A 57,671-nucleotide genomic window follows, 5' to 3' on the forward strand; every position below is an offset into this window, starting at 1 on the left:
GTTCGATGTGCTCGACGGTCGTCGCGTAGTCGACGCCACGTTCGAAACGATGCGCGGCATCGGTCGAGAAGTTGTACTTGCGCGCGCGGCCGCGAATGCTATCGGGCCACCAGAACGCCGCTTCGAGGTAGATGTTGGTCGTGTCGAGCGTCACAGCCGTGCTGTCACCACCCATGATGCCGGCCAGGCTCTCGACCTGGTGATCGTCGACGATCACGCCGACCGTTTCGTCGAGCTCGACCGTATTGCCGTTCAGCAGCTTGAGCGATTCGCCGCGACGCCCCCAGCGCACCTCGAGGCCACCGTGGATCTTGTCGAGATCGAACACGTGCGAAGGACGCCCGAGTTCGAGCATCACATAGTTCGAGATGTCGACGAGCGCCGAGATGCTGCGCTGGCCGGCGCGTTCGAGCCGTTCGACCATCCAGTGCGGCGTCTGCGCGCGCGCGTTCACGCCGCGAATCACACGGCCCGAGAAGCGGCCGCACAGCTCAGGCGCGGCAACCTTGACGGGCAGCGTCTCGTTCAGCGTGACGGCGACGGGCTCGATCGCGAGCGGCTTGAGCGGCGCGCCCGTAATGGCGGCCGTCTCGCGCGCGACACCGAACACCGACAGGCAGTCGGCCTTGTTCGGCGTGAGCTTGATTTCGAAAATCGTGTCGTCGAGATTGAGCGTCTCGCGAATGTCCTGGCCGATCGGCGTGTCGTCGGCGAGGATCAAGAGACCGCTGTGCTCTTCCGAGAGCTTGAGCTCGCGCGCCGAGCACAGCATGCCCTGGCTTTCGACGCCGCGCAGCTTCGACAGCTTGATCGCGAACGGCGTACCACCTTCCTCGACGGGCGGCAGCTGCGCGCCCACGAGCGCGACGGGCACCTTGATGCCAGCCGCGACGTTCGGCGCACCGCAGACGATCTGGAGCACGCTGCCCGTGCCGGCGTCGACCTGACACACGTTGAGCTTGTCCGCATCCGGGTGCTTGACCACCTCGAGTACGCGGCCGACCACGATCTTCGACGTCGGCGGCGCGGCCCGGCGCAACGATTCGACCTCGAGGCCCGCCATCGTCAACGCATGCGAGAGTTGCTCCGTCGTCAGTTGCGGATCGACAAACGTTCGGAGCCAGGATTCAGGGAATTGCATGAGTGTCTACGTTCGAATGGGTTGGTCCACGTCCGGCCCGCCGCTGTTTCGCGCGGCGCTAGACCGGATCACCGCTCGCGGTGCCATCGCACCGCGCGAGCGTCGTCAGGCGAATTGCCGCAGAAAGCGCAGGTCGTTCTCGAAGAAGAGCCGCAGATCCTGCACGCCGTAGCGCAGCATCGTCAGGCGCTCGAGGCCGCTGCCGAAGGCGAAGCCGATGTAGCGCTCGGGATCGAGTCCCATGTTGCGGATTACGTTCGGATGCACCTGGCCCGAGCCCGAAATCTCGAGCCACTTGCCGGCATTCTTGCCCTCTTCGAACATCATGTCGATTTCGGCCGACGGTTCGGTGAACGGGAAGTACGACGGGCGGAAACGCACGAGGATGTCGTCGCGCTCGAAGAACTTCTTGAGGAAATCGGTGTAGACGCCTTTCAGGTCCGCGAAGCTGATGTTCTCGTCGATCCACAAGCCTTCGACCTGATTGAACATCGGCGAATGGGTCGCATCGCTGTCGACGCGATAGGTGCGTCCCGGCACGATCACCTTGATGGGCGGCGGGTTGCTGCGCGCATAGCGCACCTGCATCGGGCTCGTGTGCGTCCGCAGCAGCAGCTGACGGCCACTCGCGTCGTTGCCGTCGACATAGAACGTGTCCTGCATCGAACGCGCCGGATGGTTCTCGGGGCTGTTCAGCGCAGTGAAGTTGTACCAGTCGGTTTCGATCTCGGGACCGTCGGCCACGTCGAAGCCGATCGAGCCGAAGATCTGCTCGACGCGCTCCCACGTGCGCATCACGGGGTGCAGGCTGCCCGCGCCCTGACCGCGGCCCGGCAGCGTGACGTCGATGGCCTCGGCGGCCAGGCGCTGGTTCAGCAGCGCCTCGGCCAGCGCGTCGCGGCGCGCCGTCAGCGCCGCCTCGACCTGCTGCTTGACGACGTTGATCCGCGCCCCCTCGGTCTTGCGCGTGTCGGGATCGAGCTTGCCGAGCCCTTTCAACATTTCGGTCAGCACGCCAGCCTTGCCGAGGAAGCGCGCCTTCTCGTTTTCGAGCGTGACGCCGTCGGCGGCTTGTTCGAAGGCTGCGCGCGCGTCAGCGACAATCTGATCCAGATCCATTGATCCCTTCATTTCAACGTCGATGAATAGTTACGAAGCGAAGAAACGCTTCACCAACAAAAACGGGGCTCGGTGAGGAGCCCCGTTTCTGTCGCGGCGATATCGGCGCGGAGCCGACATCGCCACCACGAACCACGCAGTGACTAATTTCTCAATTAGGCTGCAACGGCGGCTTTCACCTGCTTGACGATCGCAGCAAAAGCAGCCTTGTCGAACACGGCCATATCGGCCAGGACCTTACGGTCGAGTTCGATCGACGCCTTCTTCAGGCCGTTGATGAACACGCTGTAGGTCATGTCGTGCTGACGCACCGCCGCGTTGATACGCGTGATCCACAGTGCGCGGAACACACGCTTCTTGTTGCGACGGTCACGATACGCGTACTGACCAGCGCGCATGACCGCCTGCTTGGCGATGCGATAGACGTTATTGCGGCGGCCGCGGTAGCCCTTCGCAAGATTAATGACCTTCTTGTGGCGGGCACGTGCTGTAACCCCACGTTTGACTCGAGGCATGTTTCGCTCCTATGAGTGTCGGTTAAGGGTTAAGCGAACGGCAGCATTGCGCGCACGGAGTTCAGATCGGAATCATGAACTGCCGTCGAACCGCGCAAGTGACGCTTGTTCTTCGTGGTTTTCTTCGTGAGGATGTGGCGCTTGAAGGCTTGACCGCGCTTGACGGTACCGCCCGGACGCACCACGAAGCGCTTTGCAGCGCTCTTCTTGGTCTTCATCTTAGGCATGACAACTCCAGTTTATTAGATGGCGATGGGTGTGCGGTTGGCTCGATGACCCTTGACCCGCCCTTTGGAACCCAGTCCACTTGTGTGCAGCGCGCCGTGGCCGGCCGCCGCTTTTTCATGAATCGCGCCCGGAGCCCGGGCGTGATTCCGAAACCTGCTCGATACCACTTCGCGAACCGCGCGCCGAACCTGCCTCTCAGAGCCGGCCTGCGCGCGACGCGTCACTTCTTCTTTTTCGGCGAGAGCACCATGATCATCTGGCGCCCTTCCATCTTCGGCATCTGCTCGACCTGCCCGACCTCTTCGAGATCGGTGCGCAGGCGCTCGAGCATACGCATGCCGATTTCCTGGTGCGCCATTTCACGGCCCCGGAAACGCAACGTGATTTTCGTCTTGTCGCCCTCTTCCAGGAAGCGGACGAGGTTGCGCAGCTTGACGTTGTAATCACCGTCGTCGGTACCCGGGCGGAACTTGACTTCCTTGACCTGGATGACCTTCTGCTTGAGCTTGGCCTCGTGCTGTTTCTTCGCTTCCTGGTACTTGAACTTGCCGTAATCCATCAAACGGCAAACGGGCGGGACCGCCTGGGGGGCGATTTCCACCAGATCCACGTCCTGCTGTTCCGACATGCGGAAAGCATCTGCCAGTTTCACGATGCCGAGGGGTTCGTTGTCGATTCCGACCAGACGCACCTCGGGTGCCGTGATTTCACCGTTGATGCGATGCGACTTATCCGTAGCGATGTTACGTTTCCTCTAAAAATTAAAAAAACGAGCCGCGCTGCCTCAGTGGCTTCACTGGAACGCCTGGACTTCCTGACGCAGGCGTTCAACGAAGGTGTCGATCGGCATCGAGCCCAGATCCACACCGCCACGAGCACGCACGGCTACCGTTTGTGCATCACGCTCTTTGTCGCCGACCACCAGCAGATACGGCACTTTTTCGAGCGTGTGCTCGCGTATTTTATAGCTAATTTTCTCGTTGCGCAAATCGACCTCAACCCTAAGCCCTTGTTTTTGCAACGATTGAGCTAGCGATTGCGCATATTCCGATTGACTTTCGGCAATATTCATTACCACGGCCTGCGTCGGCGCCAGCCAAGAGGGCATTGCGCCCGCATGGTGCTCGATCAAAATGCCGAGGAAACGCTCCATCGAGCCGACGATCGCCCGGTGCAGCATCACAGGGCGGCGACGGCCGTTGTCCTCGGCCACGTACTCGGCGCCCAGACGCTCGGGCAGGACCATGTCGAGCTGCAGCGTCCCGCATTGCCAGGAACGGCCGAGCGCGTCCTTGATGTGATACTCGATCTTCGGACCGTAGAACGCACCCTCGCCTTCGAGCTCTTCCCACTGCAGACCGCAAGCCGTCAGCGCTTCGCGCAACCCTGCTTCTGCGCGATCCCAGATCTCGTCGGTACCGGCACGTTGCTCAGGACGCAGCGACAGCTTGATGTCGATTTTCTCGAAGCCGAAGTCGCGGTACACGCTCATCGCGAGCGTATTGAACTTGATCGACTCGGCGATGAACTGCTCTTCCGTACAGAAGATGTGCGCATCGTCTTGCACGAAACCGCGCACGCGCATGAGGCCGTGCAACGCACCCGAGGCCTCGTTGCGATGGCACGAGCCGAATTCGGCGTAGCGCAGCGGCAGGTCGCGATACGAACGCAGGCCATGCTTGAACACCTGCACGTGGCCCGGGCAGTTCATCGGCTTGATCGCGTAGTCGCGCTTCTCCGACTCCGTCGTGAACATGTTCTCGCGATAGTTCTGCCAGTGGCCCGACGCTTCCCACAGCGAGCGGTCCATGACCATCGGCGTCTTGATCTCGAGGTAGCCATCGGCATTCACGCGGCGACGCATGTATTGCTCGACCTGCTGCCACAGCGACCAACCCTTCGGATGCCAGAACACCATGCCCGGCGATTCGTCCTGCAGGTGAAAGAGGTCGAGCTGCTTGCCGAGCTTGCGGTGATCGCGCTTCTCCGCTTCCTCGAGCATGTGCAGGTAGGCGTCCTGCTCTTCCTTCTTGGCCCAGGCCGTGCCGTAGATGCGCTGCAGCTGCTCGTTCTTCGAGTCGCCGCGCCAGTACGCGCCCGCGACCTTCATCAACTTGAAGACCTTGAGCTTGCCCGTCGACGGCACGTGCGGGCCGCGGCACAGGTCGGTGAAGCCGCCGTGCGAATAGAGCTTGATGTCGTCGCTGGCCGGGATCGACTCGATGATCTCGGCCTTGTACTTCTCACCGATGCTCTTGAAGTACTCGACCGCCTCGTCACGCGACACGACGCGGCGCGACACGAGCTCGTCCTTCTTCGCGAGCTCCAGCATGCGCTTTTCGATCTTCTCGAGATCGTCAGGCGTGAAGGGACGCTGATAGGCGAAGTCGTAGTAGAAGCCGTTGTCGATGACCGGCCCGATCGTCACCTGCGCTTCGGGATACAGGTCTTTCACCGCGTACGCGAGCAAGTGCGCCGCCGAGTGACGAATGATGTCGAGGCCGTCCGCGTCCTTCTCGGTCACGATCGCCAGCGATGCGTCGCGCTCGATCAGCGTCGACGTATCGACGAGCTCGCCGTCGAGCTTGCCGCCGAGCGCGGCCTTGGCCAGGCCTGGGCCGATCGATGCCGCCACTTCGGCAACCGTCACCGGATGATCGTACTGTCGAACCGAACCGTCGGGCAGGCGTATCGAAACCATTGCGTTCTCTCCCGATGCCTGTTTGAGGCGGCATCAAAAACTTCGGTTGGCGGTAAAAGCAACAGAAACCAGCGGGTAAAAAAAATGCGGCCCCGCTTTCGAGGGGCCGCATTCACTTTCCACAAACTGCAAACAAAACAGGGCGAAAGAGGTCCTCGACTAGCGTCGCTCCGAAAATGTTTCGGTAAACGTTCGCGATGTCATAACCATTGCGCCTTTTGCGCTCTCGCGCGTCCTGCTTTGTGTGAGAGCCCGGCGAACCGGGCTCTCGATTTTCGTTGGTAGGCTCGATTGGACTCGAACCAACGACCCCCACCATGTCAAGGTGGTGCTCTAACCAGCTGAGCTACGAGCCTGCGAAGAAATGAGATTATATGGACCCTATTCCGCCTTTGCAAGCACTTTCTTCACCTCACCTAAAAAAAGTGCTTCAAGCCTTGCGTGACGCACGCACGACGCCGCTCACCTCGCCCAGCAACGAGCACGCGCGCTGGACTTGCGACGAGCTCGATACCTCCACCGTGAATTGCATGAAGGCCGCATTGCGTCGTGTCATCGACTTCACGCCGACCACGTTCATCTTCTCGCGCGCGAACACTTCGGAGATGTCGCGCAAGAGGCCTTGGCGGTCATTGGCCTCGATCGCGATGTCGATCGGATACACCGATGAGCCGCGCCCGCCGAGCACATCGGCCGACCACGCCGTCTGCAGGACACGCTCGGGCGCGCGCGTGGCCATGCGCTGGAACGTCACGCAGTCACTGCGGTGAACCGACATGCCCTTGCCGCGCGTCACGAAACCGCTGATCTCATCGGGCGGCGCGGGCCGGCAGCAACGCGCGAGCTGCGTGAGCAGCGCATCGACGCCGACGACGAGCACGCCCGTCGATGCGCCGCGCGCGACGCTCGCCCCGCTGCCGCGCTTTTCGAACTGCGCGGGCACGTCGATCTGCGGCTCCGGCGCGACCGCTTCCGAGAGCGCCTGCTCGATGTTGCGCAGACTGTACTCGTCCTTGCCGACGACGTTGAACAGATCCTCCGGCGCCTTGAAGCCGAGTTTCGCCGCGAGCTGATCGAGGTTGACGGACGTCTTGCCCTCGCGTTGCAGCGTCTTTTCGACCATCGCGCGGCCGTTCGCGATGTTCTCCTGCAGCTCGATCGCATTGAACCACGCACGCACCTTCTGACGAGCGCGTGCGCTGTGCAGATAGCCGAGCTGCGGGTTCAGCCAGTCGCGGGACGGCCCTCCTTCTTTCACGGCCACGATCTCGACCGTCTGCCCGTTCTGCAGCGGCGTGTTCAGCGGCACCATCGCGCCGTCCACACGCGCGCCGCGGCACCGGTGGCCCAGGTCGCTGTGCAGGTGATAGGCGAAATCGACGGGCGTCGCGCCTTGCGGCAGCGCGATCACGCGCGCCTGCGGCGTCAGCACATAGAGGTGATCGTCGTCGAGCGTGGCCTGTCGCAACTGCTCCCACGGCTTGCTGGCATCCGGCCCGCCTTCGGCCACGTCGTCCTTCCAGGCCAGCAGCTGGCGCAGCCACGCGATCTTCTCGTCGTATTTGTCGCTCGCGGTGACCTGGCCGCCGTAGCCGCGCGTGCCCGCTTCCTTGTAGCGCCAGTGCGCGGCGACGCCGTATTCGGCGAAGCGATGCATCTCGTGCGTGCGGATCTGCACTTCGAATGCGCGCCCGTCGTCGCCGATCACGACCGTGTGCAGCGACTTGTAGCCGTTCGGCTTGGGCCGCGAAATGTAGTCGTCGAACTCCTTCGGCACGGGCTGCCAAAGGTTGTGCACGATGCCGAGCACCGTGTAGCAGTCCTTGATGTCGGGCACGATCACGCGGAACGCGCGCACGTCGTACAGCTCAGCGAAATCGAGCGCCTTGCCGCGCATCTTGCGCCAGATGCTGTAGATATGCTTCGGGCGTCCGCTGACATCCGCCTGAATCTGCGCCGCCGCCAGCTCCTCTTTGAGCCGCTCGATTGCACCCGCGACATAGGTTTCGCGCTCCGCTCGCTTTTCGTCGAGCAGCTTCGCGATGCGCTTATAGGTATCGGGATCCTCGAAGCGAAACGCGAGGTCTTCGAGTTCCCACTTCAACTGCCAGATACCCAGGCGGTTCGCGAGCGGCGCGTAGATGTCGAGCGTTTCGCGTGCCGCGTCGGGCGGCGGTGCCGTCTTCGTGGCCGCGTAGTAGCGCAACGTCTGCAAGCGCGACGCGAGACGGATCAGCACCACGCGGATGTCCTGCGCGAACGCGAGCAACATCTTGCGCAGCGCTTCGATCTGCGCGCGGCGGGCCGCCTGTGCATCGCGCCCGGCATCGAGCATCGGAGTCTGCGCCGCACGCAGACTCACCGTGCCGAGACGCAGCAGCTTGCGCACGTCGCCGACGAGCTGCGCGACTTCCTCGCCGAAACGCTCGGCGAGGAGCGTTTCGGGGTCCCTCAGATGCGGCGTCAACGCGAACAGCGCCGCGGCTTGCACCGCCGGCGGGTCGACGTTGAGCTTGCTGACGATCGCCGCCGTGCCGGCCGCATGATCGGCAAGCAGCTCGCCCGAGGGCAGCCGCGCATCGTGGGCGTGCTCGCGCACGAACGCGAGCGCGTCTTCGTACGGCGGCGCGCTAGTACTGGTTTCGACCATCATGGTGCAGCGCTCATCGAGCCAAACAAACCCAACGCGAACTTCAACTGCGGCTCAGCTCCGTTGTGCGGCCACGACGACGATTTCGACGAGGCATTCGGGGTTCGCCAACTTCGCTTCGACGGTCGCGCGCGGCGGCGTCGCGCCTGCCACCACCCAGCTGTCCCACACTTCGTTCATGCCCGCGAAGTGCACCATGTCCGACAGATAGATCTGCACCGACAGCAAATGCGACTTGTCGCTGTTCACTTCGGCGAGCAGGCGGTCGATGTGGCCGAGCACTTCGCGCGTCTGCCCCGTGATGTCCTGCGCCGTGTCTTCTGCAATTTGCCCAGCGAGGTAGACCGTGCCGTTGTGGATTGCGATTTCCGACAGGCGCGGGCCAACGTGATGACGAATGACTGCCATGTAGAGATGTCCTTTCTTGATTGATTCGATGAAGGGTTGATCGACCGTTGCCGCGCACGGACTCACGCGTTCGCGCCCGCACGGCAGACTCGTATTATGACGCTATGACGCCGGCGCAGCATCGCCCGTGAAGAACCGGCGCGCGATGCCGATCTGCGCGGCATCGAGGAAGGCCGGCGCGTGCCCGGAGCCCGCGATCTCGACGCTCGAGACAGCCCGGCCGCGCTCGACCATCCGCTCCATCGTCTCGCGCGAGAGCAGATCCGACTGGGCGCCGCGCACGACCAGCATAGGCGCAGCGACCGCCTCGAACAGCTGCCACAGCATACGCTCGGCGCCGAGCCCGGCATCCGGACTCGGCGCGGCCAAAGGCAACGCGATGGCCGGATCATAGCGAAACGCCCATGCGCCATCGTCACGCTGCCTCAATAACGGCGTATTGATCTCGCGCCACTCGTCGGCCGTCAGCGGACCGAACGACACCGCGAGGTCGGCCGCGCGGTCGATGCCTTCCTGGAGCGTCGCGAACCGCTCCGGCAGGCCGACGTACGCACGGATACGATCGAGCGCGGCCGGCTCGATGTGCGGACCGATGTCGTTCACGAGCAGCTTCGCGATCGGGGTGCCCGGCAGCGCAGCCAGTGTGAGACCGATGAGGCCGCCCATCGAGGTGCCGAACCAATCGACCGTCTCGACGTCGAGCCGCGCGATCAGCGCGACCATGTCGGCCACGTATTGCGGCACGATGTAGCGATTCGGGTCGGACAGCCAATCCGACAAGCCGCGCCCGGCCACGTCGGGGCACACGACGCGATAGACGTCGCTGAGCGCGGCCGCCACGCGATCGAAGTCGCGCCCCGAACGCGTGAGCCCATGCACGCAGATGAGCACACGCGGATTGTCCGGATCACCCCACTCCGTGTACGCCATCCGATGCAGGCCCGTCGGGTTCGCGCATTGGACGAAGCGCTGACGCGGCGCAGGGCTGCTGGCACGAGAGCCTGAAGCTGCGGTGGCGGACGACGTACTCATCGAACTGTCCTCATGACTGAACTAAAGATTGGCGATCGCAACCGATTGTAGTCGCTCGGCGCAAGCCCGCTCCGCGTGCGAGCGTGCGGCCGCTGCAACCAATCAAAGAAAAACGGGCGAGGCACACGCCTCACCCGTCATGGCATCGCACTGGCGAGCTCACGCTCGCATGAGACTCACTGCACGGCGCTCACATCGAGCGGCGCACCGGTCTTGGCCTGGATCTCGTCGATCGTCACATCCTTGGCGAGCTCCACGAGCTTCAAGCCTTGAGGGGTTACGTCGATGACGCCCAGATCGGTGATGATGCGATCGACGACGCCCACGCCCGTCAGCGGCAGCGTGCACGACTCGAGGATCTTGTGCTGGTCGCCCTTGGCCACGTGCTCCATCAGCACGACCACGCGCTTGACGCCCGCGACCAGATCCATCGCGCCGCCCATGCCCTTGATCATCTTGCCCGGAATCATCCAGTTGGCCAGATCGCCGGTCTTGCTGATCTGCATGGCCCCCAGAATCGCCAGGTTGATGTGCCCGCCGCGGATCATCGCGAACGAATCGGCCGACGAAAAAATCGACGAACCGGGGAGCGTCGTGATCGTCTGCTTGCCCGCGTTGATGAGGTCCGCATCCACTTCGTCTTCGGTCGGCGACGGCCCGATGCCGAGCAACCCATTCTCCGACTGCAGCCACACCTCGATGCCCGGCGGCACGTAGTTGGCGACGAGCGTCGGCAGGCCGATGCCGAGGTTCACGTAGAAGCCGTCTTGCAGCTCGCTGGCCGCGCGCGCGGCCATCTCTTCACGAGTCCATGCCATCTCAGTCTCCCTTTGCGCGCACGACGCGTTGTTCGATGCGTTTTTCCGGATGCGCATTGAGCACGATGCGCTGCACGAAGATGCCCGGCGTATGGATGGCATCAGGATCGAGCTCGCCGACCTCCACGATCTCTTCGACTTCCACCACCGTGATGCGCCCCGCCGTCGCGCACATCGGGTTGAAGTTGCGCGCCGTGCGGCGATAGATCAGGTTGCCGGACTTGTCGGCCTTCCACGCCTTCACGAGCGCGACGTCGGCCGTCAGCGAATGCTCGAGCACATACTGGTTCTCGCCGAACTGACGCGTCTCCTTGCCCTCGGCGATGATCGTGCCGTAGCCCGTTTGCGTGAAGAAGGCGGGAATGCCCGCGCCGCCCGCACGCAGCTTCTCGGCCAGCGTGCCCTGCGGCGTGAATTCGAGCTCGAGCTCGCCCGCCAGGTACTGGCGCTCGAACTCCTTGTTCTCGCCCACGTACGACGAAATCATTTTCTTGATCTGGCGCGTCTCGAGCAGCAGGCCCAGGCCGAAGCCGTCCACGCCCGCGTTGTTGCTGATACACGTGAGGCCCTTGACGCCCGTATCGCGCAGCGCCGCGATCAGCGCCTCGGGGATGCCGCACAGCCCGAAACCGCCGACGGCCAACGTCTGCCCGTCCTTGACGATGCCTTCGAGCGCAGCGGATGCGCTTGGATAGACTTTGTTCATCTGAGTGTCCCTTCCACGATTGGAAATCCGAAAACCGCATCGGCGCGGCATGCATCGAGCGGTTTTCGACGCTTCATCATTCTAGGGCTTGCCGACGCTAATGCCAGGCCCTGGTCAGCGGCGGCGGCCGGCCCGCGTCGAGCCGTCTCGCCGAGCCCCGCGTTACCTGCCGGAGCGCTCGCCAGGAATGCGCAAAAGGGTACGATGCGCCGCGCTTGCGGCACAATACGCAAAAATACATAAGCAAAAGCCCGCCGGCTCCGTGCTCGGACGCGCCGCGAATCATGTCCCAAATCGATTACCAGACCGCCTTTCATCTTGCGCCGATCGGGCTCGTGCTCTCGCGCGACCGCATCATCGAAGACTGTAACGACGCCCTTGCCGGCATCTTCCGCTGCTCGCGCGAGACGCTGATCGGCAAATCGTTCAAGGTGCTGTATCCGTCGCCCGACGAATTCGAACGGATCGGCGAGCGCATCGGGCCCATCATGACGGCGCAGGGCAGCTATGCCGACGACCGCATCATGAAGCGCGCCGACGGCGAGCTGTTCTGGTGCCACGTCACGGGCCGCGCGCTCGAGCGGCATGCGCCGCTGGCCGCCGGCATCTGGACCTTCGAGGACTTGAGTGCGACGCGCCGCGTGGCCGTCGAGCTGACGCCACGCGAACGCGAGGTCGCCGCACAGCTCGCCACGGGCAAGACGAGCAAGCAGATCGGCCGCGCGCTGGACATCAGCTCGCGCACCGTCGACATCTACCGCGCGCGACTCATGCGCAAATACGGCACCGGCAATGCGACCGAGCTGCTGCAGCGACTGCTGGGTCAGTGACGCGCGTTACAGCGCCCTTTCAAGGACGGGATGCTCGAGCAACTGGCGTAGCGGGTCCGGCAGCGACACCGACTTGCCGGCGGCATAGTCGATCCACACGCAGCGCGCTGCGCCGCGTGCATAGACCGTGCCCGGATCGTCGGCGCGCACGAGTTCGAAACCCGTGTCGAAACTGCTGCGCCCCGGCGTGCCGACCGACATGCGGCCGATCACGTTGCCGGGGTAGTGCAACTGCTTGAGAAATTCCATCGACGCATTGACGATCACCGGGCCCTGCCCCACCTCCTTGCCGCCGACGAGCCCCAGGTGCTCGAACCAGCTGATCCGCACCTGCTCCATATAGCGGAAATAAACGGTGTTGTTGACGTGGCCGAAAGCATCCATGTCGCCCCAGCGGATCGGCATCGACATTTCGAACACGGGTTGGTAATCGTTCATCGTCACTTCTGTCACTTCTCTTCAGCAAAAGGAAAAATCTGCTCGGCCTGGCCGAGGTTCATGCAAGGCTGAAACCGTCGTCGACCGAGATCACCGCGCCGTTGATGAATTGCGATTCGTCGGCCGCGAGCAGCAGCACCAAGCCGTCGAGATCCTCGGGCTGCCCGACGCGTCGGCGCGGCAGCATCGACAGCAATTTCTGGCCCTGCTCCGTCGACCAATGTTGATGATTGATCTCCGTATCGATGTAGCCGGGGCAAATCGCGTTGACATTGATGCCATGGCGCCCCCATTCGAGCGCCATCGCCTTGGTCATCTGCACGACGGCCGCCTTGCTCATCGAGTACAGACCGATCTGCGGCAGCACGCGCAAGCCCGCCACCGACGCGATGTTGATGATGCGGTACGCCGGCTTCTGCGCCGCGCCGCCCGAGCGCATGATCATGCGCTTGGCCACTTCCTGCGCGACGAAAAATGCGCCGCGCGTATTCGTGTCGAACACATATTCGAAGTCGGCCGGCGTGACGTCGGTCAGCTTCTGCGTGGTCGACACGCCCGAATTGTTGACGAGGATGTCGATCGTGCCCGCCTCGGTTTCCGCATGGGCGACGGCCGACTTGATGCTCTGGTAATCCGTCACGTCGAGCGACACCACGTGCGCCGCGCCGCCCGCCGCCTCGATTTCGGCGCGCAGCTCCTTCAAGCGCTCGACACGCCGGCTGGCCAGCACCACCTTCGCGCCCGCCTGCGACATCACATGCGCAAAGCGCTTGCCGAGCCCGCTCGAGGCACCGGTGATCAGCGCGACCTTGCCTTCCAGATTGATCGAACGGCCCATAGTCGTTCCTCTTGGTCGTTAAGGAATCCGCGGTGTCCAACGACCCCGCGGACAAATGCAGTTGCCATGCTCGAGCGGCGCGCAAGAGGCCCCACTCTACCATGTAAATAGAACGATCGTGCTAATCTGAAGCGATTCGGTTGCAGCGCCACATTCGTTCGCTGACAATACCATCCCGAAAAAGCATTCTAACGGCAGAGGAGCCTCCATGACCCCCGAAAGTCTCATCGAGCAATACGGTCCACGCGAGTCGATGGAGTACGACGTCGTGATCGTAGGCGGCGGCCCCGCGGGCCTTTCCGCCGCCATCCGCCTGAAGCAGCTCGCCCAGGAAAAGGGCGTCGAGCTCGGCGTGTGCGTGCTCGAGAAGGGCTCCGAGATCGGTGCTCACATCCTATCGGGCGCCGTCATGGACCCGCGCGCCATTAGCGAGCTGATTCCCGACTGGAAGGAAAAAGGCGCGCCGCTGAACGTCGAAGTGACCGAAGACCGTTTCCTGTTCCTCTCGGAAAAAGGCGCGGTCAAGACGCCGAACTGGGCCCTGCCCGGCATCTTCAAGAACCACGGCAACTACGTCATCAGCCTCGCGAACGTCACGCGCTGGCTCGGCCAGCAGGCCGAAGCGCTCGGCGTCGAGATCTTCCCGGGCTTTCCGGCCGCCGAAGTGCTGTACCACGAGGACGGCTCCGTCAAGGGCGTCGCCACCGGCAACATGGGCATCGGCAAGGACGGCGAGCCCACCGAGAACTTCCAGCTCGGCATGGAGCTGCATGCCAAGTACACGCTGTTTTGCGAAGGTGCGCGCGGGCATCTGGGCCGCCAACTCTCCGACAAATTCCAGCTCGCGAAGGACGCCGATCCGCAGGTCTACGGCATCGGCATCAAGGAGCTGTGGGAGATCGATCCGGCCAAGCATCAGCCCGGGCTCGTGATCCATACGGCCGGCTGGCCGCTCGACACGCAAACCTACGGCGGCTCGTTCCTCTATCACATCGACAACAACCAGGTGATGATCGGCTTCGTGGTCGGCCTCGGCTATACGAATCCGTATCTGTCGCCGTTCGAGGAATTCCAGCGCTACAAGACGCACCCCGAGATCCGCAAGTTCCTCGAAGGCGGCAAGCGCATCTCGTACGGCGCGCGCGCGATCACGGCAGGCGGTCTCATGTCGCTGCCCAAGCTCGTGTTCCCGGGCGGCGCGCTCGTCGGCGACGATGCAGGCTTCCTCAACGCCTCGCGCATCAAGGGCAGCCATGCCGCCATCAAGAGCGGCATGATGGCCGCTCAAGCGGCGTTCGATGCCGTGCAGGCCGGCCGTCAAGCCGATGAACTGCTCGCCTACCCCGAGGCCTTCAAGACCTCGTGGCTGCACGAAGAGCTCCACCGCGCGCGCAACTTCAAGCAGTGGATGAGCAAGGGCCTGTACCTCGGCACGCTGATGGTCGGCCTCGAACAGAAGGTGCTGGGCGGCAACGTGCCTTGGACGCTGCATCACAAGCACCGCGATCACGAGATGCTCAAGCCGGCCGCGCAGTGCCAGCCGATCGTCTATCCGAAGCCGGACGGCAAGCTCACGTTCGACCGTCTCTCCTCGGTGTTCCTCTCGAACACGAACCACGAGGAAAACCAGCCCGCGCACTTGACGCTGAAAGATGCATCGGTGCCCGTCAACGTGAACCTGCAGACCTACGCGGGCCCCGAAGGCCGCTATTGCCCGGCCGCCGTGTACGAGTTCACGAAGAACGACGACGGCAGCGACAAGCTCGTCATCAATGCGCAGAACTGCGTGCATTGCAAGACGTGCGACATCAAGGATCCGACGCAGAACATCGTGTGGGTTACGCCTGAAGGTGGCGGCGGGCCGAACTACGCGAACATGTGATGGCGATAAGGATTGCCTAGGGCTCGCGCGTCGGCTCGACGACGCGCAAGCCCGAATGCATCAATGCGAAGGGCGCTGATGACGAATCAGCGCCCTTCTCTTTTAGAACGACCGGAAGCGTCGAGCGGGCGCCTGCCCCGCCCGCCTCTTACGGTGCGCTCGCCGCGATCTTCGGCGTCGTCACTTGCACGTCGCCGCACTGCGCGCGATGGCGCAACGCATGGTCGATCAGCACGAGCGCCAGCATCGCCTCGGCGATCGGCGTCGCCCGAATGCCCACACACGGATCGTGACGGCCGAACGTTTCGACGACGGCCGGCTCGCCCGCCTTGTCGATCGAGCGACGCGGCGTACGGATGCTCGAGGTCGGCTTGATCGCGATCGACACCGTGATGTCCTGGCCCGTCGAGATGCCGCCGAGGATGCCGCCCGCGCGATTGCCGACGAAGCCTTGCGGCGTCAACTCGTCGCCATGCTCGGAGCCGCGCTGCGCCACACTCGCGAAGCCCGCGCCGATCTCGACGCCCTTCACGGCGTTGATGCCCATCATGGCGTGCGCGATGTCGGCATCCAACCGGTCGAACAACGGCTCGCCGAGCCCCACGGGCACCCCGCTTGCGACGACGTTGATACGCGCGCCGATCGAGTCGCCGTCCTTGCGCAGCGCATCCATATAGTCTTCGAGACGCGGCACGATCTCGGCGTTCGGCACGAAGAACGCGTTCTCGCCGACGTGCGACCAATCAACGAACGGCACGTCGATTTCGCCGAGCGCGCTCATGTAGCCGCGCACCTCGACGCCGAAGCGCTCGCGCAGCCACTTCTTGGCGACGGCGCCAGCCGCCACCGTCGGTGCCGTCAGCCGCGCCGACGAACGCCCGCCGCCACGATAGTCGCGCACGCCGTACTTCTGCCAGTAGGTGTAGTCGGCGTGGCCGGGCCGGAACGTCTCGACGATGTTGCCGTAGTCCTTGCTGCGTTGATCGGTGTTGCGGATCAGCAGCCCGATCGGTGCCCCCGTCGTCACGCCTTCGAACACGCCCGACAGGATTTCGACCTTGTCGTCTTCCTGTCGCTGCGTCACGTGGCGCGACGTGCCGGGCTTGCGACGATCGAGTTCGAGCTGAATATCAGCTTCCGACAACGTCATGCCCGGCGGGCACCCGTCGATCACGCAGCCGATGGCAGGGCCATGCGATTCGCCGAACGTCGTACAAGTGAACAGCGTGCCAAGAGTATTGCCGGACATGGACGTGCCCCTAGGAAAGTGGAATGCGAAAGGTGGTTATTATGCCTCGCGCGTGGCAAGGCCGCCGGAGCGCTCAGCGCCGCCGGCGCTAGCGGCGCGGCCCGCGCAGCTCGGTGACGATGCGCTGCAACGCTTCGGGCGTCGCGGCCTGCGGCTCGAGCGGTTCGGCCACGGCCAGCGTGAGGCGGCTCGACACCCCCTTGCGCAGCGGACGCGGCCAGTGCGCATCGGTATCGCGCGAAAACACGCTGCCCCACAGACCTCGCAGCGCCATCGGGATGACAAGCACCGGCGTACGCTCGACGATGTGCGTGACGCCATGACGGAACGCATTGATGTCGCCATCGCGCGTAAGCTTGCCCTCAGGGAAGATGCAGACGAGCTCGCCCTCGGCGAGAGCCTCCGCGCAAGCGTCGTAGGCCTTGGTGAGCATGGTGGGATCTTCGTGCGAAGGCGCGATCGGAATCGCCTTCGCGTGGCGGAACACCCAGCCGCCGAACCGCGAGCGGAAGATATGGTAATCCATCACGAAGCGGATCGGCCGTGGGCTTTCGGCCATGATGACGACCGCATCCACGTAGCTGACATGGTTGCATACCAGCACCGCGGGCCCCGTCACGGGAATGCGCTCGGGATGCACGAGCCGGATCCGGTAGAACGTGTGCACGAGAACCCACGCAATAAAGCGCAACAGGAACTCGGGCACGAGCGAATAGATGTACGCGGCCACAACGATATTGAGCAGCGCGGTCGTCAGGAAGATGCCGGGAATGCTGACGCCGGCCGAGGTCAGCACGATCGCCATCAGCGCCGAGACGATCATGAAGAACGCGTTGAGGATGTTGTTGGCCGCGATCATGCGCGCGCGATGCGTGGGCTGGCTGCGGCTCTGGATCAGCGCATAGAGCGGCACACTATAGAAGCCGCCGAACATCGCGAGCAGGAACAGGTCGGCAAGAATGCGCCAGTGCCTGAGCTGGCCCAGGAACTCGCCGACGGTGAACAGGTGCTGCGCGCTCGGCAGCGCGTGGCTCGCGAAGTAAAGATCGATCGCGAACACGCTCATGCCGATCGAGCCGAGCGGGACGAGGCCGATCTCGACGCGCCGCTTCGAGAGCCGCTCGCACAGCAGCGAGCCCGTGCCGATGCCGAGCGAAAACGTCGCGAGCAGCACCGTGACCACGTCGGGGTTGGCCGACAACACATCCTTCGCGAAGTTGAAGAACGACGTGAGGAACGTCGCGCCGACGAACCACAGCCACGACACGCCGAGCAGGCTCAGGAACACCGTGCGGTTCTCGCGCGCGAGCGCGAGATTGCGCCAGGTTTCGGTGAACGGATTCCAGTTGATGCGCAGGTCAGCCTGCAGCGCCGGCGACGCCGGCACCATGCTCGACGTGAGGCGCCCCACGATCGCGATCGTCACGCAGCTGCACGCGAGGATCCACGTGCCGTGCTCGACGAAGCCGGCCGAGGCCCCGCCGATGATCGTGCCCACCAAGATCGCGATGAACGTGCCCATCTCGACGAGCCCGTTGCCGCCCACGAGCTCATGATCGTCGAGGTGCTGCGGCAAATAGGCGTACTTGACGGGCCCGAACAGCGTCGAATGCACGCCCATCAGGAACGTGCCGAGGTACAGGAGCGACACCTGGTGCCACAGGAAGCCCGCACCGCCGATCAGCATCACGACAATCTCGAACGTCTTCACGAAGCGCGTGAGCGTCGCCTTGTCGTACTTGTCGGCGATCTGCCCCGAGGTGGCCGAAAACAGCACGAACGGCACGATGAAGATCGCCGAGATCAGGAACGCGGCCGTTTTCGCGTCGACGCCCGAAAACCGCGCCGTCTGATAGGTCACGAGCGACGTGAAGCCGATCTTGAAGACGTTGTCGTTGAGGGCACCGAAAAATTGCGTCCAGAAGAATGGCGCAAAGCGGCGCTGCTTCATCAGGCCGAATTGCGAAGGGTGTTCGCGCGTGGCGCTTTGCGCGTAGGACGTGGCGGGCAATGGGCTATCGCTCATGCAGCGGGGAGATGTCGGTCGTGATCGAAACGGCGGCCCGTCGTGCGGCGGCCAGATGGCAGTATGGTGAGGCGGAGGCAAGAATGGCCGATGAGGCCGCGCACATCATGCGCGGCCTCATCGGCCAGCGCACGAATCAGTGCTTCTCTTGCTGCTTCTCTTCTTCCGGCCAGTCGCGGATGTAGGCCTTGAGCATCCGGTTTTCGAAGCTTTGTTCTTCCACCACGGCCTTCGCCACGTCATAAAACGAGATCACGCCCATCAGCGTGCGATTCTCGAGCACGGGCAGGTAGCGCACGTGATGCTCGAGCATCATGCGACGCACTTCGTTGACGTCCGTCTCGGGCGTACAGGTGAGCGGATGGTCGTCCATGACCTTGCGGATCGTCGACGTCCCTACGCTGCCGCCGTTCGCGCGCAGCGTCAGGATGATCTCGCGAAACGTGAGCATGCCGACCAGATCGCCGAACTCCATCACCACGAGCGAGCCGATGTCATGTTCGGCCATCGTGTTCACTGCGTCCTGCAGCGGGGTATCGGGCGTGACCGTAAACAAGGTGTTGCCCTTGACCTTCAGGATGTCGCTGACTCTCATGGCTGTCTCCCGGTGAAGCTTGAATAGATCGGGCGATCCTAGCGGAAAGCCCCTCAAAAGGAAAGCCGAGCGCCGCCAGAAGCCGCGCCAGCCATCGTTCGCAGCCGCACTATCCGCGGCATCGGCGCGCCTATCCAACATTGGATGCCTTCCCGGCAATGATACGATGGCCGACACTTCAACCCTTGCCGGGCCAGAAGCCCGGCCGCCATCGATGTCCGCCAACCGTTTCGATACGCTTGCGCTGCATGCCGGCGCAGCGCCCGACCCCACCACGGGCGCCCGCGCGACGCCCATCTATCAAAGCACGGCCTTCGTCTTTCGCGACACCGACCACGCAGCTGCCCTGTTCAACATGGAGCGCGCCGGCCATGTCTACTCGCGCATCTCGAATCCGACCGTGGCCGTCTTCGAGGAGCGCGTCGCCGCGCTCGAGAACGGCGCGGGCGCGATCGGCACGGCCAGCGGGCAGGCAGCCCTGCACCTGGCCATCGCGACGCTGATGGGTGCGGGCTCGCACATCGTCGCCTCGAGCGCGCTCTATGGCGGCTCGCACAACCTGCTGCACTACACGTTGCGCCGCTTCGGCATCGAAACGACGTTCGTCAAGCCGGGCGACATCGACGCCTGGCGTGCGGCGCTGCGGCCCAATACGCGCCTGCTGTTCGGCGAAACGCTCGGCAATCCCGGGCTCGACGTGCTCGACATCGCGACCCTGGCCGAGATCGCGCACGCACACGGCGTGCCGCTGCTCGTCGATTCGACGTTCACGACGCCTTATCTGATGAAGCCGTTCGAGCATGGCGCCGATCTCGTCTATCACTCGGCCACCAAGTTCCTCGGCGGCCACGGCACGACCGTGGGCGGCGTGCTCGTGGACGGCGGCACGTTCGACTTTGCGGCATCCCACCGCTTCCCCGAGTTCACCGAACCGTATGAAGGCTTTCACGGCATGGTGTTCGCCGAGGAAAGCACCGTCGCCCCGTTCCTGCTGCGCGCGCGGCGCGAAGGACTGCGCGACTTCGGCGCCTGCCTGCACCCGCAAGCCGCCTGGCAATTGTTGCAAGGCATCGAAACGCTGCCGCTGCGCATGGAGCGGCACGTTGCGAACACGCGCCGGATCGTCGAATTCCTGGCCGGCCACGCGGCCGTCGAATCGGTCGCATACCCGGAACTCGAATCCCACCCCGATTATGCGCTCGCCCAGCGGCTGTTGCCGCGCGGAGTCGGCGCCGTCGTCAGCTTCGACCTGCGCGGCGACCGCGCGGCGGGCCGGCGCTTCATCGAGACGCTGACGCTGTTCTCGCATCTGGCGAACGTCGGCGATGCGCGCTCGCTGGTGATCCATCCCGCGACGACCACGCACTTCCGCATGGACGCCGCCGCCCTCGCCGCGGCCGGCATCAGGGAAGGGACGATCCGCTTGTCGATCGGACTCGAGGACCCGGACGACCTCATCGACGACCTCAAGCGCGCGCTCAAGGCCGCCGCGAAAACCGCAGCGAACCCGTCGAAACCCGCCGCGTCCGGCCCGGCCGCCTCGAACAAGGAGTCCGCATGATTCACACCGTTCACGGCAAGGCCGCCTATGCCTACACGGGCGGCAAGACGTTCGATCCGGCGCGGCCCACCGCTGTCTTCCTGCATGGCGCACAACACGATCACAGTGTCTGGGCGCTGCAAAGCCGCTACTTCGCCCATCACGGCTTCAACGTGCTCGCCGTCGATTTGCCCGGCCACAGCCGCAGCGCCGGGCCCGCCGCGACGAGCATCGGCGAACTGGCCGACTGGCTGGCCGCGCTGCTCGATACGATCGGCGTCGATCGCGCGTTCGTGGCCGGCCACAGCATGGGCTCGTTGATCGCGCTCGACTTCGCGGGCCGGTACCCCACCCGCGCGACGCATCTCGCGCTCGTGAGCACCGCTTTCCCGATGGTCGTTTCCGACGCGCTGCTCGATGCTGCGCTGCACCGCGAAAGCGAGGCCATCGAGCTCGTGAACAATTGGTCGCACTCGAGCCTCGCCGCCAAGCCGTCGTGCCCCGGACCCGGCTTCTGGCTGCACGGCATGAACCAGCGGCTCATGGAGCGCGTGGCCGCGCGCGGTGAGCCGCACCTGTTCCATACCGATTTTTCGGTCTGCAACCGCTACGCGGACGGGCTCGAGCGCGCCGCGCAGGTTCAGTGTCCCGTACGCTTCGTACTCGGCAGCAAGGACATGATGACGCCAGCCCGTGCCGCGCGAGCCCTCGTCGACGCGTTCAAAACGGCAGGCACGGCAGTGGACGTCGTCACGCTCGATGCCGGCCATGCCTTGATGTCGGAGCAGCCCGATGCGCTGCTCGACGCGCTGTTCACGTTCGCCAAGCGGGCCCCGCTCGCGGCCTGACACTGACGATACGCGCTCGGCCGGGTACGCGCGACTCGGCCGAACGGCCAGGTTGCGGTGCGCAAGCGATCGCCGCACAATGGGTTTCGTCTAACCGGTAACGGTTTGGCGACCGGTGCCTGCCAAGGGGCGGCGTGTCTTGCCGACGCCGCCGCACTGCCCTTCCCTGGCCGCAGGCGGACGCACCCATGACGCAGAAGGAGGTCGCGATGGCTCCCGGCGCACCGACGAACGACTTCGCCAGTTTCGCGCAGTTCTATCCGTTCTATCTCGGCGAGCACCGCAACCCGGTGTGCCGACGGCTGCATTTCATCGGGTCACTCGGCGTGATCGGCTGCGTCGCGATGGCTGTCGCCACCGGCTATTGGCAATGGCTGCCGGCCGCGGTCGCGTGTGGCTACGGCTTCGCATGGGTCGGGCACTTCTTTTTCGAGAAGAACCGTCCCGCCACGTTCCGTCACCCTATCTACAGCCTGATGGGCGACTGGGTGATGTTCAAGGACATCTGCGTCGGCAAGATTTCGCTCTAGCCGCCTGGCGGCAGGCGCTGCACACGCACCGTACGTTCGCGGCGCGGCGAACGTACGGCACTGCCGCCAAGCGTCATGCCGCGTGGTGCGGCGCCGTCGGCGAGATACCCGCGCCTTCGTTGCGCCAGGCCTGCCGCGCGTCGCGCGCCGCAAGCAGCACCGCCAGCGAGATCTCGAGCTTGTCGTTCCTCAGCGCACCGAGCAACGCATCGCAGTCGACACGCGTCGGGTCGAGCTTCAGCTGATATTCGAGCTCCTCGCGGTCGATCACGAACATGTCGAAGAGCCTCGCCACTGTGATCTGAGAGAGATTGACGAGCAATGCATAGCGCGGCTCCTGCTCGTCCTGCAAGCGCGTGACCCAGCCGCGACGCACGAACTTGGCGATGAGGCGCGTCGTCGTATCGAGGTCACAGCGCACCAGGTTGGCGAGCTCCATCGCGGTGCGTCCGGGCCGGCCCGCTTCGCGCGCGTCGTCCAGGCGCACGAGCAGCTCGAGCGCATCGAGCAGGTCCCCGCCCGGGTACCGCCGCCGATGAAACTGCCCCACGCGAATGGCCGGCAATGCCGAGGCGATCGTCGCGCCCGTCAGCGTGATGAACCAGCTCAGATACACCCAGAGCAGGAACATCGGCACCATCGCGAACGCACCGTACACGGCCGTGTAAGTCGGAATGCGCCGCACGTAGGCGCCGAAGCCTCGCTTGGCAAGCTCGAACGCGATCGCCGCGCACAACCCGCCCACCAAGGCATCCCGCCACTGCACCATGCAGTTGGGCAGATAGACGTACAGCATCGAGAACGCGAGCGCCGTCAACGGCAGCGCGGCGCCCGTGAGCGCCCATTCGATGAGCAGCGGCACGCGCCCGCCTGCGATCGTGCCCGACTCGGTGAACAGGTATGACGTGATCGACAGGCTCATGCCGATCAACAAGGGGCCCAACGTGACGATCGCCCAATACACGAGCACGCGCTGCGCGAACGGGCGCGGCTTGGGCACGCGCCACAGCACGTTGAACGCCGATTCGACCGTCATCATCGTCATCACGGACGTGACGAACAGCACGATCATGCCGGCCGTCGTCAGCCCCTTCGCTTTCGAGGCGAACTGATTGAGGTACTTGAAGATCTGGTTGTTGATCTGATCGGGCATCAGGTGCTGCGCAAGAAACATCTGCAGCGACGCCTGGAACTTCCCGAAAATCGGAAACGCGGTGAACAGCGCAAACGCGACCGTCGCGAGCGGCACGATCGCGAGCATCGTCGTGAACGTGAGGCTGCCCGCGACCTGGGCGATACGGTCCTCGCGGCTGCGCTGCAACGCAAAGCGCGCGAGACGTTTGAGCGTGTCGAGATCGGCACTCAACTTCGGCAAGAACACTTCTCCTTCTTCTTCGAATCATCGGTCGGCACTGCGCGCAACGCCTCGGCCACGACCACGCAGCCTGACTTGGCCGCGCGGACTGGACACTCCTGCCTGCGCGCCTGCCCTGCCCCTATAATAAGCCGCTCACGCAAGAGGCCCATGAAAGACATTCTCGTACTCTATTACAGCCGCCACGGCGCGACGCGCGAACTGGCGCTCGCCATCGCTCAAGGCATCGACAGCGTACCCGGCATGCAGTCGCGCATCCGCACCGTACCGAGCGTCTCACCCGTCAGCGAGGCCACGGCGCCGGCCATTCCGGACGACGGCCCGCCTTACGCGGAAGCGCGCGATCTCGAGGAATGCGCCGGTCTCGCGCTGGGCTCGCCAACCCGCTTCGGCAACATGGCCGCATCGCTCAAGCACTTTCTCGACAGTACGACGCCCCAATGGCTGAGCGGCGCGCTCGCCGGCAAGCCCGCGTGCGTGTTCACGTCGACGGGAAGCATGCACGGCGGCCAGGAGACCACGCTGCTCTCGATGATGCTCCCGCTCCTGCATCACGGCATGCTGATGCTCGGCATTCCCTACACGGAAAGCACGCTCTCGACCACGCAGACCGGCGGCACGCCCTATGGCGCCTCCCATGTCGCGGGAGCCGGTGCGCGCGAGTCCGCGCTGTCGGCCGACGAGAAGACGCTGGCCGTGGCGCTCGGCGCGCGTCTTGCGCGTACGGCGTCGATGCTGGCCGCGCAGCGATGAAGCAGCCCTCTGACCAGGCCTGGCCGACCAGCGGCGCACACAGTGAAGCGCCCGTGCGGCGCAACGGCTGCGCACTCGGCGCCGCCTGCACGCTGATCGCACTCGTCGTGCTCGCGCTGGCCTGGGAACGTTGGCTCGCGCCGCTGCGCCCTGGCGGCTCGGCGCTCGTGCTGAAGGCGCTGCCGCTCGCGCTCGCGGTGCCGGGCGTGATGCGCCGCCGTCTTTACACGCTGCAATGGGCATCGATGCTGATCCTGCTCTATCTGGCCGAGGGCATCGTGCGCGGTATGACCGACGCGGGACTGTCGGCCAAGCTCGGCTGGCTCGAGACGGCGCTGACCGCCCTGTTTCTCGTCTGCGCGCTCGCCTACGTCGCTCCGTTCAAGCGCGCGGCGCGGCTCGCCAAACGCGCACCAGCCGCCGCGCCGCCACCGGAGGCCGAAGCAGCCGATCCGAGGCCGGTGCCGCAGCAGCCCGAACCTTGAGCGCCAAGCCGCCGCATCCCGCCTGACCGACCCAATCAAGCCGCCCCTTTCGTAACCGAGACGACCCAATCATGACCGACGCTGCCCTCGCCACCCGCTCCGCCTTCGTCGCCGCCTGCCGCGAGGCGATCGGCGATGCGCACGTGCTGACCGACGCGCACGATACCGAGCCGTTCCTGACCGACTGGCGCCGCCGCTACCAGGGCGCTGCGTGCGCCGTCTTGCGCCCCGGCACGACCGAGGAAGTCGCGGCGCTCGTGCGGCTCGCCAACACCCATCGCGTGGCACTCGTGCCGCAAGGCGGCAATACGGGGCTGGCGGGCGGCGCCACGCCCGATGCGAGCGGCGCGCAAGCCGTGATCAGCCTGGCGCGCCTGAACCGCGTGCGCGCGCTCGATCCGCACAACAATACGATCACGGTCGAAGCGGGTGTCGTGCTGGCCGAAGTCCAGCGCCGCGCGCGCGATGCCGAACGGCTGTTTCCGCTGAGCCTCGCGGCCGAGGGCAGCTGCACGATCGGCGGCAATCTGGCGACGAATGCGGGTGGCACGGGCGTGCTGCGCTACGGCAACGCACGCGAGCTGTGCCTCGGGCTTGAAGTCGTCACGCCGCAAGGCGAGATCTGGGACGGGCTGCGCGGCCTGCGCAAGGACAACACCGGCTACGACCTGCGCGATCTGTACATCGGCGCCGAAGGCACCCTGGGCATCATCACGGCCGCCGTCATGAAGCTGCATCCGCAGCCGGCCGCGCGCGTGACCGCACTGGCGGCGCTGGCCTCCCCGCACGCGGCGCTCGATTTCCTCGCGCTCGCGCAACGTACTGCCGGCCCGCTGCTGACCGGCTTCGAGCTGATGTCGGATTTTTGCCTTCGTCTGGTCGGCAAGCACTTCCCGCAGCTGCGCTACCCGTTCGAGCAATCGCATCCGCAGATCGTGCTGCTCGAACTGTCCGACAGCGAAAGCGAAGAACATGCACGCACGCTATTCGAGCAGATGATGGAAACGGCGCTCGAGCAAGGGCTCGTCGATGATGCCGTCGTTGCCGAAAACCTCTCGCAGTCGCGTGCGTTCTGGGACCTGCGCGAGCACATTCCGCTCGCCCAGGCCGAGGAAGGCTTGAACATCAAGCACGACATCGCCGTCCCGATCTCGAGCATCGGTGCGTTCATCGAAGAAACCGATGCGGCCATCGCGCAAGCCGTGCCAGGCGCGCGCATGGTCACGTTCGGCCACCTTGGCGACGGCAATCTGCACTACAACGTCCAGGCCCCCGAGGGCGGCGACGCCAAAGCGTTCCTCGCGCAGCATCAAACCATGCTCAACCGCATCGTCTATGACAGCGTGGACCGTCATCATGGCAGCATCAGCGCCGAGCACGGCCTCGGTCAGCTCAAGATCGACGAAGCGGCACACTACAAGTCGAGCGTCGAAGTGCGGCTCATGCAGACGTTGAAGGCGGCGCTCGATCCTTTGAGCCTGATGAACCCTGGCAAAGTGCTACGCTAACGACGAAGCACGAAGGCGCCGTGCCGGCCCGTCGGCACGGCGGCGCGCTCGTGCGTCGGTCAGCGTGAGTGCAGCGCACTTACTTTGACCCCGTGCAAAGCAAGAGGCATGCTGTGAAGATCCGCGTATTGTCCGACCTGCATCTCGAGTGCGACGAGCCTGACACGATCGCCCACGCCGATGCCGATCTCGTCGTGCTGGCCGGCGACATCCACAACCACGCCGAGGGCGTGCGCTGGGCCGCCGAAACCTTCGATCCGGACGTGCCCGTCGTCTATGTGCCGGGCAACCACGAATACTACGACGGCGAGTTCGGCGCGCTCGAAATGGCCATGCGCGATGCCGCCGCCAGCGTCGAGCACGTGCACTATCTGAACAATGCGTCGCTCGTCGATGATGCCGGGCGCTGGCGCGTGCTCGGCACGACGCTGTGGACCGACTTCGAGTTGTTCGGCGCGGCCCCCGACGCGCTCGCGCGTTCGATCGTCGCTGCCGAGCGGGTCATGCTCGACTTTCGCGGTCCGATCCAGCTCACGTGGCCGCACGATGCGAGCACCGCGCACGACGCACCCGGCGCCGCGCGCCTGTTCACGCCGGCCGATTCGCTCGAGCTGCATCGCCATGCGCTCGCCTGGCTCACGGCTGAACTCGCCAAACCGTTTGCCGGCCAGACGATCGTCGTCACCCACCACGCACCGCATCGCCGCAGCTTGGCCCCTCGCTTTGCCGACGATCTCGCCTCGGCGGGCTTCATCAGCCATCTGCCGACGCTCGTCGGTCCCCCGGTCGCGCTGTGGATCCACGGCCACACGCATACGGCGTTCGATTACGTCGAGAATGGCACCCGCGTCGTCTGTAATCCGCGCGGCTACATCAGCCGCCGCACAGGCGCGCTCGAAAACGACCAGTTCGCATGGGACAAGATCGTCGAGATCTGAACCCTGACACGCCCCCGCCTGCTCACGACGACTGACGCTCTTGCGTCTGCACCGCCAGCGGAATGCGTACGTCGATCGTCGTGCCCTGCCCCGGCGACGACTCGATCGTGAGCCGGCCTTCGACGAGATAGGAGCGTTCGCGCAGCCCGGCGAGCCCAAACGAATTGAGCTTGCGCGGAGCGGCCGCATCGAAGCCGAGCCCGTTGTCGCGCACGAGGAGTTGCACTTCGCCGTCCTCACGAACGAGGCTGACCATCACTCGCGAGGCATGCGCATGCTTCGCCACGTTCTGAAGCGATTCCTGCATGATGCGGAACGTGGTCGACGCTTGCGGCTCGTCGAGCTCGAGATCCTCGGGTTCGACGAACAGATCGCATTCGATGCCGTAGCGCTTGCGGAAACCTTGCACGAGCCACTGGACCGCGGGCACGAGCCCGAGATCGTCGAGCATCAACGGCCGCAAGTCGGAGGCGATGCGGCGTGTCGAAGTCACCGCTTCGTCGATCAACGCGCGCATGCCCGGCAGCTTGCCGATAGCAAGGCTGTCTTCGGCAGGCAGCCGCTCGCCGAGCCGGTCGAGTTCGAGCCGCAGCGTCGCGAGCGTTTGCGCGAGCTCATCGTGCAGCTCGCGCGCGATGTGCCGCTTCTCCTGCTCGCGCGCTGACGCGCCGATCGCGGCCACTTCGCGCAGTTCGGCCTGCGATTGCTTGAGCGCCGTTTCGGCTCGCATGCGCTCGGCCACTTCATGCTGCAGGTCGCGGTTCGATGCGGCCAGTGCCGCCGTGCGCGTGGCGACACGCTCCTCGAGCAGCGCTTTCGCCTCGTTGAGCTCGGCCGTCTTCTCCAGCACGAGACGATGTTCGAGACGTTCGTTATCGAGCGCCTTGACGACACGCGCATAGAGCTTGACGTTCTCGAACGTGAGCGTGATCAGCACGAAGGTCGCCGCAACGAGTCCGAAAACGCGTCCCGCGTAGAAACCGAGATCGAACCGGTGGCGATTGAGCGCCGACGACAACGCGATGTCGAACAGCCACGCGCACAGCACCACGAGCAGCCACAAGTCGAGCACCGAATGCGGCCGCCGGTGCCACAGCACGGCAAGCGCAATGAAACTGATCGACCACACGGCCGCGATTACGCCGATATAGACGGGCGTATAGCGCTCCTGCTCGAGTATCGTGGGCATCAGGGACTGGCCGACCGTCGTCAGCGCCGTGAACGCCCCCACGATCAGCAAAGCACTGCTGATACAGACGAGGACCGGCAGCGCCGGGCTGGCTCGGTGCGGTGGCTCCAGGCGTTGCTCGCGCGGCGCCAGCGTATAGGCGATGACCGCAAGCGGAAAGAGCGCGTGCCAGAACATGTAGAGCCAGGCCGTTGTCTGCGGGCCCGCGCCGAGCAACCCCTCGGGCGTGAAGAGCCCCGGAAACGTGAGCATGTGCGCGGCCGCGGCGCAGGCCGTCAACAGATAGCCGGCGGCGAGTATCAGCAGCGCCGGGGCCCGCAGGATGCTGAACTGGCCGATCAGCAGCGCAGCCGTCAGCACGTCGCTGACGACCATCGCCGATTCGTAGATGGGAATGAAGGCCCAGATGCGGGCGAGCGGCACGCGCACGAAAGGCACGATCGCGCAGAACAATACGAGGGACACCAGCACGACACCGATCGCGAACTGGCGCTCGCGCCGCTCAGGCCGCAACGTCGAGAAGAACACTTTGGAATCGTCTGACAACTCGCTCAAGCTGCCCCCTGGTGCTTGATTGCGGCAATGCGTCATTCATGCGTGCCAGTCATATTATGGGATGACATTGACGCATCGGCAAAGCAGTCGCCCACGCGGCGGCTCGCCGGCGCCAGTTGCTTTGACATACAGGGGAAAGGAACCAAGGACAGCGAATCCGCTCACATAGCGGTGGCGTGGCGCACGGCGCACAAAAACGAAAAGGGGTTACGAGCAAAACACCCGTAACCCCTCTTGCATGCGTGGTCGGAGCGATAGGATTCGAACCTACGACCCTCTGATCCCAAATCAGATGCGCTACCAGGCTGCGCTACGCTCCGACGAATCGAGGATTCTAGCCTTGACGGCGGTGTCTGGTCAAATCAAATCGAACCGCCGTCGACCACCAGGAGGACACATCGCATGAATTTGATTCTCTGGCGCCACGCAGAAGCCGAAGACATCGCCGAGAGCGACCTCGCCCGGCAGCTCACGCCGCGTGGCCGCAAACAGGCGCAGACCGTCGCCAAATGGCTCAAGGGCCATCTCGAAGCCGACACGGTCGTCCTCGTGAGCCCCGCCGCACGCACGATCGAAACCGCTCAGGCGCTGACGGACCAATACCGCATCGTGCCCGAGATCGGTCCCGGCGCCGATCCGTCGGCCGTGCTCACCGCCGCCCGATGGCCTGAAGGCGTGGCAGCCACCGTCGTCGTCGTCGGCCATCAGCCCACGCTCGGGCTGGTGGCCGCCGACCTCGTGGCGGGCCAGCGCACCGAGTGGACAATCAAGAAAGGCGGCTTGTGGTGGCTCAGCGGACGCGAGCGCAACGGCAACGGACAGGTCGTCGTGCGGGCGGTGCTCGCCCCCGATCTCGTTTGATTGCGCATCAATCTTCAGTTCTTTGACCGCCTTCCTTGCCTATCTCGCGATCAGACACTAAACATGAAGGCTGTGTGTCTTGCGTGCGACATGTCATCGCATCGACACGCATTTGCCACGCAAGCGTCATCGCCGGTTACTACATTGCACGAAAGCAGCCAACCTTTCATCGCCATCAGGAACCTTTATGCGAGACCTGCCGACGCCCACCCTGCCCCTCGCTTCGATCCCGCTCGACTCGCGCCGCCGTCTGCCACGCGCCGAGGAAACCGTCACGCCGCAGCATCGCCTGCACGTGTCTTGGGCTCGGACCGAAGAGGCGCTTCGCGAAGCGCAGCGGCTGCGCTATCGCGTGTTCGCCGATGAGATGGGCGCTCAACTCGCCGGCCCCGCGGGCCTCGACGTCGATGCCTTCGATGCTTACTGCGACCACTTGCTCGTCCGCGACCTCGACACGCTGAAGGTCGTCGGCACCTACCGCGTGCTGCCGCCGCATCAGGCCGCGCGTATCGGCCGCTTGTACGCCGAAAGCGAATTCGACCTGTCGCGCCTCGCGCACCTGCGCTCGAAGATGGTCGAAGTGGGCCGCTCGTGCGTGCATCCCGACTACCGCAGCGGCTCGGTCATCATGTCGCTGTGGGGCGGGCTCGGCACCTACATGATGCAGAACGGCTACGAGACGATGCTCGGCTGCGCCAGCGTGCCGATGGCCGACGGCGGCCATTTCGCAGCCAACCTGTACGAATCGCTGCGCGAGAACTCGTTGACGAGCCCTGAATACCACGCTTTCCCGCACACGCCGCTGCCGGTCGAGGAACTGCGCACGGGCGCGCGCGTGGCGCCGCCGCCACTCGTGAAGGGCTATCTGCGCCTCGGCGCGAAGATTTGCGGCGCGCCCGCCTGGGATCCCGACTTCAACTGCGCCGACTTCCTCACGCTGTTCCGCCTGACCGATATCAACGCGCGCTACGCTCGTCACTTCCTCGGCGAAAACACGCCGCGCTGAGTCGATCAGCCGCGAACGACAAACAAAGCCCGCCAGCGCGCATGCGCGGCGGGCTTCGTTTCATCAAGCGTCGGTATAGATCACGCGATAACGCGTGCCGACCTTCTCCCATTCGGCCGCTTCCTGAATCAAGCTGTAGTCGGTCAGCGGATTGTTGGCGACCCACTCGTTCGGCAGCCGGACTTCGTACCCGCCGTTCGAGCGTGCAATGCGAATGCCGGGCAGCCCCACATCGGTGCGTCGCCGGCATAGCAAGGCCGCCAGCCGCAGGCAGAACAGCAGCGGCCACTCGACTTCGCGCGCCTGCGACAACTTGCCGAGTTTGCCCACATGGCCCAGCACGAGCGCGGCCAGACGCGCCTGATCGGTACGCGAGAAGCCCGGCATGTCGGCATTGCTGGCGATATAGGCCGAATGCTTGTGGTAGGCGCTATGCGAGATCGACAGGCCGATCTCATGCAGCGCCGCCGCCCAGCCGAGGAACATGCGGCTTTCCTCGGCGCGCTCGCGATCGGTCTCGCCAAGCTGGTTGTAAAAGCCGACCGAGAGCTCGGCGATACGCTCGGCCTGCGCGCGGTCGACGCCGTAGCGACGCATGAAGCCTTGCACCGTGACGGCACGCATGTCCTCATGCTGGGTGCGCCCAAGCAGGTCGTACAGCACGCCGAGACGCAGCGCGCCGTCGGTCGTGTCGACGTAATCGATGCCGAGCTCCTCGAACACGGCCAGCATGATCGACAACCCGCCTGCGAGCACGGGCACGCGATCGGGCTTGAGCGCGACGAGCTTGAGCCGGTTCACGTTCTCGGCCTTGATCAGCGCACGCTTGAGCCGCTCCAGGCCACCGCGCGAGATGCCGTGCGTGATGCCGGGATCGTTGAAGCCGTTGGCCTCGACGAGCTCCGCGAGCGCGCGGGCCGTGCCCGACGAGCCGACTGCCTGATCCCACCCCGCCTGCTTGTACTCGCGCGAGATGATCTGGATTTCGCGCTTGGCCGCGAGTTCGGCCTGGCGCATCGTGTATTCGTCGACGTTGCCGGCCGGAAAGAACGCACGGCTGTGGCTCACGCAGCCGATGTAGAGGCTCTCCATGACCAGCGGCGTGTAATGCGAGCCGATGATGAATTCGGTCGAGCCGCCGCCGATGTCGACGACGAGGCGCTTGCCGGGACTCGCCGGCACCGAATGGGCAGCCCCTGCGTAGATGAGACGCGCCTCTTCGCGGCCCGCGATCACCTCGATCGGAAAGCCGAGCGCGCGCTCCGCCTCGCCCAGAAACTCGCCCGCGTTCTTCGCCACGCGCAGCGTGTTGGTCGCCACCGCCCGCACGTGATCAGGATGAAAGTCGCGCAGACGCTCGCCGAATCGCTTCAGCGCATTCCAGGCACGCACTTGCGAGGCACGGTCGAGCAACTTGTCGGCCGAGAGCCCAGCCGCCAGCCGCACAGGCTCGCGTAGCGCGTCGACCTGATAGATCTGGCTGCCGGCCGGCGTTTCCTCGACGCGTCCGACGATCAGTCGAAAGCTGTTGGAGCCAAGGTCGACGGCGGCGAGAAGATGCGCAGTGGTGGGCATTAGGGAACAGGACTCCTGTGCGAGCGCGGCAGGTATCCCGGGCCCTCGTGCCCGTCACCTTGCCCCGCTGGTCAAAGACGCCATTGTAAGCACATAGTATTTCCTGCCGGTCATCATTCGCCATGCGGACTTATGCGGTTTCGTCGCGCGCACCCGCCACCGCCCTCAGCGAAGTCTCAAAATTAAGCTGATTGCACGTAGAATTCATGACAATAACCATTCATCGGAATGACATAGAACTGTGAGAATTTCCGAGCGTCCGTTCGTACCTTCATCCGACCCTTCTCATCTGTCTTTGCCGATGTCGCTGCGCTACCCTTTGTTGAACCGCGAGTTGGGCATTCTGGGCTTCAACGAGCGTGTGCTGGCGCAAGCCGCAGACCCGTCGGTACCGCTGCTCGAACGTTTGCGCTTTATCTGCATCACGAGCAGCAATCTCGACGAGTTCTTCGAGGTTCGCATGGCCGGCCTGCAGGAGCAGATGCGCGACAACCCGGGCACTCTGACGCCTGACGGTATGTCGTTGCAGCATGTCTACGATCTCGTGGTCGAGCGCGCGCACAAGCTCGTGCATCGGCAATACGCGATGCTGCACGAGACAGTGTTGCCGGCACTCGAAGAAGAAGGCATCTATTTTCACGGCACCGAAGCCTGGACCGAAGCGCAGACCGAGTGGGCGCGTCGCTATTTCGCCGACGAACTGCTGCCCGTGCTCACGCCGATCGGCCTCGACCCTGCCCATCCGTTCCCGCGCGTACTGAACAAGAGCCTGAATTTCGTCGTCGAGCTCGAAGGCAAGGATGCCTTCGGCCGGCAGGCGGTCATGGGCATCGTGCAGGCGCCGCGCGCCCTGCCCCGGCTCGTGCGCATGCCGCAGGAGCTGTCGGGCTTCGCGCACGGGTTCGTGCTGCTGAGCTCGCTGATGCAGCGCTTCGTCAGCGAGCTGTTCCCGAACCTCATCGTGCGCAGCTGCAATCAATTCCGCATCACGCGCAACAGCGAGCTGTTCGTCGACGAGGATGAAATCACGAATTTGCGCGTCGCGTTGCAAGGCGAGCTGCCGGCGCGCCACCTCGGCAACGCCGTGCGGCTCGAAGTGTCGGCCGATACGCCCGCGCATCTGTTGCGGCGTCTGCTCGAAGAAAGCGGGCTGACGGAGAAGGACTGCTACCGCGTCGACGGCTCTGTCAATCTCGTGCGGCTCATGCAACTGCCCGAGCTGGTCGACCGCCCCGATCTCAAGTTCGTGCCGCATGTGCCGGCCGCGCCCGCCCTGCTCGCGAATACGTCGAACCTGTTCGATACGATCGATCAGGGCGACGTCCTGCTGCACCATCCGTACGAAAGCTTTCAGCCCGTGCTCGAGTTGCTGCTGCAAGCCGCGCAGGACCCGAACGTCGTCGCGATCAAGCAGACCATCTATCGCACGGGCACCGAATCGCCGCTGATGGACGCGCTGATGCAGGCGGCACGCAATGGCAAGGAAGTGACGGTCGTCGTCGAGCTGCTCGCGCGCTTCGACGAAGAGACCAACATCAACTGGGCTGCCCAGCTCGAAGCCGTGGGCGCGCACGTCGTGTACGGCGTCGTCGGCCACAAGTGCCACGCGAAGATGATGCTGATCGTGCGGCGAGTGACCGAGAACGGCAAGTCGAGGCTCAAGCGGTATGCGCACCTGGGCACCGGCAACTATCACCCGCGCACCGCGCGCCTCTACAGCGACTTCGGCGTCCTGACGGCCGATCAGATCATCTGCGAGGACGTGCATCATGTCTTCCAACAGCTGACCGGCATCGGCGGCGAGCTCAAGCTGCACGAGCTGTGGCAGTCGCCGTTCACGCTGCATCCGAAGCTGATCGATGCGATTCGCGCCGAAGCCGAGCATGCACGCGCGGGCAAGAAAGCGCGCATCGTCGCGAAAATGAACGCGCTGCTCGAACCGACCGTCATCGCCGAGCTATACGAGGCCTCACAAGCGGGCGTGAAGATCGATCTGATCGTGCGCGGCGTGTGCTCGCTGCAGCCAGGCGTCCCGGGGTTGTCGGAGAACATCTCGGTGCGCTCGATCGTCGGGCGCTTCCTCGAGCATCACCGCATCTTCTATTTCTTTGCGGGCGGCAAGGAGCACGTCTACCTGTCGAGCGCCGACTGGATGGACCGCAATTTCTTCCGCCGCGTCGAAGTCGCGTTTCCGATCAAGGACCGGCGACTCAAGCGGCGCGTGATCGCCGAAGGGCTGTCGGCATTTCTCGGCGACAACCAGTCGGCGTGGGTCATGCAAAGCGACGGCCACTATCGTCGCATCCGCCCCGGCAAGACCTCGCGCAACGCGCAGGCGAGCCTGCTCGCGAAGTTCTGCTCGTAACACGACGGATCACCGGTGCAATAAAAAAACGCCCACATGGGCGTTTTTTTATTGCGGGTGGACGACGAGCTTACGCGTGCACGGCCTGACGGCGCGCCGTGCGCTGCGCGGGAAAGCGCACGCTGAACGTGCTGCCGTGCCCTTCTTCGCTGCGCACCTCGAGCACCGCGTCGTGGCGCTGCAAGACGTGCTTGACGATCGCCAGGCCCAGTCCCGTTCCGCCCGTATCGCGCGAGCGGCTGCGGTCGACGCGGTAAAAGCGCTCGGTCAGACGCGGAATGTCGGCCGGCGGAATACCGAAACCCGTATCCTGCACCGAGAACAGCGCTTTCCCGCCCGACGCCTGCCATTGAACGTGGATCGTGCCGCCCTCCGGCGTATAGCGCACCGCGTTGGTCACCAGATTGCCGAGCGCGCTGAGGATCTCGGTTTCTCCGCCCGTCACCGTCAGCGTGTCGTCGACGTCGAACGTGATCTGATGGCGGCCGCCCGACAGCGTGGCCGCGTCCTCGCGCAGATGATTGATGACCGAGCGCATATCGACGGCCTGATCGCCAGGCGGGCGTACATCGCCTTCGAGCTTCGCGAGCACGAGCAGCGCATCGACGATATTGCGCATGCGCGACGCCTGTTGCTCCATGAGCTCCAGATAGCGCGCACGTTCGTCCTCGGCGAGCGGCAGCTCACGCATCGTCTCGAGAAACCCCGACAGCACGGTAAGCGGCGTCTTCAGCTCGTGCGACACGTTCGCGACGAAATCGCGCCGCATCGAATCGGTGCGCTCGAGCTCCGTGATATCGGCCGACAACACGAGCTTGCGATTCTCGCCATAGGGAAACACCTGCACCGACAGCACGTTCTGGCGCTTCCCGCCCATGCCGCGCATCACGAGCATTTCATCGTATTGGTGAGAATTCAGATAGCGCACGAAATCGGGATGACGTACGAGGTGCGTGATGTGCTGACGCAGATCGCGCTTCGCATCGAGGCCGAAATGCTGCTCGGCGATCGCATTGCACCACTCGATCTGATCGTGATCGTCGAGCATCGCCACGCCGTTCGGCGAGGCCTGGATCGCTTGAATGAAGCGCGAGTGCTGCTGTTCGACCTGGCGCACCTGCGCATGCCAGCGTTTCGCGAGCTTGTGCAGCCGATAGTAGATTTCGCCCCACACGCCGGGCGCGCTCGGCACTTCCCCATACACGGGTGCATCGAGCAGGCGCCACAGCCGCTGCGTGTGATAGGTGCTGAAGAAGGTCTGCGCGATGAGCGCGATGAGCGCGACGACCAGCGCCGTCTTGACGCCCACGATGGCCGCAATCGCTGTGCTCAGGACGGCGAGCAGCGCGAGCGACACGATCGAACGTGCCCAGATGATGTTCATGTGAGCCCGAATCCTACGGCCGAAGAAAAACAGTCTGCGCTCGAGCACACGTCATGCGTGGCACGAGCGCCCATGCTTGTGCGAGTCAGGCGCTCTTCGCGAGGCGATAGCCGCTGCCACGCACGGTTTCGATCATAGCATCGCACCCTGCGGGCTTGAGTGCGGCACGCAGACGCTTGATGTGCACGTCGACGGTGCGTTCCTCGACGAACACATGATCGCCCCACACCTGATCGAGCAATTGCGTGCGGCTGTGCACGCGCTCGGGATGCGTCATGAAGAAATGCAGCAGCCGGAACTCGGTGGGCCCGAGGTCGAGCTTGATCTCGGCGCCAGCCGTATTGGCCGCTACGCGATGCGTGGCCGGATCGAGCTTGAGCCCATTGATCGCGACGACGTCCTCGGTCAACTGCGGGGCGCGCCGGCGCAGCACGGCCTTGATGCGGGCCATCAGCTCCTTCGGCGAGAACGGCTTGGTCACGTAATCATCGGCGCCGATCTCGAGCCCGAGCACCTTGTCCTGCTCATCGCCGCGCGCGGTCAGCATGATGATCGGAATATGCTTGGTGCGCTCGTTGCTGCGCAGATCCCGCGCGAACGCGATCCCCGATTTGCCCGGCAACATCCAGTCGAGCAGGACGAGGTCGGGCAGAACGTCGCTGATGAGCTGCTGGGCCTGCTCGGCGTTGTAGGCGCGGATCGGACAATGACCCGCGTGCTGCAAGTTGACCGAAATCAGTTCGGAAATCGCTGGCTCATCTTCGATGATCAGAATGCTGCTCGGCATCGGCAACCTCTAGAGACGGTTAACTAAGCGCTTCGCGTTCGAGCGCATCGCGCGACTTGTGCCGCACGTCGGTGCCCTTCACGATGTAGATGATGAATTCGGCGATGTTCTTCGCGTGATCGCCGATCCGTTCGATCGCCTTGGCGATGAACAGGTATTCGAGCCCCGCCGAAATCGTGCGCGGGTCCTCCATCATGTACGTCACCAGCTTGCGCACGAAGGCGCGGAATTCTTCGTCGATGGCCTTGTCGTCGCGCACGATCTGCGCGGCGGCCACCGTGTCGAGCCGGGCGAACGCATCGAGCGCACGGCGCAGGATCGTGGCGGCCATCTCCCCGGAGAGCTTGATCTCGGCGATGTTGACCGTGCGCGAGCTGCCGTCCTCGGCCAAACGTTTCACACGCTTGGCGATCTTATCGGCCTCGTCGCCGGCACGCTCGAGGTTCGTGATCGTCTTGGAGATCGCCAGCAACAGACGCAGGTCGCGCGCGGCGGGCTGCCGGCGCGCGATGATGTTGCTGCACTCCTCGTCGATCGTGATCTCCATCGTGTTCAGCGTTTCTTCCGCCGCGATCACTTGATCGGCGATCTCGATGTCGAAATCGTTGAGCGCGTGCATCGCACGCGTGATCTGGGCTTCGACGAGACCACCCATTTCCAGCACCTTCGACGAGACCAGATTGAGGTCGGCGTCGAACTGGCTCGACATATGCTTATCGGACATTTTTTGCTCCCTCCCGATTCATCAGCCGAAACGGCCGGTGATGTAGTCTTCGGTTTCCTTCCGCACCGGCTTGATGAAGATCTTCTCGGTGTCGCCGAATTCGACCAGCTCGCCGAGGTACATATAACCCGTGTAGTCGGAGCAACGGGCCGCCTGCTGCATGTTGTGCGTGACGATGACGACCGTGTAGTCGTTCTTCAGCTCGGCGATCAGTTCTTCGACGCGGCCTGTCGAGATCGGATCGAGCGCCGAGCACGGCTCGTCGAGCAGCAGCACCTCGGGGCGAATCGCGATGCCGCGCGCGATGCACAGACGCTGTTGCTGGCCGCCGGACAGCCCGTAGCCGCTCTGGCCCAGCTTGTCCTTCACTTCGTTCCACAGCGCGGCCTTCGAGAGCGCCCATTCGACGCGGTCGTCCATCTCCGAGCGCGACAGCGACTCGAACATGCGCACGCCGAACGCGATGTTGTCGTAGATCGACATCGGGAACGGCGTGGGCTTCTGGAACACCATGCCCACGCGTGCGCGCAACAGCGAAATGTCGCGCTTGGTCGTGAGCAGGTTCTCGCCGTCCATGTTGATCTCGCCTTCGGCCCGTTGCTCCGGATAAAGGGCAAACATCTTGTTGAACGTGCGCAGCAGCGTGGATTTCCCACAGCCCGAGGGGCCGATGAACGCCGTCACCTTGCCTTCGGGAATATCCAGGTTGATGTTCTTGAGCGCGTGGTACTTGCCGTAGAAGAAGTTCAGATTCTTCACTTCAATTTTAGCCCGCATCGGCGCGAGCGAGCGCTCGTTCTGAGCGGGATCGAAGCCGGCCGGCGCCGCGGGGCGCTCGACATGGGTAAGGTGACTTTCAGCCATATTCATGGACACTCCGCGGCTACTTCTTGCCGAACATCGCACGCGCGAGGATGTTCAATCCGAGCACGCCGAGGGTAATCAGGAACACACCCGCCCACGCCAGCGACTGCCACTGCGAGAACGGACTCATTGCGAACTTGAAGATCGTGACGGGCAGGTTCGCGATCGGCTGCCCCATGTCGAGCGAGAAGAACTGGTTCGACAACGCCGTGAACAGCAGCGGCGCCGTCTCGCCCGCGATGCGCGCGATCGCGAGCAGCACGCCCGTCACCACGCCGGCCATCGATGCCTTCAGCGTGATCGACAGGATCATCTTCCACTTCGGCACGCCCAGCGCGAATGCCGCTTCGCGCAGCGCGTTGGGCACGAGCCGCAGCATGTTCTCGGTCGTGCGGATCACGATCGGAATCTGCAGCAAGGCGAGCGCGATCGCGCCGGACCAGCCCGAAAACCGCCCCATTTTCGCGACGACGAGTTCGTACACGAACAGGCCGACGACGATCGACGGTGCCGACAACAGGATGTCGTTGATGAAGCGCGTCGTGCTCGCGAGCCAGCCCTTCTGGCCGTACTCGGCGAGATACACGCCGGCCAGTACGCCGATCGGCGTGCCGATGGCCGTCGCGATGCCCACCAGCATGAGGCTGCCGACGATCGCGTTCGCGAGACCACCGCCGTCGGTGTTCGGGGGCGGCGTCGACTGCGTGAACAGTTCGACCGACAATCCGCCGACGCCGAGGCGCAGCGTCGTGTACAGAATCCACACGAGCCACAGCAGGCCGAACGCCATGGCCCCGAGCGACATGGTGAGCGCGAACGCATTGATGGCGCGGCGACGGCGCTGCAAGCGGTCGCGCGTCGCCTGCAAAACTTCGGGGCTCGCCGAGCCCGGCACGTGCATGGCAGGCCGATTCATTTCGCCCCCTCTCGTTTCTCAAGGCGCAGCAACATGATCTTGGAAATCGCCAGCACGATGAACGTGATCACGAACAGAATGAGGCCGAGCTCCATCAGCGCGGCCGTATGCAGGCCCGGGCTCGCTTCCGCGAATTCGTTCGCGAGCGCCGAGGTAATGCTGTTGCCGGGAGAGAACAGCGACACGTCGCTGAGCAGATTCGTATTGCCGATCACGAACGTGACGGCCATCGTTTCGCCGAGCGCGCGGCCGAGCCCCAGCATGACGCCGCCGATCACACCGCTTTTCGTGAACGGCAGCACGATCTTCCACATGACTTCCCAGGTCGTGCAGCCGATGCCGTAGGCCGACTCTTTCAGCAGCACGGGCGTGACTTCGAACACGTCGCGCATGACCGAAGCGATGTACGGAATGATCATGATCGCGAGAATGACGCCCGCGCACAGGATGCCGATGCCGATCGGTGCGCCTTGGAAGAGCGCGCCGACGATCGGAATCGATCCGAGCACCTGGCCGACGGGCTTTTCGAAGTACGTTGCGAAAATCGGGGCGAACACGAGCAGGCCCCACATGCCGTAGACGATCGACGGAATGGCGGCGAGCAGCTCGATGGCGATGCCGAGCGGACGGCGCAGCCACGCCGGCGACAACTCGGTCAGAAAGAGCGCGATGCCGAAGCTCACAGGCACCGCGATGAGGAGTGCGATAAACGACGTGACGATGGTGCCGTAGATGGGCACGAGCGCGCCGAACTTGTTGCTGGGAGGATCCCATTCGGCCGACCAGAGAAAGCTCAGGCCGAATTGATGGATCGTCGGCAGCGAGGCGACGATCAGCGAAACGATGATGCCGCCGAGCAACAGCAGCGTCACGATGGCCGCCAGACGCGCGAGATTGCCGAAGACGATGTCGCCGAGGCGGCTGGGCGCACGCTGCGCGTGGCTGCCGGGAGGCGACATGAGATTGATGTCGGACATGTGAACCTGTTTCCTGTTGCCGCACGCACACCGCGTGCAGCGATGGCGATGCCCGGCAAAGCCTGCAGGCCTTGCCGGGCGTCTTTCAGGGCCGATTACTTACTCAGCAGCGACTGCCTTGCCCGAAGCGTCCTTCACCTTCTCCTTCCACTGCGTACGGATTTCCGAGACGACCGACGGCGGCAGCGAGATGTAGTCGAGATCATCCGCAGCTTGCGTGCCGTTCTTGAACGCCCAGTCGAAGAACTTCAGCGTTTCCTTGCCTTGCTCAGGCTTGTCTTGCGCCGTGTGCAGCAGCACGAACGTCGCGCCGACGACCGGCCATGCGTCCTTGCCCGGCTCGTTCGTGAGGATCTGGTAGAACGACTTCTTCCAGTCCGCGCCCGCAGCAGCAGCCTTGAACGTCTCGGTCTTCGGCTGGACGACTGCGCCCGTACCGTTCTGCATCGACGTGTACGTCATGTGGTTCTGCTTCGCGTAGGCCCACTCGACGTAGCCGATGGCGCCCGGCAGACGCTGCACGAATGCCGCGACGCCGTCGTTACCCTTGCCGCCCGTGCCGACCGGCCAGTTCACGGTCGTGCCTTCGCCGACCTTCGACTTCCATTCCGGGCTCACCTTCGACAGGTAGTTCGTCCAGATGAAGCTCGTGCCCGAACCGTCAGCGCGGCGCACGACAGCGATATCCGTGTCGGGCAGCTTGACGCCCGGGTTCAGCTTGGCGATTTCCGCGTCATTCCACTTCTTGATCTTGCCGAGGTAGATGTCGGCCAGCACGGCGCCCGACAACACGACTTGACCCGGCTTCACGCCCGGCAGGTTGATCGCCGGCACGACGCCGCCCACCACCGTCGGGAACTGGAACAGGCCGTTCTTGGCGAGATCTTCGTCCTTCAGCGGCGCATCCGAGCCCGCGAAATCGACCGTCTTCGCTTCGATCTGCTTGATACCGCCCGACGAACCGATGCCTTGATAATTGACCTTGCCACCACCCGTCTTTTGATAGGCATCGGCCCATTTCGTGTAGATCGGTGCGGCAAAGGTGCTGCCCGCGCCGGTGATGTCGGCGGCTTGCGCGGCGATCGCGAAGAGCGCGCCAGCGATGCCAGCGAACGCGGTTTGCATCAATTTCATGGAATAACCCCTTGTGGTGTGGTCGTGTGGACTGCTGCGACACCGCGAAGATTAGGTCGTTTCTATGACAGTAATATGACGGAAGATGAACCGAACGTGACAGTCGCCTTACCGCGTTGAAAGCGACTTAGCAGACAATATCGATAGATACGACGAAATTAGGCGCCATCTCGGCGCACCACCTGCTCCGTGAAATATGACAAGACTAGGAGAAAAACGCAGCTTTGCCAGCGCTTTTCTCCTGGTAGATTCGTAGGCTGATCGTCGATCGTCAGGCTGTCGCCTGCTCGACGGCACGTGCGATGTCTTGCGCATGGCGCACCGCAGCCTCGCGCTGCGACGCCTCCACCATCACGCGCAGCACGGGCTCGGTGCCCGAGGCGCGGATCAGCACGCGGCCGCTTTCGCCGAGCGCGCGCTCGGCTTCGGCCACGGCCTGCTTGATCGCGTCGCTGCCCTTCCAGTCGGCGCCGGGACGCATGCGCACGTTGATGAGCTCCTGCGGGAACAGCGTGACACCGTTGAGCAGTTCGGCCAGAGTACGGCCGCTGCGCCGGATGGCTGCCAGCACGAGCAGCGCCGAGACGATGCCGTCGCCGGTCGAATGACGGTCGAGCGACAGGATGTGGCCAGAACCTTCGGCGCCCAGCTCCCAACCGCGCTCGCGCAGTTGCTCGAGCACATAGCGGTCGCCCACGGCGGCGCGCACGAACGACACCCCCTCGCGCGCGAGCGCCACTTCCACGGCCATGTTCGTCATCAGCGTGCCGACCGCGCCGGGCACCTTGCCGGCGGTGGCGATGCGATCCTTCACGAGCACGTAGAGCAGTTCGTCGCCGTTGTAGAGGCGCCCGCTCGCATCGACGATCTGCAGGCGGTCCGCGTCGCCGTCGAGCGCGATGCCGAGATCGGCTCGATTGGCGCGCACCGCGCGCATCAGCGCATCGGGCGCCGTAGCGCCGACGCCATCGTTGATGTTGAAGCCGTTCGGCGCGACGCCGATCGAGACGACATCCGCCCCGAGCTCGTGGAACACGTGCGGCGCGATGTGATAAGCCGCGCCATGCGCGCAATCGACGACCAGCTTGAGCCCGTGCAGGTCGAACGCCGCCGGAAACGTGCTTTTGCAGAATTCGATGTAGCGGCCAGCCGCATCGTCGAGGCGTCTCGCCTTGCCGAGTTGCTCGGACGGCGCGCAGGAGAGCGGCGAATCGAGTTGCTTTTCGATTTCGAGCTCGATCTCGTCGGGCAGCTTGTTGCCATCGGCGCTGAAGAATTTGATGCCGTTATCGTAGTACGGATTGTGCGATGCACTAATGACGACGCCGGCCGCCAGGCGCAGCGCACGCGTCAGATAGGCGACGCCGGGCGTCGGCATCGGGCCGGCCAGCATCACGTCGACGCCCGCCGCCGAAAAGCCCGCTTCGAGCGCCGCTTCGAGCATATAGCCCGACACGCGCGTGTCCTTGCCGATCAGCACCGTCGGGTGCGTGCCGCTTTTGGCGAAGCGGTCCGACCCTGCCAGCACCTTGCCGGCCGCATAACCGAGCCGCAGTACGAAATCGGGCGTGATCGGCGTCTCGCCGACTTTGCCGCGCACACCATCGGTACCGAAATAGCGACGTGCCATCGTCAACCTTCCTTGTGTTCTGTCTTGAGAAGTGGAGATCAGCTGCTGCGCGCGGCATCGCGCACGGCAGCCCAGATTTTCAAAGCGTCGACGGTTTGCCTGACATCGTGAGCGCGCACGATCGCGGCACCGCGTTCGGCCGCACACACCGCCGCCGCGAGACTGGCCGCGACACGCTCTTCTGGCGTGTCGCGGCCAGTCACGATGCCGAGCATCGACTTGCGGGACATGCCCGCGAGAATTGGAAACGGCCGCGCGCCATCCGGGGCAAGCGGGGCTGTCTCGCGCAGATGCGCAAGCAACGCGTAGTTGTGTTCGAGCGTGGCCTTGCCAAAGCCGAAGCCGGGGTCGACGCTGATGCGCGCCTGGTCGATGCCCTCGCCGGTCAGTACGTCGACGCGCGCTTGCAGAAACGCGCGAACCTCAGCCACCACGTCGTCGTAAGCGGGCTCGCCGCGCTGCATCGTCTGCGGCTCGCCGAGCATGTGCATGACGCACAGGCCGCAGCGGCTGTCGCGTACGGCGTCGATCGCGCCCGGCTGCCGGAAACCCCAGATGTCGTTGATCAGGTCGGCGCCGGCCGCCAGCGCGGCGCGCATGACTGCAGGCTTGTAGGTGTCGATCGACAGCGGCACGTCGACGCCTCGCAGCGCTTCGACGATCGGCACGACGCGCTCGAGCTCTTGCTCGAGCGGCACAGGCGGCGCGCCTGGGCGTGTCGACTCGCCGCCGATGTCGATCAGATCGGCACCCTCATCCAACATTTGCTCGACCTGGCGCAGCGCGGCATCGCGCGCGACGTAGCGACCGCCGTCGGAGAACGAGTCGGGCGTGACATTGAGAATGCCCATCACGCGCGGACGCTCGAACGTCAACGTGAAACGGCCGCATTGCAGCGGCTCAGGCTCTTGAAACAGCGAAAAATCGGTGTTCGACACGGCAGACAACGATGGGGAACAAAGCACGCAAGCCAATGCGATCAGGCGCACCGGCCAATGAAAAACGGGCCGATGCGGTTATCGCACGGCCCGTCGGTCATCGATCGTCGGACGTCATGCCGGTGCGGCAGCGCTGCCCGGCTTCACTTCAGCGCCCGAGCTGCCGTTGCTGCCCGACGAAATGTCGCCGGGGGGCACGCTCTTGGGCGAGCGCGGCGGGCGGCCTTCCATGATGTCGTTGATCTGATCGGCATCGATCGTTTCCCACTCCATCAGCGCGGCCGTCATGGCCTCGACCTTGTCGCGGTTTTCTTCGAGCAGACGACGTGCGAGGCTGTACTGATCGTCGAGCACGCGGCGGATTTCCGCGTCGACCTTCTGCTGCGTCGCTTCCGAGATCGCACGCGTAAAGCCGCGGCCGAACGGCGAGGCCTCGCCTTCGTCGTCGACATAGACCATCGGCCCCAACGCGTCGGTCATGCCGAAACGCGCCACCATCGCACGGGCCGTTTGCGTGGCCTTGTTGAAATCGTCCGATGCACCGGTGCTGATGAGGTTGAGGAACAGCTCTTCCGCGACACGGCCACCGAACAGGATGGCCAGACGATCGAGCAGATAATCCTTCGAATACGTCTCGTTGTCGTGCTCGGGCAGCTGCCACGTCACGCCGAGCGCACGGCCACGCGGAATGATCGTGACCTTGTGAACCGGGTCCGCCTTCGGCAGGAGCTTCGCGACGACGGCGTGACCGGCCTCGTGATAAGCCGTGGCGCGCTTCGCCTCTTCACGGATGACGGCCGACTTGCGCTCCGGACCCATGAAGATCTTGTCTTTCGCGTCCTCGAAGTCCTGCATTTCGACGATGCGCTTACCGCGGCGTGCCGCGAACAGCGCGGCCTCGTTGACGAGGTTCGCGAGATCGGCACCCGAAAAGCCCGGCGTACCACGCGCGATGACGCCGGCGTCGACATCGTTGGCGATCGGCACCTTGCGCAGGTGCACCTTCATGATTTGTTCGCGGCCGCGGATGTCGGGCAGGCCCACATACACCTGACGGTCGAAACGGCCCGGGCGCAGCAGCGCCTTGTCGAGCACGTCGGAGCGGTTCGTCGCGGCAATCACGATGACGCCCGAGTTCGCCTCGAAGCCGTCCATCTCGACGAGCATCTGGTTCAGCGTCTGCTCACGCTCGTCGTTGCCACCGCCCATGCCGGCGCCGCGATGACGGCCGACCGCGTCGATTTCGTCGATGAACACGATGCAAGGCGCGTGCTTCTTCGCCTGCTCGAACATGTCGCGCACACGTGCGGCACCCACGCCGACGAACATTTCGACGAAGTCCGAACCGGAAATGCTGAAGAACGGCACCTTCGCTTCGCCCGCGATCGCGCGAGCAAGCAGCGTCTTACCGGTACCCGGGGGGCCGACCAGCAGGACGCCACGCGGGATACGACCGCCAAGCTTCTGGAATTTCTGCGGATCGCGCAGGAAGTCGACGAGTTCGGAGACTTCTTCCTTCGCTTCGTCGCAGCCTGCGACGTCGGTGAAATTGATGGCGTTGTTGTTCTCGTCGATGAGCCGTGCGCGGGATTTGCCGAACGAGAAGGCGCCGCCTTTGCCCCCGCCCTGCATCTGTCGCATCATGTAGAACCAGAACCCGATGATCAGGATCGTCGGCCCCAGGTAGTACAGTGCCGAGACCAGTGCGCTCGGTTCTTCGTCGGCCTTGCCGCTCACCTGAACGCCGTACTTCATCAGGTCGCCGACCATCCAGATGTCGCCCGGCGACACGATCTGATACTTTTGACCGTCAGCCGGGGTGACCGTGAGATTGCGCCCCTGAACGATGACCGTCTTGATCTTGCCGTTCTTCGCGTCGTCCATGAATTGCGAGTACGACACGCCCTCCTGAACGCGGGGCTTGTCGAACTGCTTGAACACCGTAAACAGCACCAGTGCGATGACCAACCACACTGCTGCCTTCGAAAACATATTGTTGTTCAAAGCACCACTCCTTCCTCATAGACGTGTGCCTACATTTACCTTGCGGCACCACGAAAGCATTCTAATCCAGTCCGTAGACCCCTGCCATAACGTTTCACTACCGCAAAAATAGCCGCTTGCGCAATCGCGCGAGCGTTTTCGCGATGGAAAAGCCGGCCTTGGGCTCGTCTTCCTGACGTCAACCGGGCCGCTTCAGATGCTTGCCCAGGATGAAAGTTTCGGACGATTTGTCGCGCGATGCTTTCGGCTTTCGCGCGGCGACCGTTTTAAATTGTCGCTTGAACTTCTCCACGATCTGGCTGTAACCGCTGCCGTGAAAACATTTGACCAGCAGCGCGCCCTCAGGCTTCAAATGATTCTGCGCAAATTCGAGCGCCAGATCACATACGTGCTCGATTCGAGCCGCATCTGCCACGGCCACGCCGGACAGGTTGGGGGCCATGTCGGAAATTACAAGGTCCACCTGACGCGAACCGACAACTTCTTCGAGTTGCGCGAGCACGCTGTCCTCGCGGAAATCGCCCTGAATGAAATGCACGTCGGCGATCGGCTCCATCGGCAGGAGGTCGAGGGCAATGATCGTGCCGTCGATGCCGCCTTCGCGCTGCGCGTCGCGCCGGCCGCCCTGCGCCAGCTTGTTGCGCACGTACTGGCTCCAGCTGCCTGGTGCCGAGCCGAGGTCGACGATGACCTGCCCCGGGCGGATCAATTTGTCCTGCTCGTCGATTTCCTTGAGCTTGTACGCCGCGCGCGCGCGATATCCCTCACGCTGCGCGAGTTTGACGTAAGGATCGTTGATGTGATCGTGCAACCACGATTGATTGAAGCGGTTTTTTGCCATTGAAGGATAACTGTTGCTGCGTCGCGCCGTACTTTTGGCGGATAATACGCGTTTTGCCGGCAAGACGGCCGGCCAGCCGCCGTCACGCGCCTTTGCACGCATGCGTGCCGCGCGGCCGCCCACATTTTAGTCGAGTTGTCGATCCACCTATGCCAGCCCTGAAAGTCTCCCCCGCCGAACGCGCCGAACTGCGTTCCCAGGCCCACGCGCTCAAACCGGTCGTGCTGATCGGTGCCGAAGGGCTGACCGATGCCGTGCTGGCCGAAATCAAAGTCCACCTCGCCGCCCATCAGCTGATCAAGATCCGCGTGTTCGGCGACGAGCGTGAGGAGCGCGTGGCGATCTACGACGAAATCTGCGACCGCCTTAGCGCCGCGCCGATCCAGCACATCGGCAAGCTGCTGGTGATCTGGAAGCCCGAGGCACAGCAGCCGGCCGCCGCGCCGCGCGGCAAACGCGCCGCAGGCCTGCCGAGCGTGCGCGAGGCAGCCGAGGAAAAGCCGCGCCGCGGCGCCGCACCGCGTGTCGTCAAGGTCGTCAAGCAAACCGACAACCCGATGCGCAAACCCAAAGCCCAGAAAGTGGTCGTACGCGGTAACGAGCGCGTAACGGCCGGCGGTACGGTCAAGCGCGCCAAGAAGCGGCAGACCAGCGCCAAGCGCCCGCATCAATCCGTGAAATAAACGTGGCACACTGCCGGGCGCGGCTGCCCAAGCCCGCGCCCGGCAGCAGGACAAGCGGTGCGCCGGTCAAGCAGGCGCGCCCGTCCCTTTCAACTCGCCCGCGCGTTCGTCGACGGGCAGCGTCCAGATCAGCCCCAGCCCCAACAGGCTCTCGAGCAGGTAAAACGCACTCGAGACGCCGTGCAGCACGCCGAAGCGCACTGCATAGGCGGAATGGCCGACGTCGGTGCCGGCCGCCAGCGCAGCCGTACGCAGCGCATCCATGAACGGCTGCAGCGCGAAGTACCCGATCAGCACGCACACGAGCATGCCCGCGAGCAGCCAACGCAGCCGCCGATATCCTGCGACACCACGACGCACGAGCAGATTGCCGAGCGCCAGAGCCAAGACCCCGCACAGCACACCGACGATCGCCTCGATGCGAAAGAGCTTCGCGGCCACGGAGCCGGCAGCCACGCGATCGAGCAAAGCGAACAGCGTCGGCGCAACCGCATAGCCGATCGTCAACAGACTGCCGACCCAGAAGGTGACCAGCAGCCGGAAGACGCGTTGCGGGGTCGAAGACACGTCGCGTGTTCTATTCAAACGTAGCGGACCGAGATGATTTCGTATTCGCGCACGCCACTCGGAGCCTGCACGGCGGCCACATCGCCTTCGAATTTACCGATCAGCGCACGGGCGATCGGCGAGCTGATCGAAATCAGACCGTGCTCGAGGTCGGCTTCGTCGTCACCGACGATCTGGTACGTGACCGCATCGCCCGAGTCGAGATCTTCGAGGTCGACCGTCGCGGCGAACACCACGCGGCCTTCGGCGTCGAGCGTAGAAGGATCGATGACTTGCGCAGCAGCCAGCTTCGACTCGATCTCGGCAATGCGCCCCTCGATGAAGCCCTGCTTTTCTTTCGCCGCATCGTACTCGGCGTTTTCGGACAAATCCCCTTGCGCGCGCGCCTCGGCGATCGAATTGATGACCGACGGGCGCTCGACGGATTTCAGTCGCTGCAATTCCTCGCGCAACTGGTCAGCGCCCCGCTTCGTCAATGGAATGGTGCTCATAGACAGATCAGTAAAGAAAAATTCGGCAATAAAAAAGCGCCGCGGTTAAGTGCATCCTCTCAAGCGACGGCTGCCACCGAGAGGACACCGCTTAACCGCGGCATCTGGAGTCCGTTCCGACCCCAGCTAGGATAGGTAATGAAGGGTTAGTTTAGGCGAGCGTGAAGCCCTTGTAAATCATAGACTTCCAAGTTCTTCAGATAACGCAGACCCTCCACCGCGGCCCGGGCACCCGACATCGTCGTGTAGTACGTGACCTTGTTCGCCTGCGCGCTCATGCGGATCGAACGCGAGTCGGCGATCGCTGCACGTGTCTCGTCGACGGTCGTGAAAACGAGCGCGATTTCGCCGTTCTTGATCATGTCGACAATGTGCGGACGGCCGTCCTTCACCTTGTTGACGACCTTGACCGGCACACCGGCCTCGGCGATCGCCGCAGCCGTGCCCTTCGTCGCGACGAGCGGATAGCCGAGTTCGTGCAGCATGCGCGCCACTTCGACGGCCTTCGGCTTGTCGGCGTCCATCACCGTCAGCAGCACCGTGCCCGATTCGGGCAAGCGCGAACCGGCCGCGAGCTGCGACTTGAACAGCGCTTCGCCGAACGTCTGGCCCACGCCCATCACCTCGCCGGTCGAGCGCATTTCGGGTCCGAGCACCGGGTCGACGGACGGGAACTTCACGAACGGGAACACCGCTTCCTTCACGCTGAAGTACGGCGGCTCGACTTCCTTGGTCACGCCCTGCTCGGCCAACAACTGGCCGACCATCGCACGCGCCGCGATCTTCGCGAGCGGCAGCCCCGTCGCCTTCGACACGTACGGCACCGTGCGCGAGGCGCGCGGATTGACTTCGAGCACGTAGATGATGTCGTTGACCGAGCCGTCGGCCGCGCGCACCTGCTGGATCGCGAACTGGACGTTCATGAGGCCCACGACGTTGAGCGCCTTGGCCATCGCGGCGGTCTGGCGCTTGAGCTCGTCGATGGTCGCCTTCGACAGCGAGTACGGCGGCAGCGAGCACGCCGAGTCGCCCGAGTGCACACCGGCCTGCTCGATGTGCTCCATCACGCCGCCGATGAACACCTGCTTGCCATCGGAGATACAGTCGACGTCGCACTCGATCGCGTCGTTGAGGAAGCGGTCGAGGAGCACCGGCGAATCGTTCGACACCTTCACGGCCTCGCGCATGTAGCGCTCGAGGTCACGCGGCTCGTGCACGATCTCCATCGCGCGGCCGCCCAGCACGTACGACGGACGCACGACGAGCGGATAGCCGATTTCGTCGGCAAGCGCGAGCGCTTCGGACTCCGCGCGCGCCGTGCGGTTCGGCGGCTGGCGCAGTTGCAGGTCTTGCAGCAGCTTCTGGAAGCGTTCGCGGTCTTCGGCCGCGTCGATCATGTCGGGCGAGGTGCCGATGATCGGCACGCCGTTCGCCTCGAGATCGAGCGCGAGCTTCAGCGGCGTCTGGCCACCGTATTGCACGATCACGCCGAGCGGCTTTTCCTTGTCGACGATCTCGAGCACGTCCTCGAGCGTCAACGGCTCGAAGTACAGGCGATCGGACGTGTCGTAGTCGGTCGACACCGTCTCGGGGTTGCAGTTGACCATGATCGTCTCATAGCCGTCCTCACGCATCGCGAGCGCCGCGTGCACGCAGCAGTAGTCGAACTCGATGCCCTGCCCGATGCGGTTCGGACCGCCGCCGAGCACCATGATCTTCTTGTTCGACGTCGGCTGCGCCTCGCATTCCTCTTCATACGTCGAATACATGTAGGCCGTTTTCGTCGCGAACTCGGCCGCACAGGTATCGACGCGCTTGTAGACGGGGCGCACGCCCTGCTCGATGCGGCGACGGCGCACGTCGGTCTGCGACGCGCCCAGCAGCTTGGCCAGACGACGATCCGAGAAGCCGCTGCGCTTCAGATAGCGCAGTTCGTCCTTGCTCAGGCTCTCGAGCGACCGGCCCGCGAGCGCCTTTTCCTTCAGCACGATTTGCTCGATCTGCGCGAGGAACCACGGATCGATCGCCGTTTCCTCGAACACCTCGTCGAGCGACATGCCGAGGCGGAACGCGTCGCCCACGTACCAAATGCGCTCAGGCCCCGCATCACCGATTTCGCGCACGACTTCGTCGCGGCTCGTCGTCTTTTCGTCGAGGCCGTCCACGCCGACTTCGAGACCGCGCAGCGCCTTCTGGAACGACTCCTCGAACGTGCGGCCGATCGCCATTACCTCGCCGACCGACTTCATCTGCGTCGTCAGACGCGAGTCGGCCTCGCGGAACTTCTCGAATGCGAAGCGCGGGATCTTCGTGACGACGTAGTCGATCGTCGGCTCGAACGAGGCCGGCGTCTGACCGCCCGTGATCTCGTTCTTGAGCTCGTCGAGCGTGTAGCCGACCGCCAGCTTCGCTGCCACCTTCGCGATCGGGAAGCCCGTCGCCTTCGAGGCCAGGGCCGACGAACGCGACACGCGCGGGTTCATCTCGATGACGATGATGCGGCCGTCCTTCGGATTGATCGAGAACTGAACGTTCGAACCACCCGTGTCGACGCCGATCTCGCGCAGCACTGCCAGCGACGCGTTGCGCAGCAGTTGATATTCCTTGTCGGTTAGCGTTTGCGCGGGCGCGACGGTGATCGAGTCGCCCGTGTGGATGCCCATCGGGTCGAGGTTCTCGATCGAGCAGACGATGATGCAGTTGTCGGCGCGGTCGCGCACCACTTCCATCTCGTACTCTTTCCAGCCCAGCAGCGATTCTTCGATCAGGAGCTCGCGCGTCGGCGACAGATCGAGGCCGCGACGGCAGATTTCTTCGAATTCCTGACGGTTATAGGCAATGCCGCCGCCCGAGCCGCCCAACGTGAACGACGGACGAATGACGACCGGATAGCCGGGGCCGCCCGTTTGCACGGCGATGTCGGCCTGCACCGTCAGCGCCTCTTCCATCGAATGCGCGACGCCCGACTTGGCCGAGCCGAGGCCGATCTTCGTCATCGCGTCCTTGAACTTCTGACGGTCTTCGGCCTTGTCGATCGCTTCGGGCGAGGCACCGATCAGCTCGACGCCGTACTTGGTCAGCACGCCGTGGTGATGCAGATCGAGCGCGCAGTTGAGCGCCGTCTGGCCACCCATCGTGGGCAGGATCGCGTCCGGGCGCTCCTTGGCGATGATGCGCTCGACCACTTCCCACGTGATCGGCTCGATGTAGGTCACATCGGCCGTGTTCGGGTCGGTCATGATCGTCGCAGGGTTGCTGTTGACGAGGATGACCTTGTAGCCCTCCTCACGCAGCGCCTTGCATGCCTGCGCGCCCGAATAGTCGAACTCGCAAGCCTGACCGATGATGATCGGCCCTGCGCCGATGATGAGAATGCTCTTGATGTCTGTCCGCTTCGGCATAACGCTCTCGCTAATATATTCCTGTGTCTTCTCTTCGGGCCGCGGCGCTTCATTCGCTCGCTGGCCAAGCACGCATCAGGCGGCCGCGCTACCGCGCTTGGCGTCCATCAACGCGGTGAAGCGGTCGAACAGATAGCCGATGTCGTGCGGCCCAGGCGACGCTTCCGGGTGACCCTGGAAGCAGAACGCGGGCTTGTCGGTCAACTCGAAGCCTTGCAGCGTGCCGTCGAACAGCGAAACGTGCGTCGCGCGCGCGTTGGCCGGCAGCGTGTCCGCGTCGACCGCAAAGCCGTGGTTCTGCGACGTGATCACGACGCGGCCGTCGGTCAGGTCCTTGACCGGGTGGTTGGCACCGTGATGGCCCGTCTTCATCTTCATCGTCTTCGCGCCGACGGCCAGCCCCATGATCTGATGGCCGAGGCAAATGCCGAACGTCGGGACGCCGCGCTCGATGAATTCCTTGGTCGCCGCGATCGCGTAATCACAGGGCTCCGGATCGCCGGGGCCGTTCGAGAGGAACACGCCGTCCGGGTTGAGCGCGAGCGCTTCGGCGGCGCTCGATTGCGCCGGCAGCACCGTCACATGGCAGCCGCGCTCGGCCAGCATGCGCAGGATGTTGTACTTCACGCCGAAATCGAAGGCGACGACGCGGTACTTCGGCGTGCGCTGCGCGCCGTAGCCGCGGCCCAGTTGCCATTCGCTCTGCGTCCATTCGAACGGCTTGGTGGTCGAGACGACCTTGGCGAGGTCCATGCCGGCCAGCCCCGGGAACGAGCGCGCCAGCTCGATCGCGCGCGCTTCGTCGTCGCTCCCCGCCAGAATGCAGCCGTTTTGTGCGCCCTTGTCGCGCAGGATGCGCGTGAGGCGGCGCGTGTCGATGCCGGCGATCGCGACGACGCCTTCGTCGCGCAGATAGTCGCCGAGCGTGCGCTCCATGCGGAAGTTCGACGCACGCACGGGCAGATCGCGCACGATCAGGCCAGCGGCGTGCACCTTCGTTGCTTCGACATCCTCATTATTGACCCCGACGTTACCGATGTGCGGGTACGTGAGCGTCACGATCTGACGCGAGTAGCTCGGATCGGTGAGGATTTCCTGATAGCCGGTGATCGCGGTGTTGAACACGACTTCGCCGATCGTATGACCGGCAGCGCCGATCGAATAGCCGCGAAAGACCGTGCCGTCGGCGAGTGCGAGCAGAGCGGGAGGAAAAGACGGCAACACGGGGAAGCTCCTTGGGGAACACCCTGTTGCCGACCTATCTATCCGACCGTGCGGACTCTCGCCGCAAGGCGCGGCGATCATGAGCCCGCTCGCTGACGCTTCCGGTTCGCAAGGGCGCTCGAATGATCCGTTGTGCGGACGATTCGGCTGCTCGCTTGGATGGGCGGCGCGCGGCGGATGAACGGTTTGGGGGAGGTAGGCGCTAGGGTGCGGGTTGAATAGTGCAAACTTTCAAAGTATAGCCTGAAATACCCCTTCCCTTCAACGGAGAGCCGTCGCCGACGCCATCCGGCCGCGCACGAACGTGCCGCGAACCGGTGCACGCGCGACGCGCGTGCAGGGATTACAGCGGCGATCCTACACCCGCGGACGCCTGTCGGAAATGCCGGTTGCCCCGAGGCTCGCGAGCGCTGCATGGCCAACCGTTCGCGATATTTCGCTCCCCAAAAGAAAAACGCCGCCACGAGAGCGTGGCGGCGTCGGGTGCCCCGTGGCGAGCAGCCGCTTACTTGGTTTTCTTTGCGTCGGACGCCGCCTTCGGTTTCGACGGAGCGGCAGCCTTCGCCTTCGTCGACGACTTGGCCTTGACCGACGAACCGGCGGTCTTCACGACGCTCGTCCGGTGATGCCCCTTGCCGCCCTTTTCGACGTGCGACTTCGGCTTGACGTCGGCCGCCTGTGCATCGATCTTCTCGGCGCGTGCATCGGCAGGCATCGTCGTCGCGATCTTTTGCGGACCGGGCTCGGCCGGCATCGACTTGCCGACGGGCACGTGCAGCACGATCACCTGCCCCGGCGCGGCCATGTCGCGGTGCGTCTTGTTCCAGCTCTTCAACTGCGCGACCGAGACGCCATAGCGCGCGGCGATCGCCGACATCGATTGCTTGCGGCGCACGCGAATCAGCATCTTGCGCGTGTCGGGCACGTCGGGCTCCATCGCGAGCACGGCGCTCTCGGCAACGTCGGCGCTGATGTCCTCGTCGGCGTCATCATCGGAGCGCGGCACGACGAGCGTCGAACCGGGCTTCAGCCGCATACCGACCGGAATCTTGTTGACCGACATCAGCGTATCGGCGTCGACACCGATCTTCTCGGCCAGCGCCGCAGGGCGCGTGCGCTCGGTCACCGTATAGGTGGTCCACGACGACAGTTGGCCGTCATACGACTTCAGATTGCGCTCGAAGGCGCTCGCGTTGTCGAACGGCAGCAGGATCTGCGGCTGCGTCGCGCCGAGGATCACGGGCTTCGAGAACGACGGATTGAGCGCGCGGAATTCCTCGGGCGTCATGTTCGCGAGCTTGGCCGCCATGGTCACGTCGATGTCGTGCGATGTCGTGACCGTCACGAAGTACGGGTGATTCGGAATCGACGGCAAGGTCAACCCGAACGCCTGCGGATTCATGATGATGTTCTTGACGGCCTGCAGCTTCGGCACGTAATTGCGCGTCTCGTTCGGCATGCGCAGGCTCTGATAGTCGGTCGGCAGACCGGCCGCCTGATTGCGCGCCACCGCACGCTGCACGTTGCCCTCGCCCCAGTTGTACGCGGCGAGCGCGAGATACCAGTCGCCGAACATGTCGTGCAGGCGCGAGAGATAGTCGAGCGCGGCGCCCGTCGACGCGAGCACGTCGCGGCGCTCGTCCTGCCACATGTTCTGCTTGAGGTTGTAGGTGCGGCCCGTGCCCGGCACAAACTGCCACATGCCGGCCGCCTTCGCGACCGACAGCGCCTGCGGGTTGTAGGCCGACTCGATGAACGGCAGCAGCGCGAGCTCCGTCGGCATGTGGCGCGACTCGAGCTCTTCGACGATGTAATAGAGATACTTCTGCGAGCGCTCGGTCATGCGCTGCACGTAATCGGGACGCTGAGCGTACCAGTTCGCCTGCATGTCGACGAGGTCGCTCTGCAGATCGGTCAACTGGAAGCCGCGGCGGATCCGCCCCCATAGGTCCGCATCCGCGCTCGTCAATTGCTCGACGGAGCTGTTGTCGACGTCGATGGTCTGCTTGGCGGCGGTGGTGCGGAGGGAGTCGGGAGCGGCTTGCTGAGTGGAAGCGTCGGAGGAGGGGTTCGCCGTCGGGCCTTGGCTTGCGCAGGCGGCAAGCGTGAGGACCAATAGCGCACTGAAGATAAATCGCATGAACGTCTCGTGCTTCCAAAGCTGGAAATTGCCCGCGATAGTACGAAAGCACGCCGCCCACGTCAACTAAAAATCGTAAAAAAACCTGTCAAATCCGTGGGTTGGCGAATATTTCGGACCTTTTGACCGCGCCCCGCCCCCGCTCCCCCCCGCACATCAACTGAAGCGATTTTTCCATTCGCGCATCAACGCAAACGACGTCAGCCGATCAGGCACCGTTTCATGCAGCGCATCGGCCAGCGTCTGGCGGATGTCTTCGCGCTCCACGCGCAGGAACGGATTGACGGCGCGTTCGTGGCCGATCGTGGTCGGCAGCGTGGGCTCGTTGCGTGCGCGGCGCGCCGAGGCTTCGTCGTGCCACGCCTTGAGCTGCGCGTTGGCAGGTTCGACTGCCAGAGCAAAGCGAATATTGGACAACGTGTACTCGTGCGCGCAGTGCACCTGCGTCTCGCCCGGCAACGCCGCCAGCACATCGAGCGAGGCGAGCATCTGCTCCGGCGTGCCCTCGAACAGGCGCCCACAACCGCTGGCGAACAGCGTGTCGCCACAAAATACGTGAGGCGCCGCCCCGCCCTCGCCTGGCTGAAAGTACGCGATGTGGCCCCGCGTGTGGCCCGGCACCTCGAGTACGGTGAGCGCCATGTGCGGCGCTGCGATCCGCACGCGATCGCCACCCTTGAGCGGATGGGTGACCTCGGCGATGTGCTCGGCTGCCGGCCCGTAGACCGGGATTGCGGCGTTCGCGCATAACTCGGCCACCCCGCCGACGTGGTCTTGATGGTGGTGCGTGAGTAAAATAGCGCTCAGTCGCCAGCCCCGTCGCTGCAAATAGGCTTGCACGGGGGCGGCCTCACCCGGGTCGACCGCGACGGCATCGCGCCCGTCCGACACGAGCCAGATGTAGTTGTCAGCAAATGCCGGCACCGGCACGTATTCGAGCGTTTTCATAGGCGACGCGATCATCAGATGTCTGACCGACCGATTATAGACTGGCCCGCTTGGACCGACTCCCCGCCCGGGCGCTACGTGCTCGCGTGGGAACAGGCGCAGCTCGACCGCGTCGTGTCCGACGTGTTCGGCTATCACGCGCTGCAACTCGGACTGCCGCAGCTCGATGCGCTGCGCGAGAACCGCATGCCGTGCCGCGGGCTCGTGCTCGATGCCGCCAGCGGCGCGAGTGCGCCCTACACGTATCCGCCGGTCCAGGCCCAGCCACAGCCGACGCCCAGCGATCGCTACGCGCCCGACGGACGCGCGACGGTCTGGTGCGATTTCCTGGATCTGCCGTTCGAAGCGCAGAGCGTCGATCTGATCGTGATGCCGCACACGCTCGAATTCACGCGCGATCCGCATCGGCTGTTGCGCGAAGCCGAGCGCGTGCTGATGCCCGAAGGACAGCTGATCATTCTCGGCTTCAATTCGCTGAGTCTGTGGGGCGCGCGGCAGTCGTTCGGCAAGATGGCCGGGCGCCCGTTCGTGCCGGCCGCGCACGATCTGATTGCGTTCACGCGTATTAAGGACTGGATCAAGCTGCTCGGTTTCGAGCTTGAACGCGGACGCTTCGGCTGCTATCGTCCGCCGCTCGCGCACGAGCCGTGGCTCTCGCGCTTTGCATTCATGGAACAAGCCGGCGACCGCTGGTGGCCGATTTTCGGCGCCGCCTATATGGTGACGGCAGTCAAGCGCGTGCGCGGGATGCACCTCGTCGGCCCGATCAAGGCAAAGAAGCCGGTGCTCGCGCCGGGGCTCACCCCCGCGGCCACCCAGAAAACCCATCACCCGAGAATATGAAGTGACTGAAGTGACGCCCGAGTTCATCGAAATCTTTACGGACGGCGCCTGCAAGGGCAATCCTGGCCCCGGCGGCTGGGGTGCCGTGCTGCGCTACGGCACACAGGAAAAGGAGCTGTTCGGCGGCGAACCGGCGACGACCAACAACCGCATGGAGCTCATGGCCGTCATCGCCGCGCTCGAAGCGCTCAAGCGTCCGTGCCAGGCGATCGTCCATACCGACTCGCAATACGTCCAGAAAGGGATCAGCGAGTGGATCCACGGCTGGAAGAAGAAGAACTGGATGACGGCGGCGAAAACGCCGGTCAAGAACGCCGATCTGTGGAAGCGGCTCGATGCGCTGGCCGCGATGCATCGGATCGAGTGGCGCTGGGTGAAAGGCCATGCGGGCCACCCCGAGAACGAGCGTGCCGATGCGCTCGCCAACCGCGGTGTCAGTTCGCTATCAGAAGGCTGAAGCGATCAGGCATT

General features: G+C 64.2%; 50 protein-coding genes, 2 tRNA genes and 1 pseudogene (1 of these 53 cut by a window edge). 15 read left to right on the plus strand and 38 right to left on the minus strand.

What is annotated here, in order from left to right:
- From pheT to D7S89_RS05945, 12 genes and pseudogenes are all read right to left on the minus strand, one after another.
- Positions 1-1,141 carry the start of a phenylalanine--tRNA ligase subunit beta gene (pheT, locus tag D7S89_RS05885; RefSeq protein WP_121276577.1) on the minus strand. It extends 1,289 nt beyond the left edge of the window, so only the first 1,141 of its 2,430 coding nucleotides appear in the window; the start codon lies at positions 1,139-1,141; its stop codon lies beyond the left edge, outside the window.
- Between the two features lie 105 nt (positions 1,142-1,246).
- A complete protein-coding gene (pheS, locus tag D7S89_RS05890) occupies positions 1,247-2,260 on the minus strand; it encodes a phenylalanine--tRNA ligase subunit alpha (RefSeq protein WP_121276578.1) in 1,014 nt (337 codons plus the stop codon).
- A gap of 155 nt (positions 2,261-2,415) precedes the next feature.
- A complete protein-coding gene (gene rplT, locus D7S89_RS05895; RefSeq protein ID WP_121276580.1) occupies positions 2,416-2,775 on the minus strand; it encodes a 50S ribosomal protein L20 in 360 nt (119 codons plus the stop codon).
- A gap of 29 nt (positions 2,776-2,804) precedes the next feature.
- Positions 2,805-3,002, minus strand: coding sequence for a 50S ribosomal protein L35 (gene rpmI / locus D7S89_RS05900; RefSeq protein WP_006052501.1), 198 nt, complete (start codon positions 3,000-3,002; stop codon positions 2,805-2,807).
- A 221-nt stretch (positions 3,003-3,223) separates the two neighbouring features.
- Positions 3,224-3,745, minus strand: a complete 522-nt coding sequence (infC, locus tag D7S89_RS05905) for a translation initiation factor IF-3 (RefSeq protein ID WP_121276582.1) — start codon at positions 3,743-3,745, stop codon at positions 3,224-3,226.
- 51 nt (positions 3,746-3,796) lie between these two features.
- Positions 3,797-5,704, minus strand: a complete 1,908-nt coding sequence (gene thrS, locus D7S89_RS05910) for a threonine--tRNA ligase (RefSeq protein ID WP_121276584.1) — start codon at positions 5,702-5,704, stop codon at positions 3,797-3,799.
- 279 nt (positions 5,705-5,983) lie between these two features.
- Positions 5,984-6,060, minus strand: a tRNA-Val gene (locus D7S89_RS05920).
- A 74-nt stretch (positions 6,061-6,134) separates the two neighbouring features.
- Positions 6,135-8,357 carry a RelA/SpoT family protein gene (locus tag D7S89_RS05925; RefSeq protein ID WP_121276586.1) on the minus strand — a complete coding sequence of 741 codons (2,223 nt, stop codon included), beginning with the start codon at positions 8,355-8,357 and terminating at the stop codon, positions 6,135-6,137.
- Positions 8,358-8,408: 51 nt separating this feature from the next.
- Positions 8,409-8,762: a RidA family protein gene (locus D7S89_RS05930; RefSeq protein ID WP_121276588.1), complete on the minus strand. Its 354-nt coding sequence runs from the start codon at positions 8,760-8,762 to the stop codon at positions 8,409-8,411.
- Positions 8,763-8,864: 102 nt separating this feature from the next.
- Positions 8,865-9,806 (minus strand): annotated as a pseudogene (locus D7S89_RS05935) (alpha/beta fold hydrolase); the annotation flags it as partial.
- A gap of 164 nt (positions 9,807-9,970) precedes the next feature.
- A complete protein-coding gene (locus D7S89_RS05940) occupies positions 9,971-10,612 on the minus strand; it encodes a CoA transferase subunit B (protein WP_121276592.1) in 642 nt (213 codons plus the stop codon).
- Between the two features lies 1 nt (position 10,613).
- A complete protein-coding gene (locus tag D7S89_RS05945; protein WP_121276594.1) occupies positions 10,614-11,318 on the minus strand; it encodes a CoA transferase subunit A in 705 nt (234 codons plus the stop codon).
- A gap of 284 nt (positions 11,319-11,602) precedes the next feature.
- On the opposite strand from D7S89_RS05945, the gene D7S89_RS05950 reads away from it, so the two are divergent.
- Entirely contained in the window at positions 11,603-12,148 is a 546-nt protein-coding gene (locus D7S89_RS05950) for a PAS and helix-turn-helix domain-containing protein (RefSeq protein WP_121276596.1), read from the plus strand.
- Positions 12,149-12,154: 6 nt separating this feature from the next.
- On the opposite strand, the gene D7S89_RS05955 is transcribed toward D7S89_RS05950, so the two are convergent.
- Together D7S89_RS05955 and D7S89_RS05960 are read right to left on the minus strand one after the other, a co-directional pair.
- Entirely contained in the window at positions 12,155-12,586 is a 432-nt protein-coding gene (locus tag D7S89_RS05955; protein ID WP_121276598.1) for an acyl-CoA thioesterase, read from the minus strand.
- Between the two features lie 58 nt (positions 12,587-12,644).
- Positions 12,645-13,424 (minus strand): SDR family oxidoreductase, encoded by a 780-nt coding sequence (locus D7S89_RS05960; RefSeq protein ID WP_121276600.1) that lies wholly within the window; start codon positions 13,422-13,424, stop codon positions 12,645-12,647.
- A 208-nt stretch (positions 13,425-13,632) separates the two neighbouring features.
- Between D7S89_RS05960 and D7S89_RS05965 the strand changes: the two genes are divergently transcribed.
- Entirely contained in the window at positions 13,633-15,306 is a 1,674-nt protein-coding gene (locus D7S89_RS05965; RefSeq protein ID WP_121276602.1) for an electron transfer flavoprotein-ubiquinone oxidoreductase, read from the plus strand.
- Positions 15,307-15,454: 148 nt separating this feature from the next.
- On the opposite strand, the gene aroC is transcribed toward D7S89_RS05965, so the two are convergent.
- The 3 genes from aroC to D7S89_RS05980 form a co-directional block, all read right to left on the minus strand.
- A complete protein-coding gene (aroC, locus tag D7S89_RS05970; protein ID WP_121276604.1) occupies positions 15,455-16,555 on the minus strand; it encodes a chorismate synthase in 1,101 nt (366 codons plus the stop codon).
- An 88-nt stretch (positions 16,556-16,643) separates the two neighbouring features.
- Positions 16,644-18,581: an MFS transporter gene (locus tag D7S89_RS05975; protein ID WP_121276606.1), complete on the minus strand. Its 1,938-nt coding sequence runs from the start codon at positions 18,579-18,581 to the stop codon at positions 16,644-16,646.
- A gap of 136 nt (positions 18,582-18,717) precedes the next feature.
- Positions 18,718-19,176 carry a CBS domain-containing protein gene (locus D7S89_RS05980; RefSeq protein WP_121276608.1) on the minus strand — a complete coding sequence of 153 codons (459 nt, stop codon included), beginning with the start codon at positions 19,174-19,176 and terminating at the stop codon, positions 18,718-18,720.
- A 214-nt stretch (positions 19,177-19,390) separates the two neighbouring features.
- Between D7S89_RS05980 and D7S89_RS05985 the strand changes: the two genes are divergently transcribed.
- The 3 genes from D7S89_RS05985 (at position 19,391) to D7S89_RS05995 (ending at position 22,094) form a co-directional block, all read left to right on the plus strand.
- Entirely contained in the window at positions 19,391-20,737 is a 1,347-nt protein-coding gene (locus tag D7S89_RS05985) for an O-acetylhomoserine aminocarboxypropyltransferase (RefSeq protein ID WP_121276610.1), read from the plus strand.
- Positions 20,734-21,564, plus strand: a complete 831-nt coding sequence (locus tag D7S89_RS05990) for an alpha/beta fold hydrolase (protein ID WP_121276612.1) — start codon at positions 20,734-20,736, stop codon at positions 21,562-21,564. The genes D7S89_RS05985 and D7S89_RS05990 overlap by 4 nt, the downstream gene beginning before the upstream one ends.
- Before the next feature lie 209 nt (positions 21,565-21,773).
- A complete protein-coding gene (locus D7S89_RS05995) occupies positions 21,774-22,094 on the plus strand; it encodes an Mpo1-like protein (RefSeq protein ID WP_121277316.1) in 321 nt (106 codons plus the stop codon).
- A gap of 73 nt (positions 22,095-22,167) precedes the next feature.
- Here the strand turns inward: D7S89_RS05995 and D7S89_RS06000 are convergent, their stop codons facing one another.
- Positions 22,168-23,469: a YihY family inner membrane protein gene (locus tag D7S89_RS06000; protein WP_121277317.1), complete on the minus strand. Its 1,302-nt coding sequence runs from the start codon at positions 23,467-23,469 to the stop codon at positions 22,168-22,170.
- A 150-nt stretch (positions 23,470-23,619) separates the two neighbouring features.
- Here D7S89_RS06000 and wrbA point away from each other — a divergent pair, with 150 nt between their 5' ends.
- The 4 genes from wrbA to D7S89_RS06020 all read left to right on the plus strand — a co-directional run bounded on the left by wrbA (position 23,620) and on the right by D7S89_RS06020 (position 27,153).
- A complete protein-coding gene (gene wrbA / locus D7S89_RS06005; protein ID WP_121276614.1) occupies positions 23,620-24,222 on the plus strand; it encodes an NAD(P)H:quinone oxidoreductase in 603 nt (200 codons plus the stop codon).
- Positions 24,219-24,707, plus strand: a complete 489-nt coding sequence (locus D7S89_RS06010; RefSeq protein WP_121276616.1) for a DUF2069 domain-containing protein — start codon at positions 24,219-24,221, stop codon at positions 24,705-24,707. Before wrbA ends, D7S89_RS06010 begins: the two co-directional genes overlap by 4 nt.
- A 71-nt stretch (positions 24,708-24,778) precedes the next feature.
- The gene (locus tag D7S89_RS06015) at positions 24,779-26,215 is read left to right on the plus strand and encodes an FAD-binding oxidoreductase (protein WP_121276618.1); all 1,437 of its coding nucleotides are present in this window, start codon (positions 24,779-24,781) and stop codon (positions 26,213-26,215) included.
- 113 nt (positions 26,216-26,328) lie between these two features.
- Positions 26,329-27,153 (plus strand): metallophosphoesterase, encoded by an 825-nt coding sequence (locus D7S89_RS06020; protein WP_121276620.1) that lies wholly within the window; start codon positions 26,329-26,331, stop codon positions 27,151-27,153.
- Positions 27,154-27,175: 22 nt separating this feature from the next.
- On the opposite strand, the gene D7S89_RS06025 is transcribed toward D7S89_RS06020, so the two are convergent.
- Both D7S89_RS06025 and D7S89_RS06030 read right to left on the minus strand, forming a co-directional pair.
- The gene (locus tag D7S89_RS06025) at positions 27,176-28,897 is read right to left on the minus strand and encodes a sensor histidine kinase (RefSeq protein ID WP_121276622.1); all 1,722 of its coding nucleotides are present in this window, start codon (positions 28,895-28,897) and stop codon (positions 27,176-27,178) included.
- Between the two features lie 243 nt (positions 28,898-29,140).
- Positions 29,141-29,217 (minus strand) — tRNA-Pro (locus D7S89_RS06030).
- An 82-nt stretch (positions 29,218-29,299) separates the two neighbouring features.
- Here D7S89_RS06030 and sixA point away from each other — a divergent pair.
- Both sixA and D7S89_RS06040 read left to right on the plus strand, forming a co-directional pair.
- Complete coding sequence (gene sixA, locus D7S89_RS06035) at positions 29,300-29,758, plus strand: phosphohistidine phosphatase SixA (protein ID WP_121276624.1); 459 nt, start codon at positions 29,300-29,302, stop codon at positions 29,756-29,758.
- A gap of 187 nt (positions 29,759-29,945) precedes the next feature.
- On the plus strand, positions 29,946-30,764 hold the full coding sequence (locus D7S89_RS06040) for a GNAT family N-acetyltransferase (protein WP_121276626.1): 819 nt from the start codon (positions 29,946-29,948) through the stop codon (positions 30,762-30,764).
- Between the two features lie 63 nt (positions 30,765-30,827).
- Here the strand turns inward: D7S89_RS06040 and ppx are convergent, their stop codons facing one another.
- Positions 30,828-32,339 carry an exopolyphosphatase gene (gene ppx / locus D7S89_RS06045; RefSeq protein WP_245982723.1) on the minus strand — a complete coding sequence of 504 codons (1,512 nt, stop codon included), beginning with the start codon at positions 32,337-32,339 and terminating at the stop codon, positions 30,828-30,830.
- Positions 32,340-32,640: 301 nt separating this feature from the next.
- Between ppx and ppk1 the strand changes: the two genes are divergently transcribed.
- Positions 32,641-34,704: a polyphosphate kinase 1 gene (gene ppk1, locus D7S89_RS06050; RefSeq protein WP_121276628.1), complete on the plus strand. Its 2,064-nt coding sequence runs from the start codon at positions 32,641-32,643 to the stop codon at positions 34,702-34,704.
- Between the two features lie 70 nt (positions 34,705-34,774).
- On the opposite strand, the gene phoR is transcribed toward ppk1, so the two are convergent.
- From phoR to D7S89_RS06110, 11 genes are all read right to left on the minus strand, one after another.
- Entirely contained in the window at positions 34,775-36,088 is a 1,314-nt protein-coding gene (phoR, locus tag D7S89_RS06055) for a phosphate regulon sensor histidine kinase PhoR (RefSeq protein WP_121276629.1), read from the minus strand.
- A gap of 85 nt (positions 36,089-36,173) precedes the next feature.
- Positions 36,174-36,875: a phosphate regulon transcriptional regulator PhoB gene (phoB, locus tag D7S89_RS06060; RefSeq protein ID WP_121276631.1), complete on the minus strand. Its 702-nt coding sequence runs from the start codon at positions 36,873-36,875 to the stop codon at positions 36,174-36,176.
- Positions 36,876-36,894: 19 nt separating this feature from the next.
- On the minus strand, positions 36,895-37,599 hold the full coding sequence (gene phoU / locus D7S89_RS06065; protein WP_121276633.1) for a phosphate signaling complex protein PhoU: 705 nt from the start codon (positions 37,597-37,599) through the stop codon (positions 36,895-36,897).
- 21 nt (positions 37,600-37,620) lie between these two features.
- Positions 37,621-38,469: a phosphate ABC transporter ATP-binding protein PstB gene (gene pstB, locus D7S89_RS06070; protein WP_121276635.1), complete on the minus strand. Its 849-nt coding sequence runs from the start codon at positions 38,467-38,469 to the stop codon at positions 37,621-37,623.
- A 13-nt stretch (positions 38,470-38,482) separates the two neighbouring features.
- On the minus strand, positions 38,483-39,379 hold the full coding sequence (gene pstA, locus D7S89_RS06075; RefSeq protein WP_121276637.1) for a phosphate ABC transporter permease PstA: 897 nt from the start codon (positions 39,377-39,379) through the stop codon (positions 38,483-38,485).
- Positions 39,376-40,356: a phosphate ABC transporter permease PstC gene (pstC, locus tag D7S89_RS06080; protein ID WP_121276639.1), complete on the minus strand. Its 981-nt coding sequence runs from the start codon at positions 40,354-40,356 to the stop codon at positions 39,376-39,378. The genes pstA and pstC overlap by 4 nt, the downstream gene beginning before the upstream one ends.
- 99 nt (positions 40,357-40,455) lie before the next feature.
- A complete protein-coding gene (pstS, locus tag D7S89_RS06085) occupies positions 40,456-41,490 on the minus strand; it encodes a phosphate ABC transporter substrate-binding protein PstS (protein WP_121276641.1) in 1,035 nt (344 codons plus the stop codon).
- A gap of 271 nt (positions 41,491-41,761) precedes the next feature.
- A complete protein-coding gene (gene glmM / locus D7S89_RS06095; protein WP_121276643.1) occupies positions 41,762-43,120 on the minus strand; it encodes a phosphoglucosamine mutase in 1,359 nt (452 codons plus the stop codon).
- Between the two features lie 38 nt (positions 43,121-43,158).
- Entirely contained in the window at positions 43,159-44,058 is a 900-nt protein-coding gene (gene folP, locus D7S89_RS06100) for a dihydropteroate synthase (RefSeq protein WP_121277318.1), read from the minus strand.
- Between the two features lie 114 nt (positions 44,059-44,172).
- Positions 44,173-46,062 carry an ATP-dependent zinc metalloprotease FtsH gene (ftsH, locus tag D7S89_RS06105; protein ID WP_121276645.1) on the minus strand — a complete coding sequence of 630 codons (1,890 nt, stop codon included), beginning with the start codon at positions 46,060-46,062 and terminating at the stop codon, positions 44,173-44,175.
- 178 nt (positions 46,063-46,240) lie between these two features.
- Positions 46,241-46,903, minus strand: coding sequence for an RlmE family RNA methyltransferase (locus tag D7S89_RS06110; RefSeq protein ID WP_121277319.1), 663 nt, complete (start codon positions 46,901-46,903; stop codon positions 46,241-46,243).
- 149 nt (positions 46,904-47,052) lie between these two features.
- Here D7S89_RS06110 and D7S89_RS06115 point away from each other — a divergent pair, with 149 nt between their 5' ends.
- Positions 47,053-47,586, plus strand: a complete 534-nt coding sequence (locus D7S89_RS06115) for a YhbY family RNA-binding protein (RefSeq protein WP_121276647.1) — start codon at positions 47,053-47,055, stop codon at positions 47,584-47,586.
- A gap of 66 nt (positions 47,587-47,652) precedes the next feature.
- On the opposite strand, the gene D7S89_RS06120 is transcribed toward D7S89_RS06115, so the two are convergent.
- The 6 genes from D7S89_RS06120 to gloB all read right to left on the minus strand — a co-directional run bounded on the left by D7S89_RS06120 (position 47,653) and on the right by gloB (position 56,357).
- On the minus strand, positions 47,653-48,153 hold the full coding sequence (locus D7S89_RS06120) for a DUF4149 domain-containing protein (RefSeq protein WP_121276649.1): 501 nt from the start codon (positions 48,151-48,153) through the stop codon (positions 47,653-47,655).
- A 14-nt stretch (positions 48,154-48,167) separates the two neighbouring features.
- Entirely contained in the window at positions 48,168-48,644 is a 477-nt protein-coding gene (gene greA / locus D7S89_RS06125) for a transcription elongation factor GreA (protein ID WP_121276651.1), read from the minus strand.
- A 146-nt stretch (positions 48,645-48,790) separates the two neighbouring features.
- Complete coding sequence (carB, locus tag D7S89_RS06130; RefSeq protein ID WP_121276653.1) at positions 48,791-52,045, minus strand: carbamoyl-phosphate synthase large subunit; 3,255 nt, start codon at positions 52,043-52,045, stop codon at positions 48,791-48,793.
- 75 nt (positions 52,046-52,120) lie between these two features.
- Complete coding sequence (gene carA, locus D7S89_RS06135) at positions 52,121-53,269, minus strand: glutamine-hydrolyzing carbamoyl-phosphate synthase small subunit (RefSeq protein ID WP_121276655.1); 1,149 nt, start codon at positions 53,267-53,269, stop codon at positions 52,121-52,123.
- A gap of 505 nt (positions 53,270-53,774) precedes the next feature.
- Entirely contained in the window at positions 53,775-55,409 is a 1,635-nt protein-coding gene (locus D7S89_RS06140) for a transglycosylase SLT domain-containing protein (protein ID WP_121277320.1), read from the minus strand.
- A gap of 156 nt (positions 55,410-55,565) precedes the next feature.
- Complete coding sequence (gene gloB, locus D7S89_RS06145; protein ID WP_121277321.1) at positions 55,566-56,357, minus strand: hydroxyacylglutathione hydrolase; 792 nt, start codon at positions 56,355-56,357, stop codon at positions 55,566-55,568.
- Positions 56,358-56,375: 18 nt separating this feature from the next.
- Between gloB and D7S89_RS06150 the strand changes: the two genes are divergently transcribed.
- Positions 56,376-57,200 carry a class I SAM-dependent methyltransferase gene (locus D7S89_RS06150; protein WP_121276657.1) on the plus strand — a complete coding sequence of 275 codons (825 nt, stop codon included), beginning with the start codon at positions 56,376-56,378 and terminating at the stop codon, positions 57,198-57,200.
- A gap of 10 nt (positions 57,201-57,210) precedes the next feature.
- Positions 57,211-57,657: a ribonuclease HI gene (gene rnhA / locus D7S89_RS06155; RefSeq protein WP_121277322.1), complete on the plus strand. Its 447-nt coding sequence runs from the start codon at positions 57,211-57,213 to the stop codon at positions 57,655-57,657.
- Positions 57,658-57,671: the final 14 nt, after the last annotated feature.

The organism is Trinickia fusca, assembly GCF_003628145.1.
GTDB classification, from domain to species: Bacteria; Pseudomonadota; Gammaproteobacteria; order Burkholderiales; family Burkholderiaceae; genus Trinickia; species Trinickia fusca.

Bases quoted from the DNA above. Each gene is read 5' to 3' on its own strand.
- phoU (WP_121276633.1), bottom strand. From the start codon at position 37,599: ATGTCCGATAAGCATATGTCGAGCCAGTTCGACGCCGACCTCAATCTG.
- pstA (WP_121276637.1), bottom strand. From the start codon at position 39,379: ATGAATCGGCCTGCCATGCACGTGCCGGGCTCGGCGAGCCCCGAAGTT.
- D7S89_RS05975 (WP_121276606.1), bottom strand. From the start codon at position 18,581: ATGAGCGATAGCCCATTGCCCGCCACGTCCTACGCGCAAAGCGCCACG.
- D7S89_RS05980 (WP_121276608.1), bottom strand. From the start codon at position 19,176: ATGAGAGTCAGCGACATCCTGAAGGTCAAGGGCAACACCTTGTTTACG.
- D7S89_RS05940 (WP_121276592.1), bottom strand. From the start codon at position 10,612: ATGGCATGGACTCGTGAAGAGATGGCCGCGCGCGCGGCCAGCGAGCTG.
- pstB (WP_121276635.1), bottom strand. From the start codon at position 38,469: ATGAATATGGCTGAAAGTCACCTTACCCATGTCGAGCGCCCCGCGGCG.
- rplT (WP_121276580.1), bottom strand. From the start codon at position 2,775: ATGCCTCGAGTCAAACGTGGGGTTACAGCACGTGCCCGCCACAAGAAG.
- D7S89_RS06010 (WP_121276616.1), top strand. From the start codon at position 24,219: ATGAAGCAGCCCTCTGACCAGGCCTGGCCGACCAGCGGCGCACACAGT.
- rpmI (WP_006052501.1), bottom strand. From the start codon at position 3,002: ATGCCTAAGATGAAGACCAAGAAGAGCGCTGCAAAGCGCTTCGTGGTG.
- ppx (WP_245982723.1), bottom strand. From the start codon at position 32,339: ATGCCCACCACTGCGCATCTTCTCGCCGCCGTCGACCTTGGCTCCAAC.
- D7S89_RS05960 (WP_121276600.1), bottom strand. From the start codon at position 13,424: ATGGGCCGTTCGATCAATCTGGAAGGCAAGGTCGCGCTGATCACCGGT.
- aroC (WP_121276604.1), bottom strand. From the start codon at position 16,555: ATGTCCGGCAATACTCTTGGCACGCTGTTCACTTGTACGACGTTCGGC.
- gloB (WP_121277321.1), bottom strand. From the start codon at position 56,357: ATGAAAACGCTCGAATACGTGCCGGTGCCGGCATTTGCTGACAACTAC.
- D7S89_RS05930 (WP_121276588.1), bottom strand. From the start codon at position 8,762: ATGGCAGTCATTCGTCATCACGTTGGCCCGCGCCTGTCGGAAATCGCA.
- D7S89_RS06015 (WP_121276618.1), top strand. From the start codon at position 24,779: ATGACCGACGCTGCCCTCGCCACCCGCTCCGCCTTCGTCGCCGCCTGC.
- wrbA (WP_121276614.1), top strand. From the start codon at position 23,620: ATGAAAGACATTCTCGTACTCTATTACAGCCGCCACGGCGCGACGCGC.
- D7S89_RS05950 (WP_121276596.1), top strand. From the start codon at position 11,603: ATGTCCCAAATCGATTACCAGACCGCCTTTCATCTTGCGCCGATCGGG.
- pstC (WP_121276639.1), bottom strand. From the start codon at position 40,356: ATGTCCGACATCAATCTCATGTCGCCTCCCGGCAGCCACGCGCAGCGT.
- carB (WP_121276653.1), bottom strand. From the start codon at position 52,045: ATGCCGAAGCGGACAGACATCAAGAGCATTCTCATCATCGGCGCAGGG.
- D7S89_RS06040 (WP_121276626.1), top strand. From the start codon at position 29,946: ATGCGAGACCTGCCGACGCCCACCCTGCCCCTCGCTTCGATCCCGCTC.
- greA (WP_121276651.1), bottom strand. From the start codon at position 48,644: ATGAGCACCATTCCATTGACGAAGCGGGGCGCTGACCAGTTGCGCGAG.
- D7S89_RS05945 (WP_121276594.1), bottom strand. From the start codon at position 11,318: ATGAACAAAGTCTATCCAAGCGCATCCGCTGCGCTCGAAGGCATCGTC.
- thrS (WP_121276584.1), bottom strand. From the start codon at position 5,704: ATGGTTTCGATACGCCTGCCCGACGGTTCGGTTCGACAGTACGATCAT.
- D7S89_RS05995 (WP_121277316.1), top strand. From the start codon at position 21,774: ATGGCTCCCGGCGCACCGACGAACGACTTCGCCAGTTTCGCGCAGTTC.
- D7S89_RS06115 (WP_121276647.1), top strand. From the start codon at position 47,053: ATGCCAGCCCTGAAAGTCTCCCCCGCCGAACGCGCCGAACTGCGTTCC.
- pheS (WP_121276578.1), bottom strand. From the start codon at position 2,260: ATGGATCTGGATCAGATTGTCGCTGACGCGCGCGCAGCCTTCGAACAA.
- glmM (WP_121276643.1), bottom strand. From the start codon at position 43,120: ATGGCACGTCGCTATTTCGGTACCGATGGTGTGCGCGGCAAAGTCGGC.
- D7S89_RS06140 (WP_121277320.1), bottom strand. From the start codon at position 55,409: ATGCGATTTATCTTCAGTGCGCTATTGGTCCTCACGCTTGCCGCCTGC.
- D7S89_RS06150 (WP_121276657.1), top strand. From the start codon at position 56,376: ATGTCTGACCGACCGATTATAGACTGGCCCGCTTGGACCGACTCCCCG.
- ppk1 (WP_121276628.1), top strand. From the start codon at position 32,641: ATGTCGCTGCGCTACCCTTTGTTGAACCGCGAGTTGGGCATTCTGGGC.
- D7S89_RS05985 (WP_121276610.1), top strand. From the start codon at position 19,391: ATGTCCGCCAACCGTTTCGATACGCTTGCGCTGCATGCCGGCGCAGCG.
- pstS (WP_121276641.1), bottom strand. From the start codon at position 41,490: ATGAAATTGATGCAAACCGCGTTCGCTGGCATCGCTGGCGCGCTCTTC.
- phoR (WP_121276629.1), bottom strand. From the start codon at position 36,088: ATGAACATCATCTGGGCACGTTCGATCGTGTCGCTCGCGCTGCTCGCC.
- D7S89_RS05990 (WP_121276612.1), top strand. From the start codon at position 20,734: ATGATTCACACCGTTCACGGCAAGGCCGCCTATGCCTACACGGGCGGC.
- D7S89_RS05925 (WP_121276586.1), bottom strand. From the start codon at position 8,357: ATGATGGTCGAAACCAGTACTAGCGCGCCGCCGTACGAAGACGCGCTC.
- D7S89_RS05965 (WP_121276602.1), top strand. From the start codon at position 13,633: ATGACCCCCGAAAGTCTCATCGAGCAATACGGTCCACGCGAGTCGATG.
- sixA (WP_121276624.1), top strand. From the start codon at position 29,300: ATGAATTTGATTCTCTGGCGCCACGCAGAAGCCGAAGACATCGCCGAG.
- D7S89_RS06110 (WP_121277319.1), bottom strand. From the start codon at position 46,903: ATGGCAAAAAACCGCTTCAATCAATCGTGGTTGCACGATCACATCAAC.
- phoB (WP_121276631.1), bottom strand. From the start codon at position 36,875: ATGCCGAGCAGCATTCTGATCATCGAAGATGAGCCAGCGATTTCCGAA.
- D7S89_RS05955 (WP_121276598.1), bottom strand. From the start codon at position 12,586: ATGAACGATTACCAACCCGTGTTCGAAATGTCGATGCCGATCCGCTGG.